Below are 43,737 nucleotides of genomic sequence, written 5' to 3'. Positions count from 1 at the left end.
CACCGGCGTGATGCGGGTCAATGCCAGTCCCAAGCGCTCGCGAGGCAGAATCAGGTCGGCCATCGACGCGACCTGCAGCCCGTCAAACTTCTGGGTGAACTCGACCAACGCCTCGTCGCCGCGATCACGTACCGCCTTGATGATGTCGAGCACGCGCTGGTTGACCGAGTCGTCAGACACGCTTTCCCAGCTCAGCAGGTGATCCAGATGTCGTGCGAAATCCGGGTCAGCAGCGTCGAGTCGGCGAATTGCAGTGGGCGTGGTCATAGCGGGGGCCTCAATAATTGGCGGATGCTCAGGAGCCTAAAGCTACCAAGCTATCCGCGCAGGCACCTGAGAAATTTGGCTATGACACGGATAGCTGGACGCAACTCAACGTTGCGTGAATGAATCAGCTACGGTGTCGCGACTCCACTGCCTTGCGCAGGGTGTCGATGAGGGCCTGAATGCGTGCGTGCTGCATCTTCATGGAAGCCTTGTTGACTACCAGACGCGAGCTGATGGTAGCGATCAGTTCCTGAGGCTCAAGGCCATTGGCTCGCAAGGTATTACCGGTGTCGACTACGTCGATGATCTTGTCTGCCAGACCGATCAGCGGTGCCAGCTCCATGGAACCGTACAGCTTGATTATATCGACCTGACGACCCTGTTCGGCGTAGTAACGCTTGGCAACGTTGACGAACTTGGTCGCCACGCGCAGACGGCCCTTGGGCTCGACCGCACCGATGGCACCGGCAGTCATCAGCTTGCACTTGGCAATCTGCAGGTCCAGAGGCTCGTAAAGGCCCTGGCCGGTATATTCCATCAACACATCCTTGCCCGCGACGCCCAGATCGGCGGCACCATGCTCGACATAGGTCGGCACATCGGTGGCACGCACGATCAGCAGGCGCACATCGGCCTGAGTCGTGGGGATGATGAGCTTGCGGCTCTTGTCCGGATTCTCGGTCGGCACGATGCCCGCTTCAGCGAGAAGCGGCAGGGTGTCGTCAAGAATGCGGCCCTTGGACAGTGCGATGGTCAACATGGGAAACGTAAGTCCTTATCAGGAAACTTTTGTCACGACGCAAGCGGCGCATGACAACCCTCAAGCGTGTTCGGCCTGAAGTGAAACGAATCAGAAATCACACCCGCGACAGAACAGGCGGCTCCGATGCCAGTGGCATCAGGGCCACGCGCTACTAGCCCGGAACGCGGCGGATCTTGGCGCCCAGCATTTGCAGCTTCTCTTCGATGCACTCGTAACCACGGTCGATGTGGTAGATGCGGTCGATCAGCGTGTCGCCCTGGGCAACCAGCGCAGAGATCACCAGACTGGCCGATGCACGCAGGTCGGTCGCCATGACTGGCGCGCCCTTGAGCACTTCGGTGCCGGTGACAATGGCAGTGTTGCCTTCAACCTGGATCTGAGCGCCCATGCGGTGCATTTCATACACGTGCATGAAGCGGTTTTCAAAGATGGTCTCGATGACCGCACCCGTACCTTCGGCAATCGCATTGAGCGAGATGAACTGCGCCTGCATGTCGGTCGGAAACGCAGGATACGGCGCGGTACGCACGTTGACAGCCTTTGGACGCTTGCCGTGCATGTTCAGCTCGATCCAGTCTTCACCGGTCGTGACTTCGGCACCGGCTTCCTGAAGCTTGAGCAGCACCGCTTCAAGGATGGTCGGATCAGTGTCCTTGACCTTGACGCGACCACCGGTAACGGCAGCGGCTACCAGATAGGTGCCGGTCTCGATACGGTCAGGCATGACCTTGTAGGTGGCCGGGCCCAGACGCTTGACGCCATCGATAGTGATGGTGTCGGTGCCTGCGCCGTGAATTTTTGCGCCCATCGCGATCAGGAAGTTGGCCAGATCGACAACCTCGGGCTCGCGAGCAGCGTTCTGCAGAACGCTGCGGCCGTTGGCGAGGCTGGCGGCCATCATGATGTTTTCAGTACCGGTCACACTCACGGTATCGAAGAAGAAGTTGGCACCACGCAAGCCACCCTCGGGTGCCTTGGCCTTGATGTAGCCACCCTCGACATCGATGATCGCGCCCATGGCCTCAAGACCACGAATATGCAGATCAACCGGACGAGAACCAATGGCGCAGCCGCCTGGCAGCGCCACTTCGGCCTCGCCGAAGCGAGCGACCATCGGGCCCAATACCAGAATCGACGCACGCATGGTTTTCACCAGTTCGTACGGGGCGACCAGAGTCTTGATGGTGCGCGGGTCGATCTCGACGCTGAGCTTTTCATCGATCACAGGCTCGATGCCCATGCGACCGAACAGCTCGATCATGGTGGTGATGTCGTGCAGGTGGGGCAGGTTCTGAACAGTAACCGGCCCGTCAGCCAGCAATGTGGCGGCAAGGATCGGCAAGGCAGAGTTCTTTGCCCCGGAGATGCGAATTTCGCCATCAAGACGAACGCCGCCGGTAATAATCAATTTATCCATTAGAGTCTCGACACCAATTGGCTCAGGAACGCTCGGCCCATGCAGCGCGGCTGAAAAATTTCATGGTCACCGCGTGGATGCTGCCATCGGCAATCCAGGGGTTCAGATGGGTATAAATCTGTTGCTGACGCTTGACCGGACTCAGGCCGGCCAACTCATCGCTGATAATATTCAGCTGGAAGTTGCAGCCTTCGCCTTCGACTTCCACTTTGATTTCCGGCAGCTTTCCTTCAAGGAAGCTTTTAACTTCTACGGCCTGCATGCTTAACCTCGATCGGCGCTGTACGCGCGCGGGTCGGCCATCATACAAAAAAGCCCATGTTATGCGAAGCCCGACAAGCAGGTCCCGGATAAAGGGCTTTTTCGATGACGCCTGTCAGTGGGTGTCCAGTAGCTCGGTCAGACCTGATACACGGGCTATCTGACGCATGTCTTCAGGCAGCGAGCGGACAGTGATCGACTTGCCTGCCTCCTGTGCATCACGCATGAAAGCCAGCAGCAAGGCGAGGCCTACGCTGCTGGATTTCTCGACGCCCGAGCAATCAAGTGCCAGATCGGCCAGATCACCCGACTTGATCAGCGCCGCACCCTGCTTGCGCAGCTGTGGCCCGGTGCGGTAATCCAGCACACCAATCAGCCTGAGCTCGCCAGGCCCGACGAGGCGGACGGCGGACTCTGTCATTGTGCAGGCTTCTGCGCAGCGTCTACGGTGGACTTGGTCTTGGCCACTTCGCCAGCCCAGTTGTTGATGGTGGTATCCAGGTTGTTGCCGTTGCGCTGCATGGCATCGGCGAACTGATCACGGAACAGCTTGCCGATATTGATACCGTTGATGACAACGTTACGCACTTTCCACTCGCCGTTCAGCTTGACCAGCGTGTAGGAAACCGGATAGATCGCGCCGTTATTGCCCTTGACCTGCATGTCAACGCTGGTGCGGTCATCGCCTTCGTCCTTGGCAGGTGCGACGGTGATGCCCTGGTTGTTGAATTCAAGCAAGGCATTGCCGTAGAACTGCATCAGGCTGCGCTTGAAGTTTTCCTCGAAACGCTTCACCTGCTCAGGGCTCGCCTTGCGGGAGTACTTCACGGTCATGATGCTTTTGGAAATGCCATCGGCATCCACGACAGGACCGACAATGCGGTTCAGTGCATCGTAGAAGGCACTCGGATTCGACTTGTACTGCTCACGGTTGGTCGCCAGGTCACTCAACAGCTCCTTGGTGGTACGTTCCACCAGATCGTGAGCTGAGGGCGTTGCCGCAGCGTTGGCCAGCATCGGCAAGGTGGCCAGCAATATCAACAGACCACGGCGCAGGATAGAGATCATTTAAAGCTCCTTACTTGGCTTACTTGGCGTCTTTGCTTACGGTATTGAGCAGGAATTTCCCGATCAGGTCTTCCAGCACAAGCGACGACTGCGTGTCATGAATGGTTGCACCGTCTTTGAGCAGCTTGTCATCGCCACCGACGCTGAGACCAATGTACTTCTCACCCAGCAGGCCAGCAGTCAGGATCGACGCCGTGGAATCGGAAGGCAGGTTATCGACCTTCTTTTGAATCTCCAGCGTGACGCGACCGGTGAAGGTGTCGTGATCCAGATCGATCGCCGTCACCTTGCCGATCGTGACGCCAGCCATGCTTACCTTGGCTCTGACAGTCAAACCGGCAATATTGTCGAAGTAGGCATAAAGTTTATAAGTGTCGGTGCTCGCGCTCGTGCTCAGACCACTGACTCGCAGGGCCAGCAGGAGCAGAGCCAGTATCCCGGCCAGCAGGAACAGACCGACTCCGGTTTCGATGGCGCGGTTTTGCATCAGAAATCTCCAAACATCAAGGCGGTAAAAATAAAGTCCAGTCCCAGCACGGCCAACGAGGCGTAAACGACGGTTCTGGTCGTCGCGCGGCTGATCCCCTCGGAAGTAGGATCGCAATCGTACCCCTGGAAAACGGCAATCCATGTCACCACGAAGGCAAATACGACGCTTTTGATCACCCCATTGAGCACATCGTTCGTGAAAGAAACGCTGTTCTGCATGTTCGACCAGAAAGAACCGTCATAGACGCCCAGCCAATCGATCGCTACCCAGGAAGCGCCCCAGATACCGACCACACTGAAAATCATCGCCAGAATCGGCATCGAGATGAAACCTGCCCACAGGCGTGGCGCAACGATGTACTTGAGTGGATCGACACCGATCATCTCAAGGCTCGACAGCTGTTCGGTGGATTTCATGTTGCCGATCTCGGCGGTCAGCGCAGAACCTGCACGCCCGGCGAACAGCAGGGCTGTAACCACAGGCCCCAGCTCACGCAGCAGAGTCAGTGCGACCATCTGGCCAACGGCCTGCTCGGAGCCGTACTTGGTCAGAATGCTGAAGCCCTGTAGCGCCAGCACCATGCCGATGAACATGCCGGACACCACGATGATGACCAGCGACATGACACCAACCGAATACAGCTGCCTTACCAGCAGTTGAAAACTACTGCCCGCACCGCCGCGGCCAAGCAGGGCGTTTACCAGAAACAGACCGGAACGACCCAGAACAGTAACAATATCAATGGCCGAACGCCCCAACAGGCGTACCCGGTCCATCAGTGACTTATTGCGCATCAGCGCTTCCCCAATAGATCTTCGCGAAAATCCGGCGCCGGATAGTGGAACGGTACAGGGCCATCAGGCTCGCCGGTCATGAATTGACGAATGCGTGGGTTGTCCGAGGACATCAGTTCTTCAGGCGTGCCCTGCCCCAGCACCTGCCCGTCACCCACTACATAGAGATAGTCGGCAATGCTCGATGTCTCGCTGAGGTCATGGGACACCACGATACTGGTGATGCCCAATGCGTCGTTGAGCAAGCGGATCAGGCGTACCAGCACGCCCATCGCAATCGGGTCCTGCCCTACGAAGGGCTCGTCATACATGAGAATCTGCGGATCGAGAGCGATGGCCCGGGCCAGCGCGACACGGCGTTTCATGCCACCCGACAGTTCGTCGGGCATCAGTTCGACCGCACCACGCAGGCCCACTGCCTGGAGCTTGAGCAGCACGATGTCACGGATCATTTCTTCCGGCAGTTCGGTGTGCACGCGCAAGGGAAAAGCGACGTTTTCGAAAACGTCCAGATCGGTAAACAGTGCTCCGCTCTGAAACAACACGCCCATCTGCTTGCGAGCATCGAACAGATCACTGCGCGACAGCTCAGGCAGGTTCTGACCATTGACCCACACCTGCCCTTCGCTTGGACGCAACTGAGCCCCCATCAAGCGCAGCAAGGTAGTCTTGCCACAACCGGACGGCCCCATGATCCCGGTGACCTTGCCCCGCGGAATACGAATATCAACGTTATTGAAAATGCTGCGCGTACCGCGTTTGAAAGACACACCTTTCAACTCGACCGCATAGGCGTCATCAGGACTCATCTAAACTCCTTGCGATACAGCCTCCGCCCTCAGCCGTCGGTTCTTGGAGGCCGACCAGCTGTCCAGGCGCGCCGAACAGGCCGCGAACTATACCACCGCCGCCACCCGCCCCCAAGAAGAGAACCGAGCGGTTCAGGTAATCGTTGAATTATTCTGTACCACAATGTTATGGCATCAGGCGTGGATACAGACCCTCAAGTGCGTAGGAAATTCGTTTAAAAACAACACAACGACGATCAGACGTGAGGGAATCGTTCATTACCGCTATAATCGCCGCCTTTCAGCAGGCTGACCCTTTCCAGACATGAACCAATCCAGTGACCTGATCCAATCGGCGCAACGCACCATTCGCCTTGAGATAGAAGCCATACAAGGCTTGCTTGAACGTCTTGACGGCGATTTCGTGCGCGCGTGCGAAATGATCCTCGCCAGCAAAGGCCGAGTTGTTGTGGTCGGCATGGGCAAGTCCGGACACATCGGCAACAAGATTGCCGCCACACTGGCGAGCACGGGCACTACCTCTTTTTTCGTGCATCCAGCTGAAGCCAGTCATGGCGACATGGGCATGATCACCCGCGATGACATCATCCTGGCCCTGTCGAACTCCGGCAGCACCCACGAGATCGTGACCCTGCTGCCACTGATCAAGCGTCTGGGCATAAAGATGATCAGCCTGACCGGCGACCCCGAGTCCATTCTGGCCAAGGCTGCCGACATCAATCTCAACGCTCATGTCGTGCACGAGGCCTGCCCGCTCAATCTGGCACCGACCTCTTCGACCACCGCCGCACTGGTCATGGGCGACGCGCTGGCCGTGGCGCTGCTGGACGCACGGGGTTTCACCGCTGAAGACTTTGCATTCTCCCATCCGGGTGGCGCGCTGGGCCGTCGCCTGTTGCTCAAGGTCGAGAATGTCATGCACTCCGGCGACGCACTGCCCAGCGTTCAACGCGGCACGCTGCTCAGAGATGCGCTGCTGGAAATGACCCGCAAGGGCCTGGGCATGACCGCGATTGTCGAAGCTGACGGCACACTGGCCGGTATCTTCACCGACGGCGATTTGCGCAGAACGCTGGACCGCCCCGTCGATATTCGCCAGACCATCATTGATGAAGTCATGACCCTTCACGGCAAGACGGCCCATGCAGAAATGCTGGCCGCCGAAGCGCTGAAAATCATGGAGGACAACAAAATCAGTGCGCTTGTTGTCGTAGACCAGTACGGTCGGCCGGTTGGCGCGTTCAACTTGCAGGATCTTTTGCGCGCAGGCGTCATGTAATGGAAACCGAAACGATGACCCAGGACCTCATGCAACGCGGCAAGGCTATCAAGCTGGCCGTTTTCGACGTCGATGGCGTACTGACCGACGGCCGCCTTTACTTCATGGAAGATGGCAGCGAGATCAAGACATTCAACACTCTCGACGGCCAAGGCATAAAAATGCTGATAGCCTCAGGCGTCACAACAGCCATTATCAGCGGCCGCAAGACTGCGATAGTCGAGCGCCGGGCAAAGAGCCTGGGCATTGAACACCTGTTTCAGGGACGTGAAGACAAGTTGGTAGTACTGGACAAACTGCTCGCAGAACTCCAGCTTGGTTACGAACAAGTCGCCTATCTGGGTGATGATCTGCCAGACTTGCCAGTCATCAGGCGCGTCGGTCTGGGCATGGCGGTTGCCAATGCCGCGAGTTTTGTACGCGAGCATGCACACGGAATAACCAGAGCGCGGGGCGGCGAAGGTGCGGCACGCGAATTCTGCGAACTGATTCTGAGTGCGCAAGGCAACCTTGAAGCGGCTCACTCCGTCTATTTATAGAAGCCATTATGTTCACTAAAAAAATTCGCAAGTTCCTGCTGCTCGGGGTACTGGCGCTGCTGCTGGCAGCGGTCGGTTACTGGAATATCAGCCCGGAAAGTTTTATGGATCAGCCGGTGTCGACCGTTGACGACACGGTCATCGACTACTATGCGATTAATGCCCACAGCGTGCAGTACCTGCCCGATGGCACGCTTCAGTACGACATGACCTCCGACAAGGTCGAGCACGTGAAAGCCACTGACGTGACCCTGTTGACCACGCCCGACCTGCACATGTACCGCGGTGGCGAGTTTCCATGGCACGTACAGAGCAAGAAAGGCGAAGTTTCGTCCGGCGGCGACCAGGTCGAGCTGATCGATTCCGTTCGTGTCGAGCGTACCGATGAAAAACAACGTACGACTATTATCACTACCAGTCGAATGACCGTATTCCCTCAGAAGCAATATGCGCAGACCGAGCAAGACGTTAGAATCGACGGCGCCGGCGGTGCGACTACGGCCAAGGGAATGAAAGCATATTTGAAAGACAGCAGGATGGACCTGCTGTCCAACGTAAGAGGACAGTATGAGGCTCGTTAAAACTCTTCCTTTATTGCTCGGCCTGGGCGCAGCACTGGGAAGCGCGAGCGCCTGGTCCCTGCCAACCGACCGCGATCAGCCGATCCACATCCAGTCTGACGATGCTCAGCTCGATGACAAGAAAGGCGTAGCAACCTACAAGGGCAACGTCATCATCACCCAGGGCTCGATGAAGATCACCGGTAACACTGTGACGATCACGCGTAATGCCCAGGGCGAAGTGGATGTGTTCACCTCTGTCGGCAATCTGGCCTATTACGAGCAGAAGCCTGCCGTAGACAAACCGATTGTGCAGGCCTATGCCGTCACTATTCAGTACTACGCCGGGCAGGACCGTATCGTCCTCATCGACAAGGCCAAGGTCATCAATGATGGCAATACTTCCGAAGGCGAGAAAATCGTTTATGACACGGTCAGACAGGTCGTCAGCGCCGGTCGGGCCAATGGCGGTGCCAAGGTGACCACACCACGTCCGCGTATCGACATGGTCATCCAGCCGAAAAAGAAAACCGACCAACCTCAGAAGGCCCAGTAAATGGCGACGCTCAAAGCCCAGCATCTGGCTAAAAGCTACAAAAGCCGGCAGGTCGTGCGCGATGTGAGCATTTCCATCGACAGCGGCCAGATCGTCGGCCTGCTGGGCCCCAACGGTGCCGGCAAGACCACCTGCTTCTACATGATCGTAGGTCTGGTCCAGGCTGATCAGGGTCGCGTGCTGATTGACGATCTGGATGTCAGCCATCAACCCATGCACGGTCGCGCCCGAGCCGGCATCGGCTACCTGCCGCAGGAAGCCTCGATTTTCCGCAAGCTTTCAGTGTCCGACAACATCATGGCGATTCTCGAGACCCGCAAGGAACTCGATGCCGGAGCACGCCGCAAGGAGCTCGAAAGCCTCTTGCAGGAGTTTCACATCACCCACATTCGCGACAACCTGGGCATGAGCCTGTCGGGCGGCGAGCGCCGCCGCGTGGAAATTGCCCGCGCCCTGGCCACTGCGCCGAAATTCATCCTGCTGGATGAACCTTTCGCAGGCGTAGACCCTATTTCGGTAGGTGATATCAAGCAGATCATTCACCACCTCAAGGCCAAGGGTATCGGCGTACTGATCACCGACCACAACGTCCGTGAAACGCTGGACATCTGCGAAACTGCCTACATCGTCAACGATGGACAGCTGATCGCAGAAGGCGATTCCGAGACCATTCTGGCGAATCAACTGGTGAAAGAGGTCTACCTCGGCCACGAATTCCGCCTTTAATCGACTGCCCTTTGCGCTTAGCGGCCGATTGATGCCAGTGCAGTGTGTTGACAATATTTTATTTGTCATACCACTCTAGGCAAAGGTACAGGTTTCAGGCATATAATTTGCTTAAGTTGGCGCTCCGGCGCCTGTAGTAGATGGCGCATGAGCGCCGGCGAATAAGGTGTTTAGCCCCTGCCATGAAACCATCGCTAGTCTTGAGAATGGGCCAGCAGCTGACGATGACACCGCAGTTGCAACAGGCAATCCGCTTACTCCAGCTTTCCACACTGGACCTCCAGCAGGAGATCCAGGAGGCGCTGGAATCGAACCCCATGCTGGAACGGCAGGAAGAAGGCGACGACTTCGACAACTCCGACCCGCTTGCCGACAACATCGAACAAAAGCCCAACCCCGACGTTCAGGAACCGACCTACCAGGAATCCGCGCCTACCGTGGATAACCTTGAAGACGGCGAATGGAACGAGCGCATTCCCAACGAACTGCCCGTCGATACCGCATGGGAAGACATCTACCAGACCAGCGCCAGCAGCCTGCCAAGCAACGATGATGACGAGTGGGACTTCACCACACGCACATCTGCAGGCGAAAGCCTGCAAAGCCACCTGCTGTGGCAATTGAACGTCGCCCCGATGTCCGACAAGGACCGCCTGGTGGCGGTTACGCTGATCGACTGCATCAACAACCAGGGCTATCTGGACGAAACGCTCGAGGAGATTCTCGAGTCTTTCGATCCCGAGCTGGACATCGAACTCGACGAAATCGAAGCCGTACTGCACCGCATCCAGCAGTTTGAGCCGGCAGGCATCGGCGCCCGAAACCTGAGCGAATGCCTGCTCCTGCAGCTTTGCCAGTTGCCAGCCAAAACACCTTGGCTGATGGAAGCGCAACGGTTGGTCACCGACTACATCGACCTGCTGGGAAGTCGCGATTACGGCCAGTTGATGCGGCGCATGAAGCTCAAGGAAGACGAGCTGCGCCAGGTCATCGAGCTGGTCCAGAGCCTCAACCCGCGCCCTGGCTCACAAATCGAATCCACAGAAGCCGAGTACGTCATTCCGGATGTGATCGTGCGCAAGGACAACGAGCGCTGGCTGGTCGAGCTCAATCAGGAGTCCGTACCGCGCCTGCGTGTCAATCCGCAATATGCAGGTTTTGTACGCCGGGCCGATACCAGCGCGGACAACACCTTCATGCGCAATCAGTTGCAAGAGGCGCGCTGGTTCATCAAGAGCCTGCAAAGCCGCAACGAGACACTGATGAAAGTCGCCACCCAGATCGTCGAACATCAGCGCGGCTTTCTTGAGTACGGCGACGAGGCGATGAAGCCGCTTGTCCTGCACGACATTGCCGAGGCAGTGGGCATGCATGAATCGACCATCTCGCGCGTGACCACCCAGAAGTTCATGCACACGCCACGCGGCATTTACGAGCTGAAATACTTCTTCTCGAGCCATGTGAGCACTTCCGAGGGCGGTGAATGCTCGTCCACGGCAATTCGCGCAATCATCAAAAAACTGGTTGCGGCGGAAAATCAGAAAAAGCCGTTGAGTGATAGCAAGATCGCTGGTTTACTGGAGGCACAAGGCATTCAAGTAGCCCGCCGCACAGTCGCCAAGTACCGCGAGTCACTCGGGATAGCGCCTTCCAGTGAGCGCAAGCGGCTGATGTGATGCAGGCCCAGCCACAGCGTCCCAGAGACAGGAGCCATGCCTGCCTCTTTATGCACTGGCAAAGGAGAAAGCTGTATGCAAGTCAACATCAGTGGACACCAACTGGAAGTGACCAAACCCCTTCGTGAATACGTTGAGCTCAAGCTCAAAAAGCTCGAGGGGCATTTTGACAAGATTACCAACGTGCAGGTCACGATGACGGTCGAAAAGCTCAAGCAGAAGATCGAAGCCACGTTGCACATCCATGGTGGAGAGGTCGTTGCCAATGCTGAACATGACGATATGTATGCTGCCATCGACCTGCTCACTGACAAGCTAGACCGACAATTGCTCAAGCATAAGGAAAAGCAGCAAAGCATCCTCAAAGGTGCGGTCGCTCGCTAACGCCCATTTAAATGATCCGAATTGAAAATATCCTGACCCCCGGCCGCTCCCTTGTGAACGTGCCGGGTGGCAGTAAAAAGCGTGTACTCGAAGAAATTGCCAACCTGATCGGTCGTGAAGTACCGGGCATGGTTTCGGAGACAGTATTCGCAAGTCTTGTTGCCCGCGAAAAACTGGGTTCAACCGGTTTCGGCAACGGTATTGCCATCCCTCATTGCCGCCTTGCTGACTGCAGCGAGCCTGTCAGTGCAGTCATTCACCTCGCTACCCCCGTGGATTTCGACGCCATCGATGGCGCGCCGGTTGACCTGCTGTTTGTATTGCTGGTCCCGCAAGCCGCTACTGATGAGCATCTGGAGTTATTGCGCCAGATCGCCAGCATGCTTGATGACAAAGATGTGCGTAAGCGCCTGCGCAGTGCCAAAAGTGCCGAAGCGCTTTATCAAGTGGTGCTGGACGTGCAGAACGGAAACTGAACATGCGCATGATCATCGTCAGCGGCCGTTCCGGCTCGGGTAAAAGTACAGCCCTCGACGTGCTGGAAGACAACGGTTTTTACTGTGTCGACAACCTGCCTGCCGGACTGCTGCCGGAACTGGCCGAGCGAGCGCTGATCAATACTGAACTGGCCGAGCCCTTGCTGGCGGTGTCCATCGATGCGCGAAACCTGCCCAGTCACCTGACCCGCTTTCCGCAAATGCTGGATGAAGTCCGCTCACGCAACATCCAGTGCGACGTGCTTTACCTGGATGCGGATGAAGCAACCCTTCTCAAACGCTTCTCGGAAACCAGGCGTCGTCATCCTTTGAGCACGGCAGATCGTTCGCTGGCCGAGGCGATACGCGACGAGACAACGCTGCTGGGCCCGATCATCGATCTGGCCGACCTGAAAATCAACACCACCCACCTGAACCTCTATCAGTTGCGCGACGCACTCAAGCTTCGCCTGCTGAACAAGCCCGAGCCAGGCACTGCGTTTCTGATCGAATCCTTTGGTTTCAAGCGTGGCATGCCCGTCGACGCAGATCTGGTATTCGATGTGCGCTGCCTGCCCAACCCGTACTGGAAGCCTGAACTGCGCGACCATTCCGGGCTTGAACAACCGGTTATCGACTACCTGTCGGTGCAACCCGATGTTGAAGAGATGTTTCAGGACATCTTCGCTTATCTGAACAAATGGTTGCCCCGGTTTGCAGCCAGCAACCGTTCTTACGTTACCATTGCCATCGGCTGCACCGGCGGACATCACCGCTCCGTCTACCTGACCGAACGGCTCGGCCAGGTCTTGCAACAATCACTCAAGAACGTTCAGGTTCGCCACCGCGACCTTAGCTGAAAGGATTTTCACTGCGATGCCCGCTCGTCAAATCACCATCATCAACAAATTGGGCCTGCATGCCCGCGCTGCCGCCAAATTCGTCGGCGTCGCAGGCAAGTTCCCTTGCACGATCAGGGTTGGCCGCTCTGAGCAGACCATGGTCGATGGTAAAAGCATCATGGCCGTGATGATGCTGGCGGCAGGCAAAGGCACCGAAATCCATCTGAAAACCGAAGGCGAATTCGAGCAGGAAGCGCTCGATGGCCTGGTTGAACTGATCAACAACAAGTTTGATGAGGGCGAGTAAGCCCTCAAATACGCCCCTTCCAAGGTCACCAGCAGTGCATCCGCAACCAGCTCAAACCGTGAGCAATCAGTAACGACATACCTGCCAACAGCAGCCCGGTGCCTACGACGAGCCGCAACAACCGCACACCGCTGAGAGCGAATATTCCTGAGCGCATAAGCTGCCTTGAGCCCGGTTACGGGAGTCAGGCCAGAGCGGCCTGATAACGTCGAGACACTTCATCCCAATTGATCACGTTGTAGAACGCGTTGATGTATTCGGGGCGACGGTTCTGATAGCGCAGGTAGTAAGCGTGCTCCCATACATCCAGACCCAGAATCGGCGTATTGCCATTCATCAACGGGCTGTCCTGATTACCGCTGCTTTCAACCACCAGCTTTTTGTCGGGGGTGACGCTCAGCCATGCCCAGCCGCTGCCGAAACGGGTCAATGCGGCTTTGGTAAACGCTTCCTTGAATCTGTCGTAGCCACCCAGCTGCTCGTCGATGGCCAAAGCGACAGGGCCTTTGGGCAAACCGCCTCCGCCTGGCACCATCACCTCCCAGAACAACGAATGATTCGCGTGACCGCCACCCTGGTTGATGACCGCCGGACGCAGGTTTTCAGGCAACTGCTTGATGCTGGCCACCAGCTTCTCGATGGACCAGTCAGCAAACTCGGTGCCTTCGATCGCAGCATTAAGGTTGTTGATGTAGGTCTGGTGATGCCTGGTGTAGTGGATCTCCATGGTTTGCGCATCGATGTGCGGCTCCAAGGCATCGTATGCGTAAGGCAGTGCAGGCAAGGTATAAGGCATTTCAATGTGCTCCGTAGAAAAGTCCGGAAGTGGCTGCCGAGTGGCGCTGCAACGATGAGCGCGTGTGCTCGCTGCTGCTGTTCAACAACCGATGAGTGCGCGGGTATTCGCCGTGTTCACTGATAAAGCTCAGCAACTCGGCGTAGGTTTTGCTGCTGTGGCGCAAGGCTGCCTCACGGAGCGCCGGAGGAAGACGCTGATCCTGCATGGTCCGCAACAGATGTTGATGAATGGCACACAGGTATTCAGCGCTTTCCTCAGGCTGATCGAGGCTCAGGTGCAGGTCCGCCAGGTTGTGGTGAGAAATCACACAGGCCGCGACGGCCTCGTCGACATCCGCCCAACGCTCGAACAACACTTGCGCCAACGCCAGCGCCTGAAGGTAAAGCTCGCGGGCTTCGACCCACTCGCCCAGATTGAAACAGCGATTGGCCTGCTCGATAGTGCGTTTCCAATGCTGCATGGTCATACCTCCAGGGGACGTTGGCTGGCTGGAATCAAATACCGCCAGCGGTGAGTTTTTCAGGGTTGAGCAACACTTCCAGTTCGCTACGTTGCAAATCAGTGTGCTCAAGGGCGACGTCAATGACCGGACGGCCCTGCTTGTAAGCGGTCTTGGCGATTTCGGCGGCTTTCTGATAGCCAATGATCGGGTTGAGGGCCGTCACCAGAATCGGATTACGCGACAGCGCTTCCTTGAGCTTGGATTCATTGACCTTGAAGCTCGCAATCGCTTTGTCAGCCAGCAGCCGACTGGAATTGGCCAGCAGCTCGATGCTGCTGAGCAGGTTCTGGGCGATGATCGGTAGCATCACGTTAAGTTCGAAGTTGCCGGACTGCCCCGCCACGGTAATCGTCGCGTCGTTGCCGATCACTTGCGCGGCAACCATGGCGGTGGCTTCCGGAATGACCGGGTTGACCTTACCCGGCATGATCGATGAGCCCGGCTGCAATGCCTCCAGCTCGATCTCACCCAGCCCTGCCAGTGGCCCCGAATTCATCCAGCGCAGGTCGTTGGCAATTTTCATCAGCGATACCGCCGTGGCCTTGAGCTGGCCGGATACCGCGACCGCGGTGTCCTGCGAACCGATCAACGCGAACAGGTTCTTGCCAGGTGCGAATTGCACACCGGTCAACGTGCTCAACTGACGACTGAAACGAGCCGAAAACTCAGGATGCGCGTTGATCCCGGTACCGACTGCGGTGCCGCCCTGTGCTAGTGACTGAAGGCTCGGCTGGAGACCTTGCAGATGCTCGACGTTGGCGCGAATCTGCTGTGACCAACCGTTGAGCACCTGGCTCATGCGCACGGGCATGGCGTCCATCAGATGCGTACGACCAGTCTTGACGAAGGCATGGACCTGCTCGGCTTTGTGTTCGGTCACTTGCACCAGATGGGCCAGCGCAGGCAGCAGTTGTTCGTGCAGAGCCAGTGCAGCGCTCACATGAATCGTGGTCGGGATAATGTCGTTGCTGCTCTGCCCGCAGTTGACGTGGTCATTGGGGTTGACCTCTTCGCCCAGCACACGCGTGGCCAGCGTGGCGATCACCTCGTTGGCGTTCATGTTGGTACTGGTGCCGGAACCGGTCTGAAAGATATCCACCGGAAAATGCGCCATGTAGTCACTGGCCAGCAGGTCTTTCACGGCACTGACAATCGCCCTGCTCTGCCCCTCGCTGATCTGCTCCAGCTCCAGGTTCGCCTGCGCTGCAGCCGCCTTGGCCAGCAACAGGGCACGAATGAATTGGCGGGGCATGCGTTGATGGCTGATCGGAAAGTTTTCCACCGCACGCTGAGTCTGCGCGCCGTAAAGGGCCTCGACCGGGACCTGTAGCTGGCCCATGCTGTCGCGTTCGATACGGGTATTACTCATCGCAATGTCCTTGCACCAGTTCAGAGAGGGAAATCGAGGGCTGTAGCACGCAGGTCGCCAGTTGATGAACACAGGCTTGCCAGCGCTGACGCCGCGCAGGCGTGGAGGCGATTGCCTGTAAATCACGCAGTGGACGCCAGGCCTGATCCAGACACAGGCAGCGCCAGTGCCACGGCAATGCCGTATCGCGTGCGGTGTCTATCAAAAGACGGAAAGTGGTTTCGGCGATCATGGGCTGGGGCGTGGCGGTAAAACGCGCCAGATAGCGCCCTTCGGCGAGGTAATGCTCGATCAGCCGAGGCTCGTCGGGCTCAAGGGCGCAACGAATCCGCAGACTCAATCCACGCCAGTTTTCCAGATAAGACAGCTCGTGCAGAACAGACCCCATGACCACAGCTCATCTTAATAATGATATTCATTATTAAGATGATATAAAGAATCATTACAAGCGCGATCTTGAGCGAGTGCATCATACACAGATGCTGAGATGCCCGCTTTGCTGCCGGTTCCCGGCAGTTCGCGGACAAGTCCGCTCCCACAGATTCCGGACAGTTGTGGGAGTGAGCTTGCTCACGAAGACGTTGGTTCAAACACCCGATATCCAGGGACTGTACTGGCCTCTTCGCTCCCAAAGGATTTGTCGTTCTGGACGCTCTGCGTCCGCAATAGTCGGCTGTTCAAGTCACTCCCCGATAATAATTACAAAAAGAGGTGCCCCCGATGGCCGCCAACATAGAAGAAAGCCGCTCTGCCCGATTCGCCTTGCGCTGCGCTGCATGGGCTGAACGCTGGTTTCCCGATTCATGGGTATTTGCCGCGCTGGCGGTGGTCATCGTCACACTGGCAACACTGGCCATTGGCGCACGTCCGGCCGAGGCTGCCAAAGCGTTCGGTGACGGGTTCTGGAGCCTGATTCCGTTCACCATGCAAATGGCCTTCGTGGTCATCGGCGGTTACGTCGTGGCCAGTTCGCCGCCCGCGGTGCGCCTGATCGACCGCTTGGCCCTGGTGCCGCGTAACGGTCGTTCGGCAGTGGCATGGGTGGCGCTGATTTCCATGCTGGCTTCGCTGCTCAACTGGGGGCTGTCACTGGTGTTCGGCGGCCTGCTGGTGCGCGCCCTCGCCCGCCGTACCGACCTGCGCATGGATTATCGCGCAGCCGGTGCTGCCGCGTATCTGGGGCTGGGCGCAGTCTGGGCGCTGGGGCTGTCGTCTTCGGCGGCACAGTTGCAGGCCAACCCGGCCAGTCTGCCGCCGTCGATCCTGGCGATAACCGGCGTGATCCCTTTCACTGAAACCATCTTTCTCTGGCAATCCGGGGTCATGCTCGCCGCGCTGGTAGTCATATCGCTGATCGTGGCCTATGCCACCGCCCCTGGCCCGAACAGTGCCCGTGACGCCAAAGCCTGCGGTGTCGACCCGGCATTCAGCCTGCCGCCACTGGCACCTCGCACACGGCCGGGCGAATGGCTGGAATACAGCCCGCTGTTGATCATCCTGATGGTGCTGCTGGGGGTCGGCTGGCTGTTCAGCGAGTTTTCGAGCAAACCGGCGATCACCGCAATCTCCGGGCTCAACACCTACAATTTTCTGTTCATCATGCTCGGAGCGTTGCTGCACTGGCGACCACGCAGCTTTCTCGATGCCGTAGCGCGGGCCGTGCCCACCACCACCGGCGTATTGATTCAATTCCCCCTGTACGGTTCGATTGCTGCGTTACTGACCACAGTCAAAGGCGCTGATGCGCAGACCCTGGCGCACTACATCTCGACATTCTTTACCAGCATTGCCTCCCACGACACCTACGCCATTCTAATGGGCGTCTATTCGGCCATTCTGGGCTTCTTCATTCCGTCGGGCGGCGGCAAGTGGATCATTGAAGCGCCTTACGTGATGCAAGTCGCCAACGACCTGCAGTATCACCTCGGCTGGGCGGTGCAGATCTACAATGCAGCCGAAGCGCTGCCCAACCTGATCAATCCGTTCTACATGCTGCCGCTGCTGGGCGTACTGGGCCTCAAGGCACGTGACCTGATCGGTTTCTCGTTCGTGCAGTTGCTGGTCCACACGCCGCTGGTGCTGTTTCTGCTCTGGGCATTGGGCAATACGCTGGTCTATACGCCACCGGTAATGCCCTGATCGTCAGCCATTGAACGAGTAGTCACGCTCGACCTTGCAGATTCGCGTGGTGAACGCCTGATACCAGCGCGCACGTCCCTGTTCGCGGACCTGGGCGTGATCGGCCTGCTGTTTCCAGGCCAGAATCGCGGTTTCGTCGCTCCAGTAGGACACGGTGATGCCCAGTCCGTGTTCGCCGCGAGCCGATTCCACGCCCAGAAAGCCGGGCTGCTGCCTGGCCAGTTCTACCATCCGCTGCGCCGCGTCTGCGTACGCCTGACCCTCTTCAGACGTACGCAGTGAGGTGAACACCACCGCAAAGTAGGGTGTGGGAAAGCGCGCTGCCATCATGATCGATTCCTCTGCGCGGCCTGGCTGCACGCGCGGACGAACGCAGCAACCACAGGGGATACCTTGCCTTGCAACGCAGCCCGCTCCGGCTGGAACAGTGTGGCGACGAAGAACGGGTGGCCCTGCAATTCGATACTGCGCACTTCGCCTTCAGGGCCGCGGCCGCTGACTTTCAATGCATCGCCGAACAGCGCTGGCTCAAGCTCACGACGCAGACCGTAGCGGCAGTGATAACGCTCCTCGATATTCAGCGTGCCGTAGGCTTGGGCAATCAAAGGGTCGGGTTGCAGGTGAATCGCCGCCACGGATTCAACCAGCGAGCAGCTCAATGGTTCGATGATGACGTTTGCCGCCTGCGGCGCAGTTTCGCCGTGCTCGGCGTCTGCCCAGCCCAGTTGATTGCGGGCGTACTCCACCAGTGCGTGCTGAAAGCCGCCACACGTCCCCAGAAACGGTACGAGGCGCTCGCGTGCGAAACGGATGGCCGTCAACGCGCCCTGCATGTCCAGGTACGGGCTGGCCGGTACACACCACAGCCCATCGAATTCGCCAAGCCGTGCACCGCTGCCGATCCGTGGCGTCGGTAGCCATTCAAAACTGACCGGCACGTGAACGGTCTCAGCCGCCATCGCCAACGCCAGCGGAATGGCCTGATGGGCTGGCACATCGGCGTTGAAATCGCCCACCAGCCCGATCTGCAAAGTGTTGCGTACGTTATTGATTGTGCCCATGCCCTGCCCCCTGTTCGATTTTCGTATAACCCGGGCGGACTATAAACAGGCAGCAAAACCAGCAGAATGGGCATTGCAGCAATGCCTGGCGTGCAGCGCTGCACGTTTCTTCAGCCAGTTACCGGCGTCAGCACCGGCTGCCCGGAAAAGAACGCCAGCAGGTTATCGTTGACCATTTGCACACTGTCTCTGGAAGCCTCGGGCGACAGGCCTGCGACATGGGGCGTAAGCACAACATTGCCCAGCGTTTTGAGTACGTCCGGCACAGCGGGCTCATCGTCGAACACATCCAGCGCAGCCCCGGCAATCTGCTCGTTCTGAAGTGCACTGACCAGCGCATGGGTATCCACCACACTGGCACGCGCAATGTTGACCAGAAAGCCGTCAGGGCCCAGCGCTTCAAGCACACCGGCATCGATCAGGTGCTGCGTGCCACTGCCACCGGGCGTGGCAATGATCAGGAAATCCGACGCCGCAGCCAGCGCCTGTGCGGTGGCGTGCCAGGTGTAATCGCAGTCGGTGCGCGGCTTGCGATTGTGATAACCGATGGCGATGTCGAACGCAGCTGCACGCCTGGCAATCGCCAGCCCAACCGCCCCCAGTCCGACGATTCCCAGGCGCTTGCCTGCCAGCGACGGTCGAACCACCTTGCGCCACTCGCTACGGCGTACCGACGCATCGGCCTGCGGGATGTCGCGTACCAGCGACAGCAACAGCGCCAGCGTATGGTCAGCCACTGTGGCGGCGTTGACGCCTGCACCATTGGTCACGGTGATGCCGCGTGCCTGCGCGGCGGGCAAATCAACCTTCTCGTAGCCGGCACCGCTCACGCAAATGATGCGCAGGTTCGGCAGTGCATCCATTTCCTCGGCGAAAAAACCCAGTGGCCCACGCGTCATCACGGCGCTGATGCTCTTCCCGTGTACAGCAATTGCCTCGGCGCGCAGTTCGGCCGTCGGCGCACGAATCAACTGATAACCGCTGCTTTTCAGAATCGGCAAATACATGTCCAGATTTTCCACCAGCACCAATACCGTTGTCATGCGCACTCCCGTTCGGTCAGCAAAACGCTGACAGTAACGCGACTTCGTGCGCTTGTGCAGAGCCAATTGCACAGACAATGGCGCTCGTTGGAAAAAACCTTTCGCGATAACACCAGGTGTTCATGAAGTGGACGCATTTGCCGGACAGACTGCGTTACAAGCAACCTCGCCAACGCGATAGTGCGCTATCGTTGCGTGCAACGCTGTGACCAGTAACGGTATTGGCTGGTGCAGTCGAACACCTTCCAACCATAAGGAACCAACCGCCCATGCAAGGATTTTCCGCCACTCTGTCGACCACAACCCTGTTGAAAAAGACCTTCCTGGCCGCAGCGGTCATGTCGGGCCTGATGCTGTCATCCGGTATGGCAGCGGCGGCGGATGCACCGGGCAAGGTGCTGAGCGAAAAATACGGTCTGCCCTGGCCAGCCGTGATCGCCCATCGCGGAGCTTCGTTCGACGCTCCGGAGGAGACCATTCCGGCGTATACCCTGGCACGCGACCTGGGCGCGGACTATCTGGAGATGGACATCCAGCGCACTAAAGATGGCGTGCTGATAGCGCTGCACGATGACGTACTGGAACGCACGACCAATATTGCCGAAGTGTTCCCGACACGGGTCAAGGACCCGGTCAGCACCTTCACCCTGGCGGAGCTCAAGCAACTGGACGCCGGCTCATGGTTCAACAAGGCTTACCCCGACCGGGCGCGCGCAAGCTACAGCGGGTTGCAGATCCTGACGCTGGATGAGGTCATCGACATCGCCGAAGGCGGCGCGAACAAGCCTGGGCTGTATATCGAGACCAAGGTGCCGAACAAGTTTCCCGGTGTCGAAGCCGATCTTAAAAAGGTGCTGACCAAACGTGGCTGGCTGGCTCAGCGACCTGCTGCTGCGGCCGGTCATGTGAACGTCGCGCACATGCCGGGGCGTGTGGTATTGCAGACGTTCGAGAAGCAGAGCCTGGAACTCCTGCAAAAAGAAATGCCGAAAGTGCCCAAGGTCATGCTGCTGTGGATTGGCGAAGGCTCGATAGAGCCTAAATCCAGCGTCGCGTTCAAAGACTCGGGGGCCAAGGACAAGGCCAGCTACTACGCAGCGCAGGAAGTCAAATCGCCGGAGGAATTCCAGAAGTGGATTGACTGGGCCAAGGCTCATGGTGCGATCGGCACCGGCCCTTCTTCGCAACTGGCCAAGGGTGGCGATCAGAGCTACATGGACCTGGTCAAACCCTGGATGAACAACCTGACCCACGAGAAAGGCATGGTGATCCACCCTTACACGGTGGACGACGCAGAGGACTTCAAGCGGATCAGTAATGATGGAGTTGACGGTTTCTTCACCAACCGCACTGCCGAACTGTTGAAGTTCTACGGGCGGCCAGCGAAAGAGAGCATCGAGACGATTCTGAAGCGTAACGGCTACTGATCGACTGGCTGGCCGCATCCTGCGATGCGGCCAGCGCCGATTGATCAGAAATCGATGGTGCCGGAGAGCTTCAAGGTGCGTGGCTCGCCTTGAGTCAGATAGCCACCATTGGCCGATGCCCAATAATCCTTGTTCATCAGGTTTTCGACGTTGGCACGCAGCGTGACGTCCTTTTGCGCTACGTTGAAGGTATAGCGCGCGCCAAGATCAAAACGGTTCCAGGTCGGAATGCTCAGATTGTTGGCAGCGTCGACGTATTGCCCGCCGGTGCGCAGCATGCGCGCGTTGATGGCTGCGCCTGCGATGCCTGGCACATCCCAGTCGGCACCCGCATTGAACTGAAAGGTCGGCACACCAATGGCCCTGTTGCCATCGTTGCTGCCACCCGACGTGCCGCTCACCTCGGTGTCCATCAGAGTAAGACCGGCCAGCAGACGCAGGCCGCTGACGGGCTCGCCGAACACGTTCATTTCCACGCCACGGTTGCGCTGCTCTCCATCACGGACATAGCGCGTTCCGCTGCCATCCTGAATCTGGTAGCCATCAGTCGGTTGTTCGATACGGTATACACCCAGGCTTGCGCCGAAGGTACCCATATCCAGCTTCACGCCCGCTTCAATCTGTTTTGAACGCGCCGGCGCGAACACCTCGCCAGGGTTGATCGTCACGGTGCTCGGCGCCGTCGGCCCCTGCGCAAGGCCTTCAATGCGGTTTGCATAGAACGACACATAGCGCCAAGGCTTGAACACCAGCCCGTAGACCGGCGTGGTGATTGCCTCGTCATACAGTGCGTTGCGCGGGCCGCTGCCATAGTCGTAGCCCTGGACGCGCAGTTGCTGGCGACGCAGGCCTGCGGTCAGCAGCAGGCGATCATCGAAAAAGCCCAGCGTGTCGGAGAACGCTACGCTGCGCATACGGCTCTTGCCGACGATACCGGGATCACTGAGATCGCTACCCGAGAAGCTGTCCAGCGCAGGACGTGTTGTTTCCACTGGGTTGTACAGGTTGCTGCCAGCCGGACTGCCGAACAGGTAGGCACTGCGCTGCTCGGTCCAGATGCCGGACAGACCGAAGTTGACCTTGTGACTGACCGCGCCGGTCTGCAGCTTGCCGTTGATGCCGGCCATGGCTGTCTTGTTGTCTTCGTCATGCGGAATGGAAGACGGTGACGCCGTGATGTTGCCTGCGGCGTCATTGATAGTCGGCGAGCCATAGATACCGTTTTCACGGGTGTGCTTGGCACCGGCTGCAGCGTACAGCGTCCAGTCATCGTTGAGGTCGTATTCGGCCCGGCTCATGCCGAAGGTGTCTTCGGTTTCGGTCCAGGTCCAGTTCGGCGCGTAATTGGTGTCGGCATCCGGTGCATGCGGCACACGGGTCAGGCCACTGCCAACGAACACCATGTTGCGATTCTGATTGATGCGCTGCTTCTGGTAGGCAAAATCGCCGGAAAGACGGAAGTTGTCACCCTGATAATCAAGCCCCAGCGCGAAGAGCTTACTGCGATGCTCTTCGTCTTCAACGCCGGTCTCGCCTTCGCGCTGAGACAGGTTGAGGCGTGCGCCGAATCGATTGCCTTCGCCAAAGCGCTGGCCGAGGTCCAGGTGCTCGCCGCCCCGACCGTCGCTGCTGATGTCGGTGGTAAAACGCCGTGTCGGCGTGTCCTGCGCGCGCTTGGGTTGCAGGTTCACGCCACCGCCAATACCGGAGCCGGTCGGTGTCACGCCGTTGATAAAGGCATTGGGGCCTTTGAAAACCTCAACCCGCTCCAGCGCATCGGTGGAGATGATCTGGCGCGGCAGCACGCCGTAGAGGCCGTTGTAGGAAATATCATCGGTGGTCAGTTTGAGGCCACGAATGACGAAGATCTTCGAGGCGTTGGCATAGCCGCTTGACTGGCGAACCGATACATCATTGAGCAGCACATCGCCGATGTCTTCGGCCTGCTGGTCCTCGATCAATTGTTCGGTGTAGCTGGTCATGGTGAACGGCACGTCCATGACGTCGGCATTGCCCAGAACGCCCAACTGCCCGCCACGAGCCACTTACCCGCCTGCGTACACGGGCGGTAGCGCGTGCGGGTCGGCCTTGTCGGCACTGATATCGGTCTCTCCGAGAACCATCGGGCCTTCCTGCTGACTGGCGGCAGCAGTAGCGGCCCAGGCCGGAGAACCAATGGAACAGCAAAATGCGAGCAACGTGAGGCGCATCGGGATCGATGGGATGTGCATGAAAAGGTCCTGCTGACGAGATGAGCGAGATCGGAAGAAACCTTCCTGGAGATGACCGACTCAGTGGATGCGAAATGCTACCATATGTTACTGGGAATGCTTATCATTAATTTATGTGCAGGGCGTCACATAACCAACGCTCATCGCTACGTCTCACACAGCAATGCTTTGAAACAGGTAGGGGACAGCCACCTGAGTGCGACTCTCGTGTAAGCTCGTACGCTATTGGTTTTCCCATCGAGAGGCCTATGCAATCCACTTTCCGACGCTCGACACTGGCAGCACTTCGTGGTTTTGCCTTGCCGAGCGATGCAATCTCCATTGTTCCTTCTGCCGCCGACTATCGGCGCTGTCTGCTGGAAAGGATCGCTTCGGCCACCCGGCGCATCTATATCATCGCGTTGTACCTGCAACAGGATGAAGCCGGTCAGGAGATCCTCGACGCACTGTACGCGGCCAAGGCTGCACGGCCCGAGCTGGATGTCGTGGTGCTGGTTGACTGGTTCCGCGCGCAGCGGGGTCTGATCGGTGCCGGGCGGCAACCGGGCAACTCGACCTGGTATCAGGCGCAGAACCTTGAATACGATGAAGAAGTGCCGATCTACGGCGTGCCGGTGCAAACCCGTGAGCTATTCGGCGTGCTGCACCTCAAGGGCAGCGTGATCGACGATTGTGTGATCTACAGTGGCGCAAGCATCAACAACGTCTACCTGCACAAGCTCGACAAATACCGTCTGGACCGTTACCACCTGATCGAAAGTGCGCCACTGGCCGACGCTTTCCAGAACCTGGTCCAGCGCGAAATACTCCCCTCACCGGCGGTGCACCGANNACCGCCTCGACCTGCAATCGCCACCTGGCTCGCGCAGCATTCGCAGCGAGATTCGCGCTTTTCGTGCGGACCTGAAACGCGCTGCGTACGACACTTCAGCAGGCGAAAAGGAAAACGGCGAGCTGCGGGTGATTCCGCTGCTGGGCGTCGGGCCGCGTAACAATCTGAATCGTGCCATCTGCGACCTGATCGCCTCGAGCAAGATCCAGCTGACCATCTGCACGCCGTATTTCAACCTGCCGGTGGCGGTCACCCGCGAAATCAATCGGGCGCTCAAGCGCGGTGTGCAGGTCGATATCATCATTGGTGACAAAACCGCCAACGACTTCTTCATCGACCCGGACGAGCCGTTCAAGGTGATCTCGGCCCTGCCCTATCTGTATGAAATCAGCCTGCGACGCTTTGCCCACAAGCATCAGAAGGCAATCGCGCAGAACCGCCTCAACGTGCACCTGTGGAAACACGGCGATAATACGTTCCACCTCAAAGGCATCTGGGTCGATCAGCGCTATACGCTGCTGACAGGCAACAACCTGAACCCTCGCGCCTTCAATCTTGATTTGGAAAACGCCTTGCTGATCGATGATCCGCAGGGCCAGTGGAGCGAAACGCGCGAGGCGGAAATCGCCCATTTGATGCGCAACACCCAACGCGTCAACCAGTACGACGAACTCGACACACTGGCCAATTATCCCGAAGGGGTACGCAAATTCCTCAAGCGCGTCAGCCGTGTGCGGGTCGAGCGATTGCTGTACCGGATACTCTGACCCTCAAGCCTGAGGCCGACATGCCTGGCATGTCGGCCATACAACCAAAGAAACAGGGTGTGTCAGGGCCGTTTCGCCCCCAACTGCTTCCACATCTTCTGCGTGATTTTGCGGCGGTTGCTGTAGCCTGCCCACGGGTCGGCCTTGAGTTTCTTTAAACGCTGCTCAAGGTTGGTGATGTCCCACTGCGCCGAGGATTTCAGGCCTGCCAGTTCATCCAGAGCAATCGGCACCGAGACCGGCAAACCTGGCCGGGCGCGCACCGAATACGCAGTCACGGTGCTGCCGCCACGGCTGTTGCGCAGGTAATCAATGAAAATTTTCCCTACCCGGTTTTTCGGCCCCATGGTCGCGGTGAAGCGTTCGGGCAACTGACGGCTGACGAATTCGGCGATAGCCTTGGCGAAGGCTTTAACCGTGTCCCAGTCAGCCTGCCGCGCCAACGGCACGATGATGTGCATGCCCTTGCCGCCGCTGGTCTTGAGAAAAGCCTCCAGCCCAAGCTCCTCCAGCACGGCGAGCACCATTTGCGTGGCTTCGATCATGCTGCGCCAGGGCAGCGCCGGGTCGGGGTCAAGGTCCAGAACAAAGTGATCCGGCGTTTCGATCCTGTCACGCGTAGCGCCCCAGGTGTGCAACTCGATGGCCCCCATTTGCGCGGCACCGACCAGCGCCTGCAATGAATCGATCTCCATCAGCGCGGCATGCCCGGGATCCAGAGCACGATCCAGCTGTTTGATGTGTGGAATCGCCAGATGCTCGGCGTGCTTCTGGAAGAACTGCTCGCCGTCGATGCCTTCCGGGCAACGCAACAACGCTACGGGCCGCTTGTTCAGATAAGGCAGAATCCATTCGGCAATAGACGCGTAGAACTGCGCAAGTTCGACCTTGCTGGTGCCGGTCTTGCTGTCGATCACCCGATCCGGATGGCTGATGCCGGTGCCCGCAACGTCTACTTTGCCTTTGCCGGCAGCGGTTTTCTTGCCTGAACGCGGCGCTGCCGATGTCGATTGCGTCCGGGTCTGGCTGGCAACCCTGGCGGGCTGAGCGTCTTCGCGCACCACCTCACTGGCAGGCTTGTCACTGCGCAACCCGACAAATGCGGCTTGTCGCACAATGCCTTCGCGGGTCCACTGGGCGAACTCCGCCTCACAGACCAGTTGCGGCTCTACCCACTGCACGCCACGGGCCTGAGCCGAGGTCAGCTTTTTCGCCAGGGGCGAATCCTTGCGCTGCAGCGGTTTGAGTTGTTGATAAAGCTGTTCAAGCGTCACCTCACTGAAGCCGGTGCCCACCCGCCCGGCATAGACCAGCCCTTCATCGCCTTCATTGACCGCCAGCAACAAGGCCCCGAATGCGGAGCGGCTGCCTTGTGGGGCGGTGTAGCCGACGATCACCAGTTCCTGACGCAACCGGCATTTGAGTTTGATCCAGTCGGCGTTGCGCTTGCCGATATAAACACTGCCGGCCCGCTTGCCGATGACACCTTCCAGGCCCATTGCCGTAGCGCTTTCCACAATATCCTGATGCCCGGCCTGAAACGCATCCGAATAACGCAGCAGGCGACTGCGCTGGGCGTCGAGCACTTGTTTCAAGGCGTCGCGGCGCTGTTCAAGGGGCACTTCACGCAGATCCTCCGCACTCAGGAACGGCATATCGAACAGGTAATACAGGATGTTTTTGCTGTTCCCTGCGTCAAAGGCATTCTGCAACCCCTGAAAGTCGGGCAACCCTTGCTTGTCGAGAACCACTACTTCGCCGTCGAACCAACTGTTTTGCAATTTCAGGCCCTTGAGCGCCTTGACCAGCTCGGGCAGCCGTTCGGTCCAGTCGTGGCCGTTACGGGTGAACAGGTGCACTTCGTCGCCCTGAATGCGGGTCAGAATGCGATAGCCATCGAACTTGATCTCATACAGCCAATCACCCGCTGGCGGTGCATCTACCAACGTGGACAGTTGCGGCGAAAGGGTTTCCGGGAAAACCGTTTTCGACTTCTTTTGCGCGGGCTTGCGCGCAGGCTTCGCTGCACCGGCTTTGGCTTTTTCGTTTGCGGCGCTGGCTTTTGGCTTCGCTGGCGCTGCACGCCCTGCCCCTACGTGCGCGCCGCTGATCACGCTCTGCGGCTGCTCCAGAGTAATGTCATATTCGGCGGCAGGTCGCGCAATGGCGTCCTTTTCTTTGATCAGCAGCCACTGCTCCTTGCTGCCGCTGCCCGTGAGCCGCGTGCGCACCAGCGCCCAGTCGCCGCTGAGCTTCTCGCCGACCAGGGTAAATTTGAGTTTGCCTTCCCCATAGGTTTTTTGCGGATCACCGTGCGGCTGCCAGACGCCACGGTCCCAGACAATCACATCACCGCCGCCGTACTGCCCTTTCGGGATGCTGCCCTCAAAATCGGCATAGTCCAGCGGATGGTCTTCCACATGCACTGCCAGACGTTTTTGCTTCGGGTCCAGACTCGGGCCTTTGGGCACCGCCCAGCTCTTGAGCGTGCCATCCAGCTCCAGTCGAAAGTCGTAGTGCAGGTTGCGTGCGTCATGCTTCTGAATCACGAAACCCAGCGCCTTGGCCTTGGACGAAGACTTGCCTTTGCGCGTGCTTTCGGCAGGCTCGGAGGTGATGGCGAAATTGCGCTTGCGCGTGTATTCACTGGCGGGCTTGGCCATGTCCGGTGTCTCCGTCTGGCTCAAGAGGCTTTGCTGGTTTTCTTGCGGGCTGCGGGCCGCTTGGGCTTGGCCGCGGCCTTGTCAGCAGGTTTTTCTTTTGCTGCGGGCTTGCTCGCTTTGCCTTTACTGACGCCCCCCTTGCCCGCCAGGCTGCGTCGCAGCAAGTCGGTGAGGTCAATGACATCGGCACTTTTGCGCTCTTCCTCGGCCGGATCCGTCTCGACATCCTCGATCTCGCCTTCGTCTGCCTTGGTTTTGACCAGGTGCATGATCTTTTCCTGAAAAGTGTCGCGGTACTGCTCAGGCTGCCAGTCGGCGCTCATGTCCTTGACCAGACGCTTGGCCATGTCGCGTTCGCTCTTGTTCAACTGTACGTCCGTCACTGCGTCACTCAGTTCCAGTGTGTCCAGCTCACGCACGTCGGCAGGCCAGCGCAGGATCACCATGACCAGCGCCGACTCCAGCGGCATGACCGCCGCCAGGTGTTCGCGGGTATGCAGCACGACATTGGCCAGTGCCACCTTTTTGGTGTCGACAAGGGTTTCGCGCAGCAGCGCATAGACTTTTTCGCCGCGTTTATCCGGGGTCAGAAAATAAGGCGTGTCGATGTTTTGCAAAGGAATCTGCTGGCTGTCGACAAAGGCGAATATGTCGATGGTCTGCGTCGATTTGGGGTGCGCGGAGCGAATTTCCTCTTCGCTGAGTACGACGTAACGATCCTTTTCGTACTCCACGCCCTTGACGATATTTTCGCTGGTCACCTCCTTGCCGGTGACCTTGTTGATTCGCTTGTAGCCGACCGGGTCCATGCTGCGCTTGTCGAGCCAGTCAAAGTCGACACCAATGCGACCGGTATATGCACCAGCCCGAAGCTGATTGCGCCCTTCCAGATTGCCCTTGCCATGGTCTGACTCCTGTTGATCCTGAAAAAGTGACTGGACCGGTCGAAGAAAAGTTTCGACAGCCTGACGAGTGCCGGAAAATCCGCGCAGGCGCAGCCCGTTTTTCATCTTGGCAATCTGACTGTCAACGTTTTGGCTTTTGGTGCGAACTGTATTAACGGGATGCTTACAGCCGTCAAAGCCTTGTAGTAGAGGGGTTCGCGCAAAGAGAAGCAGGATTTTTCAAGTCACATATGCGTTTAAGATCTAAAAATATGGTTTAACGTTCTTTTGCGGAATAAATCAGACGTTCTATAAATGGCCCCACCCCGAACGCTGTTGGCGAACTGTCTGCGAATCAACAGTTGGTCCCGTCAGCTTTCACTTAGCTGATCACTCCCAAGGATTTGTCATGAACGTTTTCTGGTTTCTTCCGACTCACGGCGACGGCCATTATATGGGCACGACAAAGGGCGCACGTCCCGTCACCCTCAATTACCTGAAACAGGTGGCGCAGGCCGCCGATGACCTGGGCTATTACGGGGTATTGATTCCGACCGGTCGCTCTTGCGAAGACTCGTGGGTCATCGCCTCGGCACTGGTGCCATTGACCGAGCGTCTGAAGTACCTGGTGGCGATCCGTCCGGGAATCATCTCCCCTACCGTCTCGGCACGCATGGCGGCCACGCTGGATCGTTTATCCGGCGGCCGACTGCTGATCAACGTGGTGACTGGTGGCGACCCGGACGAGAACCGTGGCGGCGGCAGCTTCCTCGATCACAGCGAACGCTATGAAGTCACCGACGAATTCCTGAAGATCTGGCGTCGCGTATTACAGGGCGAAGCAGTCGACTTCGAAGGCAAGCACCTGCGCGTGCAGAATGCAAAAGCGCTGTATCCACCGATTCAAAAGCCCTATCCGCCGCTGTACTTTGGTGGCTCTTCCGATGCCGCGCATGACCTTGCGGCCGATCAGGTGGACGTTTACCTGACCTGGGGCGAACCTCCGGCAGCTGTGGCCCAAAAGCTGGCCGATGTGCGTGAACGGGCAGCCCGCAAAGGTCGTACCGTGAAGTTCGGCATTCGCTTGCACGTCATCGTGCGCGAAACCAGTGAAGAAGCCTGGAAAGCCGCCAGCACATTGATCGAACACATCAGCGACGAAACCATCGCTGCGGCCCAGAAATCTTTTTCGCGCTTTGATTCCGAAGGCCAACGCCGTATGGCTGCGCTGCATGACGGACGCCGCGACAACCTGGAAATCGCGCCTAACCTGTGGGCGGGCGTGGGTCTGGTTCGTGGCGGTGCTGGCACGGCACTGGTCGGCAACCCGCAGGAAGTCGCGGCACGCATCAAGGAATACGCAGACCTGGGCATCGAGAGCTTCATTTTCTCGGGCTACCCGCACCTGGAAGAAGCGTACCGCTTTGCCGAACTGGTCTTCCCGCTGCTGCCTGAGCCTTACGCCAGCCTCGCCGGGCGCGGCATCACCAATTTGACGGGCCCGTTCGGCGAAATGATCGCCAACGATCTGCCCCCGCAGGCCAAGTGATGTCAGGGCAACTGCTGACCTTACCGCACTCGCCTGCGCTGGCGACCTCGATCAGAGCCACTGCGCAGGTATTCGAGGACCCCAAATCCAAGGATCTGCTCGCTCACGTACGCCAGGTGGCGCCCAGCGATGCCAGCGTACTGATCATTGGTGAAACCGGCACTGGCAAGGAACTGGTGGCACGGCACATCCACGAACTGAGTGCCCGTCGCGACAAACCGTTCGTGGCGGTCAACTGCGGCGCGTTCTCCGAGAACCTGATCGAGGCCGAGTTGTTCGGCCACGAGAAAGGCGCCTTCACCGGCGCGATCAGCGCGAAGGCCGGCTGGTTCGAAGAGGCCAATGGCGGCACGCTGTTTCTCGATGAAATCGGCGACCTGCCCATGACTCTCCAGGTCAAGCTGCTGCGCGTACTTCAAGAACGTGAAGTGGTCCGCCTGGGCTCGCGCAAGAGCGTGCCGATTGACGTGCGGGTGCTCGCAGCCACCAACGTACAACTGGAAAAAGCCATCAATGCCGGGCATTTTCGCGAGGACCTTTACTACCGGCTGGACGTGGTCAATCTGGAATTGAGCCCGCTGCGCGACCGGCCCGGCGACATCCTGCCGCTGGTCCGGCATTTCATAGAGGTCTACAGCCAGCGTCTGCGCCATGGCCCGGTGCGCATCAGCGCCGAAGCCGAGCACAAGCTCAAGACCTACAGCTGGCCGGGCAATATTCGCGAGCTGGAAAACGTTATTCATCACACCTTGCTGGTCTGCCGCGAAGGAGTCATTCAGCGTGACGACCTGCGCCTGTCGAACCTGAGGATCGAGCGTCAGGACGAACAGAATCCGGCTGACGAGTCAGCCGAACAGTTGCTCAATCGGGCGTTCCAAAAGCTGTTTGAAGAACAGGCAGGTGCCTTGCACGAGAAGGTCGAAGACACGCTGCTCAGGACCGCGTATCGCTATTGCCATCACAACCAGGTACACACCGCCAGCCTGCTGGGCCTGACCCGCAACGTGACGCGCACTCGTCTGATCAAGATCGGTGAGCTGGCGGTCAACAAACGCAGACCGGGTGAAAATATACAGGGCGACCGGATGCTGCATTTATCGGTGTGAAGGCCCAGACCGATGACGCGGAGCGTCATGAACGGCATTCCCACGCTGGAGCGTGAGGAACGAGCGCTGTCCGCAAGAACGCTATCGTGCCCATGCTCCGCGTGGGCATGCCTTTCTGGACGCTCTGCGTCCTCTCCTGATCACGCGGCGATTCACGACAAACGCATCGCCAGAGCCTTGGCCTGAATCGCCACGTCGGTCACTGCGGTGCTTTCCCACCACATGCCGCGCAGTGGCGGGCCCATGGCGAACAGGCGTGACGAGCAGCGACCTTGCGCGTCCAGCACCGCGCCACCGGCGTCGGCAGCAATGCCCAGCGCCAGCGGTCCGGGCTGAATCAAACCTCGCAGCAGCAATTGCCGAGGCAACGGGCGATCCACGCGTCGCCAGTCGTACTCGATGCCGGTAGAGTTGATCAAGGCATCGCCAACTATCTGCGTCGGTTCGCTATCACCGCGCCGACGCACGCTGATCTGCACCTGGCCTGACGGCAGGCTCGCAACAGCCTGCAACGAAGCGGCGTCAATGCTCAGCCGACCTTGCCTGATCAGTTGCGCCAGCAGTGCGGCGCTGGGTGGCGGCGAGCGATGGTGATGACTCTCCCACCATGGCCGTACATGACGGACAAACTGGCGGCGCTGCCTGTCACTGGCCTGATTCCACAGCCTGCCAACGTTGGCGCGCACGGTGTCCAGCGGGGCCTGCCAGTCAATGCCACTTTCGATGGCCAGCTCGCACTGCTCGCGCACCTTGCGTACCAGTTGGCGAGTGCTGCGGATACTCGGGTCCTGCGCCAGGAAATCAGACCATTCCGGTGGCTGGCGCCGCACATGGGGCAGCAGGCCATGCCGGGAATAGATCTGAATCGGCCCGCGGTGCCCGGCCTTTTCCAGTGAGACCAGCGCATCGACCATGGTCAACCCCGAGCCGATGATCAGCACCTTTGACTGCGGATCAAGCTTTTTCATCACCGCCACATCCCAAGGGTCCAGCGCTGCCGTGTTCAGCTCGTTCGAATCGCGTTGCGGGGTGCGTGAAGCCGCGTACATGCCGGTCGCCAGCACGGCACGGCTACCGCGCAACTTAAGGCCGTCAGCCAGCGAGACACTGACCCCACCTTCATGGACCTGCAGGTCGACTGCCTCGCCGGGCACATGCACGGCGGTCGAGCCAAAGGCTTCAGCAGCGCTTAGGGCTTCACGCAGTCGCTGCTGAACATAAAGCCCGAACACACCGCGTGGCGGAAACAGTTCGGCGACCGGGACCCTCTGCTCATAAGCTTCAGGCCAGCCCCCGGCGGCCAGATAGTCAGTCAGCCACTGGGTGAGGTCATCCGGATTATCCGGATCGACGCTCATCCGCGCAGCGTTGCCATTGAGCGTATGGCCCGGCTCCGTCGCACTGTAGGCCTCGCCCCTGCCGAGTTCGCTGCGGGTTTCGATAATCAGGATTCGGCGCTGGCCCGGTCTGCGCAGCAGTTGCGCCGCCAGCATGGTGCCGCTCAGACCGCCGCCGATGATCAGAATGTCAGCCGTCTGGTGGAAATCTTCGGTCATCGAACAGCGCCTCGGTCGAGTTGCGATAAAGAATCGGAAAGGTCAGAGCACCACATTACGCACGAAGCGCAGGGGCACATCGGCGTCGTTGCAGTAGCGGTGCGGCTGGTTGCTGGGAAACATGAAGAACTCGCCCGCCCCGACCTGCTGCACGGCCGCAGGGTCGGCAAAGCGCAACGTCAGATGCCCTTCGACGACGTAGACCTGTTCACTCCAGCCATCGGGATCGGCCTCCGAGACATAGGCGTCCCCAGGCTGCAGGCAGAATTCCCACAACTCCACCTCGCGCCGGGCAACGGCCCTGGCCAGCAGCACCGCCTTGCTGCCGATGATCGTACCGGCCCATGCCAGCTCGTTGATGCGGCTGTAATCACGATTTTCAGGTGCCTGGATCAGGTCGCTGAACGCCACTTCCAAGGCTTCGGCCACGCGGTCCAGTGTCGCCAGGCTGACGTTTTTCTCGCCGGCCTCGATAGCGACCAGCATGCGTCGGCTGACTCCGGACTTCTCCGCCAGAGCCGTCTGGCTGAGGTCCGCACTGTTACGCAGACGCCGGACGTTCTGGCTGACGTGCTGCAGCACCGGAGGGCGCTGGGAATTTTCTTTGTGCATGCAGGTGCTCACATCAAACCGTTGCGCATTATACTGCCCAGCCCAGGGACACTGTCAGGTTGTTCCGCCTTTCACCGCGCGCATGGCAATTAACAGGAACCAGGAGCTGACATGAAGTCTATCAGCCGCATACCCCGCATCAGCAAGGCAGAAGCCGTTCTGATTCTGATTACCATGCTCTGGGGAGGCACTTTTTTACTGGTACAGCATGCGCTGACCGTCAGCGGCCCTATGCTCTTCGTCGGTCTGCGTTTCGCCGCAGCGGCGCTTATCGTAGCGCTGTTTTCAATGAAGGTGCTGCGCGGACTGACCTTTCTTGAACTCAAGGCCGGCGTATTCATCGGCACCGCGATCATGCTTGGTTATGGCTTGCAGACCATTGGACTGCAAACCATCCCAAGCAGCCAGTCCGCCTTCATCACCGCGCTCTATGTACCTTGCGTACCTTTATTGCAATGGCTGGTGCTTGGCCGTCGACCGGGATTGATGCCGACACTGGGCATCCTTCTCGCCTTTATCGGGCTGATGCTGGTATCCGGGCCGCAAGGCGCTTCTCTGCAACTCAGCTCCGGCGAGATCGTGACGCTGATCAGTGCGGTGGCCATCGCCGCCGAGATCATCATGATCAGTGCCTATGCCGGCAAGGTCGATGTGCGGCGGGTCACCGTGGTGCAACTGGCAACCGCCTCCACCCTGGCCTTTCTGATGATCGTGCCGACTCAGGAACGCTTGCCGGATTTCTCCTGGCTGCTGGTGCTCAGCGCGGTGGGGCTTGGCGCGATGAGTGCGATTATCCAGATCGCGATGAACTGGGCACAGAAAAGTGTTTCGCCTACACGCGCCAACGTGATTTATGCCGGTGAACCGGTCTGGGCCGGGATTGTCGGAAGACTTGCCGGGGAGCGCTTGCCGGGTATCGCCCTGCTGGGCGCAGCACTGATTGTGGCCGGGGTGATCGTCAGCGAAATGAAGCGGCGTTCTGCCCCCGGTGAACAGAGCCTTGCTGAAGAAGATGGCATGCGCAAAGCCGAGTGAACGGCGGCTATTGTGCGCCGTGAAACACATGTCCCGTGACAACTTTTTGCTGTCTTAAAAACAGCAGACACTTTTTGTAGGAAATTTCGGAAACAGTCCCTTTGGTATCGGGGTGTCTGGCACGTATGATGCTTGACATTCCCCTGCAGATTAGAAGCCTATGTCCCTGATAGTTCTACTGCTTCTGCCTTTCATCGGCAGCTGTCTGGCGGCCTTTTTGCCGCACAACGCGCGTAACGCAGAATCGTTTCTGGCCGGTCTGGTCGCCCTCATCGGCGCTATCCAGATGGCATTGTGGTTCCCGCAGATCGCCGACGGCGGCGTTATTCGCGAAGAGTACTTCTGGCTGCCGAGCCTGGGGATGAACTTCGTTCTGCGTATCGACGGCTTCGCCTGGCTGTTTTCGATGCTGGTGCTGGGCATTGGTGCGCTGGTCTCGCTTTACGCCCGCTACTACATGTCGCCGGATGATCCGGTACCGCGTTTCTTCGCGTTTTTCCTGGCTTTCATGGGCGCCATGCTCGGCCTGGTGATGTCCGGCAATCTGATTCAGATCGTGTTTTTCTGGGAGCTGACCAGCCTGTTCTCGTTCCTGCTGATCGGCTACTGGCACCACCGCGCCGATGCACGGCGCGGCGCGTACATGGCGCTGATGGTCACCGGTGCGGGGGGGCTGGCGCTGCTGGCCGGCATGATGATCCTCGGCCATGTGGCCGGCAGTTACGACCTGGACCGTGTCCTGGCCTCCGGCGACGCGATTCGTGCGCATGCCCTGTACCCGGTGTTACTGACCCTGATTCTGATCGGCGCGCTGACCAAAAGCGCCCAATTTCCCTTCCATTTCTGGCTGCCCCACGCAATGGCCGCCCCTACACCCGTGTCGGCGTATCTGCACTCGGCGACCATGGTCAAGGCCGGGGTGTTTCTCATGGCACGAATGTGGCCTGCGTTGTCCGGCACTGAGCAATGGTTCTGGATCGTCAGCGGCGCAGGTGCCTGCACGCTGATTCTGGGTGCCTACGCGGCCATCTTCCAAAATGATCTGAAGGGCCTGCTGGCCTACTCGACCATCAGTCATCTGGGCCTGATCACGCTGTTGCTGGGCCTCAACAGCCCGCTGGCTGCGGTAGCTGCGGTCTTTCACATTCTCAACCACGCTACCTTCAAGGCCTCGCTGTTCATGGCCGCCGGGATTATCGACCACGAGAGCGGAACGCGAGATATCCGGCGTCTCAGTGGGCTGGTGAAGCTGCTCCCCTACACCGCAACACTGGCGATGGTCGCCAGTGCATCGATGGCCGGCGTGCCGCTGCTCAACGGGTTTCTGTCCAAGGAAATGTTCTTTGCCGAAACCGTGTTCATTTCCGCCACTGCCTGGGTCGAAATTGCCTTGCCAGTGATCGCGACCATCGCCGGGATATTCAGCGTTGCCTATTCGCTGCGCTTCACGGTCGATGTGTTTTTCGGTCCGGCCGCCAAGGACCTGCCGCACTTGCCGCATGAGCCGCCGCGCTGGATGCGTGCGCCGGTAGAACTGCTGGTGCTGACGTGCCTGATCGTGGGGATTTTCCCGGCACAATCGGTCGCTCCCCTGCTCGCCGCCGCTGCGCGTCCGGTAGTCGGCGGGACATTGCCCGAATACAGCCTGGCGATCTGGCACGGCTGGAACCTGCCGATGGTTATGAGCCTGGTGGCGATGGCTGGCGGTATCATCCTGTATCTATTGCTGCGCAAACCTCTCAAGCACGAGCGCATTACTGCCCCGCCGCTGGTGGGCAGACTCAACGGCAAGCGTTTTTTCGAACGCAGTCAGGTGGTGATGATGCATTGGGCGCGGCGTTTCGAGCGCAAGGTCAGCACTCGTCGCTTGCAGCCGCAACTGTTTCTGCTGGTACTGGCAGCCGTACTGGGCGGCTTCATACCGATGTATTTCAGTGGCCTGACCTGGGGCGACCGCCCGAAGATTCCGGGCTCCGGGGTGTTTGTCACGCTTTGGCTTATCGCAATTGCCTGCGCAATAGGTGCAGCCTGGCAAGGCAAGTATCACCGTCTGGCAGCACTGGTCATGGTCAGCGTCTGCGGCCTGATGACCTGCATCACCTTCGTCTGGTTCTCGGCACCTGATCTGGCGCTGACTCAACTGGTCGTGGAGGTAGTGACGACGGTACTGATCCTGCTCGGTCTGCGCTGGCTACCGCGACGCAATGAAGACGTCGCCCCATTGAGCGCGCGCCTGCGCGCTCGTACCCGGCGAATACGCGACTTCGGGCTGGCGGTTCTTGTCGGCCTGGGTATGGCGATATTGTCCTACGCCATGCTGACCCGTCAGACACCCAATGCTATTTCGTCCTTTTACCTGAGCCGCGCGCTGCCTCAGGGCGGTGGTACCAACGTGGTCAACGTGATGCTGGTGGATTTCCGCGGCTTCGATACGTTTGGCGAAATCACCGTGCTGGCGGCGGTAGCCCTGACAGTGTTTGCCCTGTTGCGACGCTTCCGCCCGCCGAAGGAAAGCATTCTGCTGCCCACACAGCAACGCCTGCTGGCCCGTGACGTGGTGACTGATCTGGTCAACCCGCGCAGTGCCAGCGATACCGCACTCGGTTTCATGATGGTTCCGGCAGCGCTGGTGCGATTACTGTTGCCGATTGCCTTCATCATCTCGATGTACCTGTTCGTTCGTGGTCATAACCAGCCAGGTGGCGGATTTGTGGCCGGTCTGGTGATGTCGGTGGCGTTCCTTCTGCAATACATGGTGGCAGGTACCCAATGGGTCGAGGCGCAAATGAGCCTGCGCCCGTTACGCTGGATGGGCACAGGCCTATTGTGCGCGGTTCTGACCGGAGCCGGTTCCATGGTGCTGGGTTATCCGTTCATGACCACGCACACCGCGCACGTCGATTTGCCGGTTCTGGGCGATATTCACATTGCCAGTGCGCTGTTCTTTGATGTCGGCGTGTACGCCGTGGTCGTTGGCTCGACGCTGCTGATCCTCACCGCACTGGCTCACCAGTCGGTGCGCAGCCACCGTCCGACGCAACTGCCCAAGCCCGTTGCCAACCCGCAAGGAATCCTCTGATGGAAGAAGTCATTGCAATCGCCATCGGCGTGCTGGCCGCCTCGGGCGTCTGGCTGATCCTGCGCCCACGCACCTTTCAGGTGGTCATGGGGCTGTGCCTGCTGTCCTACGGGGTCAACCTGTTCATTTTCAGCATGGGCAGCCTGTTCATCGGCAGAGAACCGATCATCAAGGACGGTATTCCCCAGGACCTGCTCAATTACACTGACCCACTGCCGCAGGCGCTGGTACTGACAGCAATCGTCATCAGCTTCGCCATGACCGCGTTGTTTCTGGTGGTACTGCTCGCCTCCAGAGGCCTGACCGGCACCGACCATGTAGATGGCCGGGAGCCCAAGGCATGAGCTGGATGAATCAACTGATCATTGCGCCGATCCTGCTGCCTTTGCTGACCGCTGGGCTGATGCTCTGGCTGGGCGAAAAGCATCGGCCGCTCAAGGGACGTATCAATCTGTTTTCCAGCATCCTCGGGCTAGGCATTTCCGTGGTGCTGTTTCTCTGGGTGCAGCACAGCGGCAGCAGTGGTTCGATCGGTGTCTACCTGCCAGGCAACTGGGGTGTGCCGTTCGGTATCGTGCTGGTGGTAGATCACCTGTCGGCACTGATGCTGGTGCTGACCGGCATAATCGGTGTCTGTGCCCTGTTGTTCGCGCTGGCGCGCTGGGACCGGGCCGGTGCCAGTTTCCACGCACTGTTCCAGATCCAGCTTATGGGGCTATATGGCGCATTCCTGACCGCCGACCTGTTCAACCTGTTCGTATTCTTTGAAGTGCTGCTGGCAGCGTCATACGGCTTGATGCTGCATGGCTCCGGCCGGGCGCGGGTGTCGACCGGCCTGCATTACATTTCGATCAACCTGCTGGCTTCGTCGCTGTTCCTGATCGGCGCTGCGCTGATCTACGGCGTAACCGGCACGCTTAACTTCGCCGATCTGGCGATCAAGATCCCGCAAGTGGCAGAGTCCGATCTGGGCCTGCTGCATGCAGGCGCTGCCATTCTGGCCACGGCATTTCTGGCCAAGGCAGGTATGTGGCCGCTGAACTTCTGGCTGGTCCCGGCCTATTCGGCAGCCAGCGCGCCGGTAGCGGCCATGTTTGCGATCATGACCAAAGTGGGCGTTTACACCCTGCTACGCCTGTGGACACTACTGTTTTCCGGTCAGGCCGGGGCCTCGGCATTCTTCGGCGGCGACTGGTTGATCTACGGCGGCATGGCGACGATTTTCACCGCTGCTATTGCAATCATCGCTGCCCAGCGCCTGGAGCGCCTCGCCAGCCTGAGCATACTGGTATCAGCGGGCATTCTGCTGTCAGCGGTCGGTTTTGCCCAGCCGAGCCTGACTTCGGGTGCGCTGTTCTACATGGTCAGCTCGACGCTGGCGCTGAGCGCAATGTTCCTGCTGGGCGAATTGGTCGAGCGTTCCCGCTCGGCCAACGAGATCCCTCTGGAGTACGACGTGGATCAACTGCCCCGCACCCTTGAGTCGCTGCATCCGCCACCCGGCACCAACCTGGACGACGAGCAGAAAGTCGTAGTCGGTCAGGTCATACCCATGACCATGGCATTTCTGGGCCTGAGCTTTATCGCCTGCGCGTTGCTGATTATCGGCATGCCACCGCTATCGGGGTTCATCGGCAAACTCACGCTGCTCAGCGCGTTGATGAACCCGCTGGGGCTGGACGTCGCGCAGGACGAAGCGCTCTCGACCCCGGCATGGATGCTGATCGGCCTGCTGATCTTCTCCGGGCTGGCGTCGCTGATCGCTTTTTCCAGGCTTGGCACACAGCGCTTCTGGACACCACACGAGCGCCCTTCGCCGTTGCTACGACGCAATGAATGCTTGCCGATCATTATCCTGCTGGGCCTCTGCGTTGCGCTGACGTTCAAGGCCGAGCCCTTGTTGCGCTATACCCAGGACACCGCCGCCGCGCTGCATGAGCCCAAGCAGTATGTGCAGTCGGTCCTTGCCACACGTCCGATACCCGGCCCTACCAGCCAGGAAATCAGTTCGGAGGGGCAGCCATGAAGCGCCTGTTTCCGGCTCCTCTGCTTTCTCTGGCACTGTGGCTGTTGTGGCTGGTGCTGAACCTGTCGATCAGCCCCGGCCACCTGCTACTGGGTGCGGTGCTGGGCTTGCTCGCGCCCTTGCTGATGGCACCACTGCGCCCGCTGCCGGTGCGCATCCGCAAACCTGGCACAATCCTGAAGTTTCTGTGCCTGGTCGGGTGGGATGTGGTGGTGTCCAATCTTCAGGTCGGTTTGAGCGTATGGCGGCTCGAAAGTCGTCCGCCACGCTCGGCTTTCGTGCGTATCCCGCTGGACCTGCACGATGCCCATGGCCTCGCCGCGCTGGCGATGGTCACCACGGTCGTACCCGGAACGGTATGGTCGGAACTGGCGCTGGATCGCAGTGTGCTGCTGATGCATGTTTTTGATCTGGAGGATGAAGCGCAATTCATCGAACACTTCAAGACCACCTATGAGCGACCGTTGATGGAGATCTTTCAATGAGTGCATTGCTCGACAACGCGATCCTGATCAGCCTGCTGATCTTCGCCCTGGCGATGGTGATCACCCTGCTGCGCCTGCTCAAGGGTCCCTCAGCCCAGGACCGGGTGCTGGCGCTGGACTACCTGTACATCATTGCCATGCTGATGATGCTGGTGCTCGGCATCCGTTACGCCAGTGACACGTACTTCGAAGCCGCCATGCTGATTGCCCTGTTCGGCTTTGTCGGCTCCTTCGCTCTGGCCAAATTCCTGCTGCGCGGAGAAGTGATCGAATGACCGGACTGCCGAACACCGTGCCCTTCTGGGCTGAGATACTGACCGCCGGGCTGCTGATCGCCAGCAGTCTGTTTGCCTTGACCGGTGCACTCGGGCTGCTGCGCCTCAAGGACTTCTTCCAGCGCATGCACCCGCCAGCCCTCGCGTCGACGCTGGGCGCCTGGTGCGTTGCGCTGGCGTCGATCATCTATTTCTCTGCACTGAAGGCAGAGCCGGTGATTCACGCCTGGCTGATTCCGGTGCTGCTGGCAATCACCGTACCTGTGACCACGCTGCTGCTGGCACGTACGGCGCTGTTCCGCAAGCGCATGGCCGGTGACGCTGTGCCCGCAGAAGTCAGTAGCGGCACTGGCAATGGAGAATCGGCAGGCGGCTGAATCTTCAGCCTGGCCAGCGTTACTCGCTGGCCTTGAAGGTCAGCTCGCCCTTGCGCCATTTGGCGGCCTTGCCGACTGCGCCTTTGAGAACCTTGCTCATACCGGTCTGCAGCTGCTCTTTTGCGGCAAACACCATGACCACAGCCTGACCTTCCTTGAACACAATGCCGTGGCCTTCAGGGATATCGACGAATGCATATTCGCCCAATCCATACACAGTCATTTTGATTTCACGGAATTTCAATTCGAGCTTGCCGCCTTCACGGCTTGGCAATACCGACGCGCGGAAATGATCGCCCACCTTGAGCTCCAGGCGCGGCTTGTCGTCGACGACCAGAGCGGTTTCGGTGTCGATTTCAGCGATATAAATACCTTCGGCTGACTGCTCGGTGATGTAGACAAAACGGGACTGAAACTGCTTGACCAACTGTGCGCGGAGATCGCCGAGCACGAACAAGGCATGGGTATCCAGATTACTTACAGCCAAAGTACAAACCCTCAAACATAAAAATGAGGCTGCCTGATGTCAGGGCAGTCAAGAAAGTGGTTAATCCATAGACCGCGTCAAGCGACCGGATTTTTTCCGGCACGCTGCACGCGGAAGCGCTGAAAGCGCCACCGCAAACCTTGTGCAGGCGGGTGGCGGATTCTACCGGCTCATGGCAGCTACGGGATATATACCTTTTGTACACTGCAGTGTCGCAAAAGCGCTGGAGCCCTGAAACCGGCGGCCAGCTTGACCACGACTTAAAGGCTGGACGGGTTCCAGCCAGGCGATCAATGTGCATTCGGCGATACTGGAAACATATCACTTGTAGGCAGAGCACAAAAGGCCATCTTCTCATAAGGCCAAATGCATCGAACTCTTGCGTGCGTCGGCCACTCCCATAAGAACTGATGAAGACGGGGATATCCCCCGGCGAGGAGATGACATGGAACAGACTACAACGACCATCAACGACCTGTTCGCCCAATTGGCACTGGATTCATGAGAGCATCGAAGCGTTCATCGCCAGCCACCCCCTGCCTGACGACGTGAAGCTGATTGATGCCGACTTCTGGACGCCGCGGCAGGCTGACTTTCTCAAGGAGCAGCTGCATGAGGATGCCGAATGGGCGATGGTGGTCGACGAACTGAATGTGCGCCTTCACAAAAAGCCCGAGTGAACCACTCGGGCGTTGATTCCTATTGCGGATAACCGGGCTGGCCGACATTGGGGTGCAATGTCCTGCCACCCGGTTGCGGGGCATGCACAAAAACAGCGTCACTAAAGGTGCCCATTCTGCCCACCACTGCGTTCCAGTGCGCAGACTGATGGATATAGCGCCAGCGCAATAGCTGCTCTGCATGACTGTCCAGTAAGTAAGGCCCGCCTCGCGCATAATCGATCAGGCGGGCTGAAATGCCTTCGAGCTCGGGAGGAAGCTGAAATTCAGGGCTGTTCGGCACCGGGTCGAAAGGTACCCCCTCATCACACGCCAGTGCATGCATGACCTGTAACGACACCCTCGACAAGTGACCAAAGACCTGGCGGTTCATACCCACTGCAGCAACGATCGTTTTCATGCCACTCAGGTTTTTTCTGCACGGGTAACATTTGCTTTCGCAGGTCTGAACCCTCAGAAATGCCTGTCTGTCCAGCGGGTCGATCCAGTCATCCCGGCTCATGGTACTTAACAGGGCCTGGGCGTTCTTCCAGCAAGGCGCCGCCTCACACGGGCTGTCACGGTTGACCAAGCTGCTTTGCGGACGCGTGAGCAACACGCTTTCTTCCATCTGAGGAGGATAACCACCGCCGATATCGGAATGGGCACCGGGTAAAACGATTTCTTTCGGCCATTCCGGCAGGACGCTGTTAAGCGCGAAGTTGCGCCGTGATTCATCACGAGCAACCAGATGCAGCACCTGTTGGGCACAACCCGGCGGCAGGTACAGATTGACCCTCCTGTTGCTCGCGTCCCGGGTATTATTGCCCATATCCCTGAAACTGCCGATGGCGGCGACCGTGTCGAACAGGCCGATAACCTTGAGTTGTACACTGCCGTTGCGCCAGCTGAAATGCTCACTCAGCCTGACTTTGCGGCTTTGAAGTATCGGCTCAAGCATTCCTGCCCGCTGTTTCAGGATTTCGTTGGCCAGGTGCCTGGCCGACGCAGCCCCTCGACTGAAGCCGAATATGTCCAGTTCAAGCGCTTCCAGTACACAATCCGGGTTGTCGTGTGGAAATGCCTTCAATACCGTTTCAAGCTTTCTGAATGCATTTTCCACTTTGCATATCACACCAGTGGTGCCACGGTCGAAACTCTGTCCCGGCCATACCGAATCACGCCCGCCGGAGGTAGTACCCGCCCCGCTTACATAGATCGGGTAGTACACCTTCACGCCTGCACTGTCATTTTCGGCGACACGTTGCAGCCGATAAAGATCAACCAGCCTGGCTATATTACTCAGATCATTACTATAACTACTGCCAGGATGGACATGACGACCCGCACACTCTTTAATGTGCTGACCACCATTCATTTCAATCAATGCCTGACAGTCAGCCCCGATCTGGCTGTTGACGCGATTATTTCCCGTGCCGTCGAAGAAAATTCCGATCCGTGCGGTAACACGCCGCGTTACCACATCCGAGATTGCTGCTGTTTGTTCGGCACTCCATTTATCGTTCATATCTTTTCCATCCTTAGGGAGACGCTGAACAA

The 43,737-nt window shown here is 58.8% G+C and carries 45 protein-coding genes and 3 pseudogenes; 24 read left to right on the top strand and 24 right to left on the bottom strand.

Features of this window, described 5'->3' with window-relative positions:
* The 9 genes from ALO64_RS26070 to ALO64_RS00905 form a co-directional block, all read right to left on the bottom strand.
* Positions 1 to 267, bottom strand: a 267-nt coding sequence (locus ALO64_RS26070; protein ID WP_408002891.1) for a histidinol dehydrogenase, incomplete at its 3' end; no start/stop codon positions are given.
* A 124-nt stretch (positions 268 to 391) separates the two neighbouring features.
* Positions 392 to 1,027, bottom strand: coding sequence for an ATP phosphoribosyltransferase (gene hisG / locus ALO64_RS00940; protein WP_002555077.1), 636 nt, complete (start codon positions 1,025 to 1,027; stop codon positions 392 to 394).
* 154 nt (positions 1,028 to 1,181) lie between these two features.
* On the bottom strand, positions 1,182 to 2,447 hold the full coding sequence (murA, locus tag ALO64_RS00935) for a UDP-N-acetylglucosamine 1-carboxyvinyltransferase (protein WP_002555078.1): 1,266 nt from the start codon (positions 2,445 to 2,447) through the stop codon (positions 1,182 to 1,184).
* Between the two features lie 22 nt (positions 2,448 to 2,469).
* The gene (locus tag ALO64_RS00930) at positions 2,470 to 2,709 is read right to left on the bottom strand and encodes a BolA family protein (protein ID WP_002555079.1); all 240 of its coding nucleotides are present in this window, start codon (positions 2,707 to 2,709) and stop codon (positions 2,470 to 2,472) included.
* Positions 2,710 to 2,823: 114 nt separating this feature from the next.
* Positions 2,824 to 3,129: an STAS domain-containing protein gene (locus ALO64_RS00925; RefSeq protein WP_044344750.1), complete on the bottom strand. Its 306-nt coding sequence runs from the start codon at positions 3,127 to 3,129 to the stop codon at positions 2,824 to 2,826.
* The gene (locus tag ALO64_RS00920; RefSeq protein ID WP_002555081.1) at positions 3,126 to 3,776 is read right to left on the bottom strand and encodes an MlaC/ttg2D family ABC transporter substrate-binding protein; all 651 of its coding nucleotides are present in this window, start codon (positions 3,774 to 3,776) and stop codon (positions 3,126 to 3,128) included. The genes ALO64_RS00925 and ALO64_RS00920 overlap by 4 nt, the downstream gene beginning before the upstream one ends.
* Before the next feature lie 19 nt (positions 3,777 to 3,795).
* Positions 3,796 to 4,263: an outer membrane lipid asymmetry maintenance protein MlaD gene (gene mlaD, locus ALO64_RS00915; RefSeq protein WP_002555082.1), complete on the bottom strand. Its 468-nt coding sequence runs from the start codon at positions 4,261 to 4,263 to the stop codon at positions 3,796 to 3,798.
* Positions 4,263 to 5,060 carry a lipid asymmetry maintenance ABC transporter permease subunit MlaE gene (gene mlaE / locus ALO64_RS00910; RefSeq protein ID WP_044344751.1) on the bottom strand — a complete coding sequence of 266 codons (798 nt, stop codon included), beginning with the start codon at positions 5,058 to 5,060 and terminating at the stop codon, positions 4,263 to 4,265. Before mlaE ends, mlaD begins: the two co-directional genes overlap by 1 nt.
* Positions 5,060 to 5,869: an ATP-binding cassette domain-containing protein gene (locus tag ALO64_RS00905; RefSeq protein WP_044344752.1), complete on the bottom strand. Its 810-nt coding sequence runs from the start codon at positions 5,867 to 5,869 to the stop codon at positions 5,060 to 5,062. Before ALO64_RS00905 ends, mlaE begins: the two co-directional genes overlap by 1 nt.
* Positions 5,870 to 6,173: 304 nt before the next feature.
* Here ALO64_RS00905 and ALO64_RS00900 point away from each other — a divergent pair, with 304 nt between their 5' ends.
* The 10 genes from ALO64_RS00900 to ALO64_RS00855 all read left to right on the top strand — a co-directional run bounded on the left by ALO64_RS00900 (position 6,174) and on the right by ALO64_RS00855 (position 13,214).
* Complete coding sequence (locus ALO64_RS00900) at positions 6,174 to 7,148, top strand: KpsF/GutQ family sugar-phosphate isomerase (protein ID WP_044344753.1); 975 nt, start codon at positions 6,174 to 6,176, stop codon at positions 7,146 to 7,148.
* Entirely contained in the window at positions 7,148 to 7,687 is a 540-nt protein-coding gene (locus tag ALO64_RS00895) for a KdsC family phosphatase (protein ID WP_004666191.1), read from the top strand. Before ALO64_RS00900 ends, ALO64_RS00895 begins: the two co-directional genes overlap by 1 nt.
* An 8-nt stretch (positions 7,688 to 7,695) precedes the next feature.
* Complete coding sequence (gene lptC, locus ALO64_RS00890; protein WP_044344754.1) at positions 7,696 to 8,268, top strand: LPS export ABC transporter periplasmic protein LptC; 573 nt, start codon at positions 7,696 to 7,698, stop codon at positions 8,266 to 8,268.
* Positions 8,255 to 8,803: a lipopolysaccharide transport periplasmic protein LptA gene (lptA, locus tag ALO64_RS00885; RefSeq protein WP_002555088.1), complete on the top strand. Its 549-nt coding sequence runs from the start codon at positions 8,255 to 8,257 to the stop codon at positions 8,801 to 8,803. Before lptC ends, lptA begins: the two co-directional genes overlap by 14 nt.
* Positions 8,804 to 9,529, top strand: a complete 726-nt coding sequence (gene lptB, locus ALO64_RS00880) for an LPS export ABC transporter ATP-binding protein (protein ID WP_002555089.1) — start codon at positions 8,804 to 8,806, stop codon at positions 9,527 to 9,529.
* A gap of 182 nt (positions 9,530 to 9,711) precedes the next feature.
* Entirely contained in the window at positions 9,712 to 11,205 is a 1,494-nt protein-coding gene (locus ALO64_RS00875) for an RNA polymerase factor sigma-54 (RefSeq protein ID WP_044344755.1), read from the top strand.
* A 75-nt stretch (positions 11,206 to 11,280) separates the two neighbouring features.
* Positions 11,281 to 11,589: a ribosome hibernation-promoting factor, HPF/YfiA family gene (gene hpf, locus ALO64_RS00870; protein ID WP_044344756.1), complete on the top strand. Its 309-nt coding sequence runs from the start codon at positions 11,281 to 11,283 to the stop codon at positions 11,587 to 11,589.
* An 11-nt stretch (positions 11,590 to 11,600) separates the two neighbouring features.
* On the top strand, positions 11,601 to 12,065 hold the full coding sequence (gene ptsN / locus ALO64_RS00865; protein WP_044317652.1) for a PTS IIA-like nitrogen regulatory protein PtsN: 465 nt from the start codon (positions 11,601 to 11,603) through the stop codon (positions 12,063 to 12,065).
* 2 nt (positions 12,066 to 12,067) lie between these two features.
* Positions 12,068 to 12,925 carry an RNase adapter RapZ gene (gene rapZ, locus ALO64_RS00860; protein WP_002555093.1) on the top strand — a complete coding sequence of 286 codons (858 nt, stop codon included), beginning with the start codon at positions 12,068 to 12,070 and terminating at the stop codon, positions 12,923 to 12,925.
* 16 nt (positions 12,926 to 12,941) lie between these two features.
* A complete protein-coding gene (locus ALO64_RS00855; protein WP_002555094.1) occupies positions 12,942 to 13,214 on the top strand; it encodes an HPr family phosphocarrier protein in 273 nt (90 codons plus the stop codon).
* 184 nt (positions 13,215 to 13,398) lie between these two features.
* Here the strand turns inward: ALO64_RS00855 and ALO64_RS00850 are convergent, their stop codons facing one another.
* Genes ALO64_RS00850 through ALO64_RS00835 form a run of 4 tightly spaced genes read right to left on the bottom strand, consistent with a single transcriptional unit; the run spans position 13,399 to position 16,272 of the window.
* The gene (locus tag ALO64_RS00850) at positions 13,399 to 14,010 is read right to left on the bottom strand and encodes a superoxide dismutase (RefSeq protein ID WP_044344757.1); all 612 of its coding nucleotides are present in this window, start codon (positions 14,008 to 14,010) and stop codon (positions 13,399 to 13,401) included.
* 1 nt (position 14,011) lies between these two features.
* Entirely contained in the window at positions 14,012 to 14,473 is a 462-nt protein-coding gene (locus tag ALO64_RS00845; RefSeq protein ID WP_002555096.1) for a hypothetical protein, read from the bottom strand.
* Between the two features lie 34 nt (positions 14,474 to 14,507).
* A complete protein-coding gene (locus ALO64_RS00840; RefSeq protein ID WP_002555097.1) occupies positions 14,508 to 15,884 on the bottom strand; it encodes a class II fumarate hydratase in 1,377 nt (458 codons plus the stop codon).
* Positions 15,877 to 16,272 carry a hypothetical protein gene (locus ALO64_RS00835; protein ID WP_005744985.1) on the bottom strand — a complete coding sequence of 132 codons (396 nt, stop codon included), beginning with the start codon at positions 16,270 to 16,272 and terminating at the stop codon, positions 15,877 to 15,879. The genes ALO64_RS00840 and ALO64_RS00835 overlap by 8 nt, the downstream gene beginning before the upstream one ends.
* Positions 16,273 to 16,604: 332 nt before the next feature.
* Between ALO64_RS00835 and ALO64_RS00830 the strand changes: the two genes are divergently transcribed.
* Positions 16,605 to 18,023 (top strand): short-chain fatty acid transporter, encoded by a 1,419-nt coding sequence (locus ALO64_RS00830; RefSeq protein ID WP_044343468.1) that lies wholly within the window; start codon positions 16,605 to 16,607, stop codon positions 18,021 to 18,023.
* A 3-nt stretch (positions 18,024 to 18,026) separates the two neighbouring features.
* Here the strand turns inward: ALO64_RS00830 and ALO64_RS00825 are convergent, their stop codons facing one another.
* The 3 genes from ALO64_RS00825 to ALO64_RS00815 all read right to left on the bottom strand — a co-directional run bounded on the left by ALO64_RS00825 (position 18,027) and on the right by ALO64_RS00815 (position 20,127).
* Positions 18,027 to 18,353 carry an antibiotic biosynthesis monooxygenase family protein gene (locus ALO64_RS00825; protein ID WP_002554054.1) on the bottom strand — a complete coding sequence of 109 codons (327 nt, stop codon included), beginning with the start codon at positions 18,351 to 18,353 and terminating at the stop codon, positions 18,027 to 18,029.
* Complete coding sequence (locus ALO64_RS00820) at positions 18,350 to 19,084, bottom strand: CTP synthase C-terminal region-related (seleno)protein (protein WP_044343467.1); 735 nt, start codon at positions 19,082 to 19,084, stop codon at positions 18,350 to 18,352. Before ALO64_RS00820 ends, ALO64_RS00825 begins: the two co-directional genes overlap by 4 nt.
* A 110-nt stretch (positions 19,085 to 19,194) precedes the next feature.
* A complete protein-coding gene (locus ALO64_RS00815; protein ID WP_044343466.1) occupies positions 19,195 to 20,127 on the bottom strand; it encodes a 2-hydroxyacid dehydrogenase in 933 nt (310 codons plus the stop codon).
* Positions 20,128 to 20,396: 269 nt separating this feature from the next.
* Between ALO64_RS00815 and ALO64_RS00810 the strand changes: the two genes are divergently transcribed.
* Positions 20,397 to 21,554 (top strand): glycerophosphodiester phosphodiesterase, encoded by a 1,158-nt coding sequence (locus ALO64_RS00810; protein ID WP_004656799.1) that lies wholly within the window; start codon positions 20,397 to 20,399, stop codon positions 21,552 to 21,554.
* Between the two features lie 44 nt (positions 21,555 to 21,598).
* Here the strand turns inward: ALO64_RS00810 and ALO64_RS00805 are convergent, their stop codons facing one another.
* Positions 21,599 to 23,599, bottom strand: coding sequence for a TonB-dependent receptor (locus tag ALO64_RS00805; protein WP_235378672.1), 2,001 nt, complete (start codon positions 23,597 to 23,599; stop codon positions 21,599 to 21,601).
* On the bottom strand, positions 23,600 to 23,785 hold the full coding sequence (locus ALO64_RS26065) for a hypothetical protein (RefSeq protein ID WP_235378671.1): 186 nt from the start codon (positions 23,783 to 23,785) through the stop codon (positions 23,600 to 23,602). It abuts the gene before it with no gap.
* Between the two features lie 248 nt (positions 23,786 to 24,033).
* On the opposite strand from ALO64_RS26065, the pseudogene pssA reads away from it, so the two are divergent.
* Positions 24,034 to 25,384, top strand: a pseudogene (pssA, locus tag ALO64_RS00800) (CDP-diacylglycerol--serine O-phosphatidyltransferase).
* A 62-nt stretch (positions 25,385 to 25,446) separates the two neighbouring features.
* On the opposite strand, the gene ligD reads toward pssA, so the two are convergent.
* Positions 25,447 to 28,047, bottom strand: a complete 2,601-nt coding sequence (ligD, locus tag ALO64_RS00795) for a DNA ligase D (RefSeq protein WP_044343465.1) — start codon at positions 28,045 to 28,047, stop codon at positions 25,447 to 25,449.
* A gap of 20 nt (positions 28,048 to 28,067) precedes the next feature.
* Positions 28,068 to 28,951: pseudogene (gene ku, locus ALO64_RS00790) on the bottom strand (non-homologous end joining protein Ku).
* 389 nt (positions 28,952 to 29,340) lie between these two features.
* Between ku and ssuD the strand changes: the two are divergent.
* Together ssuD and ALO64_RS00780 are read left to right on the top strand one after the other, a co-directional pair.
* On the top strand, positions 29,341 to 30,480 hold the full coding sequence (gene ssuD, locus ALO64_RS00785; protein ID WP_044343464.1) for an FMNH2-dependent alkanesulfonate monooxygenase: 1,140 nt from the start codon (positions 29,341 to 29,343) through the stop codon (positions 30,478 to 30,480).
* Complete coding sequence (locus tag ALO64_RS00780; protein ID WP_044343463.1) at positions 30,480 to 31,586, top strand: sigma-54 interaction domain-containing protein; 1,107 nt, start codon at positions 30,480 to 30,482, stop codon at positions 31,584 to 31,586. The genes ssuD and ALO64_RS00780 overlap by 1 nt, the downstream gene beginning before the upstream one ends.
* Before the next feature lie 152 nt (positions 31,587 to 31,738).
* Here the strand turns inward: ALO64_RS00780 and ALO64_RS00775 are convergent, their stop codons facing one another.
* Positions 31,739 to 33,142 (bottom strand): FAD/NAD(P)-binding protein, encoded by a 1,404-nt coding sequence (locus ALO64_RS00775; protein WP_044343462.1) that lies wholly within the window; start codon positions 33,140 to 33,142, stop codon positions 31,739 to 31,741.
* Between the two features lie 42 nt (positions 33,143 to 33,184).
* The gene (locus ALO64_RS00770; RefSeq protein ID WP_044343461.1) at positions 33,185 to 33,754 is read right to left on the bottom strand and encodes a helix-turn-helix domain-containing protein; all 570 of its coding nucleotides are present in this window, start codon (positions 33,752 to 33,754) and stop codon (positions 33,185 to 33,187) included.
* 111 nt (positions 33,755 to 33,865) lie between these two features.
* Here ALO64_RS00770 and ALO64_RS00765 point away from each other — a divergent pair, with 111 nt between their 5' ends.
* The 7 genes from ALO64_RS00765 (at position 33,866) to ALO64_RS00735 (ending at position 41,031) form a co-directional block, all read left to right on the top strand.
* Positions 33,866 to 34,789: a DMT family transporter gene (locus ALO64_RS00765; RefSeq protein ID WP_044343460.1), complete on the top strand. Its 924-nt coding sequence runs from the start codon at positions 33,866 to 33,868 to the stop codon at positions 34,787 to 34,789.
* Between the two features lie 160 nt (positions 34,790 to 34,949).
* Entirely contained in the window at positions 34,950 to 37,868 is a 2,919-nt protein-coding gene (locus ALO64_RS00760; RefSeq protein WP_005780667.1) for a monovalent cation/H+ antiporter subunit A, read from the top strand.
* Positions 37,868 to 38,212: a Na+/H+ antiporter subunit C gene (locus ALO64_RS00755; RefSeq protein ID WP_002554068.1), complete on the top strand. Its 345-nt coding sequence runs from the start codon at positions 37,868 to 37,870 to the stop codon at positions 38,210 to 38,212. Before ALO64_RS00760 ends, ALO64_RS00755 begins: the two co-directional genes overlap by 1 nt.
* Positions 38,209 to 39,894 carry a monovalent cation/H+ antiporter subunit D gene (locus ALO64_RS00750; RefSeq protein WP_004665728.1) on the top strand — a complete coding sequence of 562 codons (1,686 nt, stop codon included), beginning with the start codon at positions 38,209 to 38,211 and terminating at the stop codon, positions 39,892 to 39,894. The genes ALO64_RS00755 and ALO64_RS00750 overlap by 4 nt, the downstream gene beginning before the upstream one ends.
* Complete coding sequence (locus ALO64_RS00745) at positions 39,891 to 40,379, top strand: Na+/H+ antiporter subunit E (RefSeq protein ID WP_005732668.1); 489 nt, start codon at positions 39,891 to 39,893, stop codon at positions 40,377 to 40,379. Before ALO64_RS00750 ends, ALO64_RS00745 begins: the two co-directional genes overlap by 4 nt.
* Positions 40,376 to 40,654 (top strand): K+/H+ antiporter subunit F, encoded by a 279-nt coding sequence (locus ALO64_RS00740; protein ID WP_002554071.1) that lies wholly within the window; start codon positions 40,376 to 40,378, stop codon positions 40,652 to 40,654. The genes ALO64_RS00745 and ALO64_RS00740 overlap by 4 nt, the downstream gene beginning before the upstream one ends.
* Positions 40,651 to 41,031 (top strand): Na+/H+ antiporter subunit G, encoded by a 381-nt coding sequence (locus ALO64_RS00735; RefSeq protein ID WP_044343459.1) that lies wholly within the window; start codon positions 40,651 to 40,653, stop codon positions 41,029 to 41,031. The genes ALO64_RS00740 and ALO64_RS00735 overlap by 4 nt, the downstream gene beginning before the upstream one ends.
* A gap of 19 nt (positions 41,032 to 41,050) precedes the next feature.
* On the opposite strand, the gene ALO64_RS00730 is transcribed toward ALO64_RS00735, so the two are convergent.
* Positions 41,051 to 41,518, bottom strand: a complete 468-nt coding sequence (locus ALO64_RS00730) for a hypothetical protein (RefSeq protein ID WP_002554073.1) — start codon at positions 41,516 to 41,518, stop codon at positions 41,051 to 41,053.
* 445 nt (positions 41,519 to 41,963) lie between these two features.
* Here ALO64_RS00730 and ALO64_RS00725 point away from each other — a divergent pair.
* Positions 41,964 to 42,198 (top strand): annotated as a pseudogene (locus tag ALO64_RS00725) (DUF2789 domain-containing protein).
* Positions 42,199 to 42,217: 19 nt separating this feature from the next.
* Here the strand turns inward: ALO64_RS00725 and ALO64_RS00720 are convergent.
* Positions 42,218 to 43,585 carry a T6SS phospholipase effector Tle1-like catalytic domain-containing protein gene (locus ALO64_RS00720; protein WP_235804964.1) on the bottom strand — a complete coding sequence of 456 codons (1,368 nt, stop codon included), beginning with the start codon at positions 43,583 to 43,585 and terminating at the stop codon, positions 42,218 to 42,220.
* Between ALO64_RS00720 and ALO64_RS26060 the strand changes: the two genes are divergently transcribed.
* The coding region (locus tag ALO64_RS26060; protein WP_235804965.1) for a hypothetical protein at positions 43,514 to 43,737 on the top strand (224 nt) is incomplete at its 3' end. The two genes, ALO64_RS00720 and ALO64_RS26060, sit on opposite strands and share 72 nt — an antisense overlap.

Origin of the sequence: Pseudomonas meliae, assembly GCF_001400515.1 — a bacterium.
In the GTDB taxonomy this organism is placed as follows: domain Bacteria; phylum Pseudomonadota; class Gammaproteobacteria; order Pseudomonadales; family Pseudomonadaceae; genus Aquipseudomonas; species Aquipseudomonas amygdali.
The sequence above is the reverse complement of the archived record's forward strand: the minus strand, read 5'-3'. Positions and strand labels throughout refer to the sequence as shown.

Coding starts and splice junctions, on each gene's coding strand:
- mlaE (WP_044344751.1), bottom strand. CDS start 5,060: ATGCGCAATAAGTCACTGATGGACCGGGTACGCCTGTTGGGGCGTTCG.
- hisG (WP_002555077.1), bottom strand. CDS start 1,027: ATGTTGACCATCGCACTGTCCAAGGGCCGCATTCTTGACGACACCCTG.
- hpf (WP_044344756.1), top strand. CDS start 11,281: ATGCAAGTCAACATCAGTGGACACCAACTGGAAGTGACCAAACCCCTT.
- lptA (WP_002555088.1), top strand. CDS start 8,255: ATGAGGCTCGTTAAAACTCTTCCTTTATTGCTCGGCCTGGGCGCAGCA.
- ALO64_RS00815 (WP_044343466.1), bottom strand. CDS start 20,127: ATGACAACGGTATTGGTGCTGGTGGAAAATCTGGACATGTATTTGCCG.
- ALO64_RS00845 (WP_002555096.1), bottom strand. CDS start 14,473: ATGCAGCATTGGAAACGCACTATCGAGCAGGCCAATCGCTGTTTCAAT.
- ALO64_RS00745 (WP_005732668.1), top strand. CDS start 39,891: ATGAAGCGCCTGTTTCCGGCTCCTCTGCTTTCTCTGGCACTGTGGCTG.
- ALO64_RS00770 (WP_044343461.1), bottom strand. CDS start 33,754: ATGCACAAAGAAAATTCCCAGCGCCCTCCGGTGCTGCAGCACGTCAGC.
- ALO64_RS00810 (WP_004656799.1), top strand. CDS start 20,397: ATGCAAGGATTTTCCGCCACTCTGTCGACCACAACCCTGTTGAAAAAG.
- lptC (WP_044344754.1), top strand. CDS start 7,696: ATGTTCACTAAAAAAATTCGCAAGTTCCTGCTGCTCGGGGTACTGGCG.
- ssuD (WP_044343464.1), top strand. CDS start 29,341: ATGAACGTTTTCTGGTTTCTTCCGACTCACGGCGACGGCCATTATATG.
- ALO64_RS00840 (WP_002555097.1), bottom strand. CDS start 15,884: ATGAGTAATACCCGTATCGAACGCGACAGCATGGGCCAGCTACAGGTC.
- mlaD (WP_002555082.1), bottom strand. CDS start 4,263: ATGCAAAACCGCGCCATCGAAACCGGAGTCGGTCTGTTCCTGCTGGCC.
- ALO64_RS00825 (WP_002554054.1), bottom strand. CDS start 18,353: ATGATGGCAGCGCGCTTTCCCACACCCTACTTTGCGGTGGTGTTCACC.
- ALO64_RS00830 (WP_044343468.1), top strand. CDS start 16,605: ATGGCCGCCAACATAGAAGAAAGCCGCTCTGCCCGATTCGCCTTGCGC.
- ALO64_RS26065 (WP_235378671.1), bottom strand. CDS start 23,785: ATGCACATCCCATCGATCCCGATGCGCCTCACGTTGCTCGCATTTTGC.
- ALO64_RS00920 (WP_002555081.1), bottom strand. CDS start 3,776: ATGATCTCTATCCTGCGCCGTGGTCTGTTGATATTGCTGGCCACCTTG.
- ALO64_RS00925 (WP_044344750.1), bottom strand. CDS start 3,129: ATGACAGAGTCCGCCGTCCGCCTCGTCGGGCCTGGCGAGCTCAGGCTG.
- ALO64_RS00760 (WP_005780667.1), top strand. CDS start 34,950: ATGTCCCTGATAGTTCTACTGCTTCTGCCTTTCATCGGCAGCTGTCTG.
- ALO64_RS00765 (WP_044343460.1), top strand. CDS start 33,866: ATGAAGTCTATCAGCCGCATACCCCGCATCAGCAAGGCAGAAGCCGTT.
- ALO64_RS00895 (WP_004666191.1), top strand. CDS start 7,148: ATGGAAACCGAAACGATGACCCAGGACCTCATGCAACGCGGCAAGGCT.
- ALO64_RS00820 (WP_044343467.1), bottom strand. CDS start 19,084: ATGGGCACAATCAATAACGTACGCAACACTTTGCAGATCGGGCTGGTG.
- ligD (WP_044343465.1), bottom strand. CDS start 28,047: ATGGCCAAGCCCGCCAGTGAATACACGCGCAAGCGCAATTTCGCCATC.
- ALO64_RS00900 (WP_044344753.1), top strand. CDS start 6,174: ATGAACCAATCCAGTGACCTGATCCAATCGGCGCAACGCACCATTCGC.
- murA (WP_002555078.1), bottom strand. CDS start 2,447: ATGGATAAATTGATTATTACCGGCGGCGTTCGTCTTGATGGCGAAATT.
- ALO64_RS00735 (WP_044343459.1), top strand. CDS start 40,651: ATGACCGGACTGCCGAACACCGTGCCCTTCTGGGCTGAGATACTGACC.
- ALO64_RS00905 (WP_044344752.1), bottom strand. CDS start 5,869: ATGAGTCCTGATGACGCCTATGCGGTCGAGTTGAAAGGTGTGTCTTTC.
- ALO64_RS00855 (WP_002555094.1), top strand. CDS start 12,942: ATGCCCGCTCGTCAAATCACCATCATCAACAAATTGGGCCTGCATGCC.
- ALO64_RS00755 (WP_002554068.1), top strand. CDS start 37,868: ATGGAAGAAGTCATTGCAATCGCCATCGGCGTGCTGGCCGCCTCGGGC.
- ALO64_RS00850 (WP_044344757.1), bottom strand. CDS start 14,010: ATGCCTTATACCTTGCCTGCACTGCCTTACGCATACGATGCCTTGGAG.
- ALO64_RS00780 (WP_044343463.1), top strand. CDS start 30,480: ATGTCAGGGCAACTGCTGACCTTACCGCACTCGCCTGCGCTGGCGACC.
- ALO64_RS00875 (WP_044344755.1), top strand. CDS start 9,712: ATGAAACCATCGCTAGTCTTGAGAATGGGCCAGCAGCTGACGATGACA.
- lptB (WP_002555089.1), top strand. CDS start 8,804: ATGGCGACGCTCAAAGCCCAGCATCTGGCTAAAAGCTACAAAAGCCGG.
- ALO64_RS00740 (WP_002554071.1), top strand. CDS start 40,376: ATGAGTGCATTGCTCGACAACGCGATCCTGATCAGCCTGCTGATCTTC.
- ALO64_RS00775 (WP_044343462.1), bottom strand. CDS start 33,142: ATGACCGAAGATTTCCACCAGACGGCTGACATTCTGATCATCGGCGGC.
- ptsN (WP_044317652.1), top strand. CDS start 11,601: ATGATCCGAATTGAAAATATCCTGACCCCCGGCCGCTCCCTTGTGAAC.
- ALO64_RS00750 (WP_004665728.1), top strand. CDS start 38,209: ATGAGCTGGATGAATCAACTGATCATTGCGCCGATCCTGCTGCCTTTG.
- ALO64_RS00930 (WP_002555079.1), bottom strand. CDS start 2,709: ATGCAGGCCGTAGAAGTTAAAAGCTTCCTTGAAGGAAAGCTGCCGGAA.
- ALO64_RS00835 (WP_005744985.1), bottom strand. CDS start 16,272: ATGGGGTCTGTTCTGCACGAGCTGTCTTATCTGGAAAACTGGCGTGGA.
- rapZ (WP_002555093.1), top strand. CDS start 12,068: ATGCGCATGATCATCGTCAGCGGCCGTTCCGGCTCGGGTAAAAGTACA.